Origin of the sequence: Pseudomonas sp. BN417, from assembly GCF_029871205.1 — a bacterium.
In the GTDB taxonomy this organism is placed as follows: Bacteria; Pseudomonadota; Gammaproteobacteria; order Pseudomonadales; family Pseudomonadaceae; genus Metapseudomonas.
This window is the reverse complement of record NZ_SSOJ01000122.1, coordinates 1-42,701: the sequence shown is the minus strand read 5'-3', so window position 1 is coordinate 42,701 and position 42,701 is coordinate 1. Positions and strand designations below refer to the sequence as shown.

Genomic DNA, 42,701 nt, shown 5'->3' with positions numbered 1-42,701 from the left:
GGGGTGCTGGCGCTGCGCACATTGCCCAGGTTGGCCAGGCCGGCGGTGGAGGCCACGGTGTCGAACAGGCCGATAAAGGCCACTTGTACTCCCTGCCCGTAGCGGCCGCTCAGGTCCTTGCTGAAGGTGCTGGTGGTATCGGGGAACATCATGCCCAGCGGGCCGTTGCGACCCTTGGCCAGTTGGTTGGCGAAGTGGCGAGCCGCCGCTGCGCCGCGGCTGAAGCCGAAGATGTCGATGGTCAGTGATTCGATTTCATACTCGGGGTTTTCGTCGATGAAGTCGTAGCATGTTCTCCGGACATACCTGAATGCGTCCCGCACCTTCGCTTCCACGCCAGTGGCACCACGTCCTGTTCCGGCTCCGAACGGGCTGTCCTCTTCGCCTGCACGGGTTCCAATGCCTTCGACATAGACCCGACGATGAGCTTGTTTGGCGCTGGTCGGCAGCTTCTGGGTTTCGGGATACAGGTCGTGGAGCAGCTTGATATTGGTCACGCCATTGCCATAGCTGCTCTCCGGGTCGCGCATATAGGGCTTGCAGCTGGCGTCCAGGTCATCCTCGGTGATGGCGTGCTGGGCGCCGCAGAGCTGGCCCTGGGCGGCGTTGGCGGCGTTGTTGTAGGTGCCGTCGAAGAACACGCCGATGCGCAGGGCGACGCGCAGTCTGGCCTGTAGGGTGGGTGTGAAGGGTTTCCAATCGGGCGGGAGTTTGGACTCGGCGGGGGCGGTAGGCTGACCGCCGAAAAAGCCGAGATCATCGGTCCAGGAGCGCTGCTTGCCGCTCAGCGGCTTGAAGGGGCGCCGGCTGACCAGCAGCCAGTCGCCGCGGCGAACTTTCTCGAGAATTTGGTCCCGGTAGTACGGCCGTTGGCTGTCGCGGTAGTCGGTGCCGCATTCGCGGAGCAAGGCCTCGAGCCCGGTTAGTTTCCAAGGGGCGCCCAGTGCCCTGTCGACCGTCGCCACGGCAAAGAAGGGATCCTCCACCTGGTCTTCGTTGATGGGGTCGAGAAACGATCGTTTCACCAGTCTTTCCATCGCGCTGTGCCTCCTTCATGAGCTCCATGGCTGAAGCGATGAGGCTTGCACAGGCGCTAATCCATGTAGCCCCTGCGGCGACTGAAGCGGTTGTCGGACACGGCCGGTTATCTGGACGGACGTTGCTGCGGACATTGGGCTGTCTGCGGAATCGCCAGGAATTGCTGGATCTCGTTCCGCCCGGAGCTGAACGCTTCCCCGCAGACGCGAATGAATGAGTCTTTACTCCGGATGGGGCGGGCGGTGTTCCGCGAGCGAGGCGATACCCCTCAGTGACCGGGGGCTCGATGGGTATCGCTCCGCTCCACCCATCCTACGAAAGCGCGCTAACCACTCAGGTTTCAAGGAGGCCTCTGCGGATGTAAAGCCCTTGGACGGATGCCTTACAGCTGTAAAGCCGATGCTTTACAGGTGGTCATCGGCCATTGACCGCTTTTCAATAAAAAACCCTGTTAAAACAATGCTTTGAGCTTGTTCTGCAGCATTGGCACACAAGCTGCTCCCTGGCTATCGAGGGGCCGAAAAGGCACCCGGACGAATAACAACAACGTCGGCCACACCTGTTCCCACCTTGCAGGCGTGCCGGCAATAGCCTGGAGTTCTGCCATGCATGACTCATCGCCCATGGGCACCGCGCTCAGCCGCAGGCGCTTCCTCAGCCTGTCGGGCCAGTCCGCCCTGATCCTCGGCGCCAGCGCCGCCACCAGCCAGCTCATTCCCGTCACAGCCATCGCCGATGACCTGTTGCCCCAGCTGCCCGCCGGGCTGTTGCGCATGGGCCGCGACATCTATCCCCACGACCGTCTCGGCGATGCGCCCTACGCCAAGTCGCTGTTCGAGCTGGTCGGCAAGCAGCCGGACCTGGTCCGTGACGGCCTCAAGGCCCTGCAGGCCCGCGCCCGCGCCGTGCATGGCCGCGCCTTCGAGGACATCGCCGGCGAGGACGACCGCGTCGCCCTGCTGCGCGAGGTCGAGACCACCCCGTTCTTCCGTGAAACCCGCAGCGCGCTGATGTTCGGCCTGTACGACAACAAGACGCTGTTCCCGCTGTTCGGCTACGAGGGTTCGTCGGTGGAGAAGGGCGGCTATCTCGCCCGCGGCTTCAACGACCTCGACTGGCTCTGAGCGGCCATTTCCTTCGCGGCTCCTTCCATTCCAACAATGAGGGTTAACCCCATGGCAGCGAAATTCTCCCAGGACGACGGCGATGTCGTCGTCATCATCGGCTCGGGCGCCGGCGGCGGCACCCTGGCCCATGCCCTGGCCCGGCAAGGCATCCGCAGCGTGGTGCTGGAGGCCGGCAAGCGCTTCGAGATGTCCGACATCGAGAACGATGAGTGGGCCATGTTCAACAAGATTTCCTGGCTCGACAAACGCATCGCCACCGGTGGCTGGGACGTGGCGCGCAACCACCCGAACCTGCCGGCCTGGATCGTCAAGGCGGTGGGCGGCAGCTCCGTGCACTGGGCCGGCGTCGCCTTGCGCTTTCGCGATTTCGAGTTCCGCATGCGCACCGAGAATGGCGACATCAAGGGCGCCAACCTGCTCGACTGGCCGCTCAGCTACGAAGAGCTGGAGCCCTGGTACGTCAAGGCCGAGAAGCACATGGGCGTGACCGGGCCGAGCACCGGGATGCCGTACCACCAGTGGCACAACTCCTTCAAGGTGCTGGCCACCGGCGCCCAGCGAGTCGGCTACAAGGAAATCCAGTCCGGGCCGATGGCGATCAATACCCAGCCCTATGACAGTCGGCCCGGGTGCATGCAGATCGGCTTCTGCATGCAGGGCTGCCGCATCGGCGCCAAGTGGTCCACCCTCTACACCGACATCCCCCGCGCCGAGGCCACCGGCAACTGCGAGGTGCGTCCGCAGAGCATGGCGCTGCGCATCGAGCACGATGCCCGTGGGCGGGTCACCGGAGTGGTCTATGCCGACGCCCAGGGCCGCCAGCAGCGGCAGAAGGCGCGCGTGGTCTGCGTGGCCGGCAACTCGATCGAGTCGCCGCGCCTGCTGCTCAACTCCGAGTCCTCGATGTTCAAGGACGGCCTGGCCAACTCCTCCGGCCAGGTGGGGCGCAACTACATGTGCCACACCACCGCCGGCATCTACGCGGTGCTGCCCAAGCCGGTGCACATGTACCGCGGCACCACCTGCGCCGGGATCATCTCCGACGAGTCCTACAACGACACCTCGCGCGGCTTCGTCGGCGGCTACCGCCTGGAAATCCTTTCCCTCGGCCTGCCCTTCATGTCCGCCTTCCTCGACCCGACCCCGCAGGGCTGGGGCCGTGGCTTCACGGCGAAGATGGAGCGCTACGACCACATGTCCGGCGTCTGGCTGTGCGGCGAAGACCTGCCCATGGAGAGCAACCGCATCACCCTCCACGGCAGCGAGAAGGACCAGTACGGTCTGCCGATTCCGGTGGTGCACAAGGATGACCACGCCTTCGACAACGCCATGCGCGACCACGGTGTGGAGCAGACCCGCAAGTGCTACGAGGCGGTCGGCGCCACGGAAGTCATCCGCCTGCCGTCCTACCCGGCCAGCCACAACATGGGCACCAACCGCATGAGCGCCAAGGCCGCCGACGGCGTGGTGAACAAGTGGGGCCAGAGCCACGACATTCCCAACCTGTTCGTCTCCGACGGCAGCCAGTTCACCACCAGCGGCGGGCAGAACCCGACGCTGACCATTGTCGCCCTGGCCCTGCGCCAGGCCGAGCACATCGGCTCGCTGCTCAACCAGCGCGCCCTCTGAGGAGCCGATTCCATGACCATACCCAGCAACGACCAGCGCCTCTGGATGTTCGAGCAGATGCTCGTCAGCCGCTACCTGGAGGAGTCCATCGAGCGCATTTACATGGAAGGCAAGACGCCGGTCTTCAACATGGCCAACGGGCCCATCCCCGGCGAGATGCACCTGTCCAACGGCCAGGAGCCCTGTGCCGTGGGCGTCTGCGCCCACCTGACGACCGACGACATCGTCACCGCCACCCATCGCCCGCACCACATAGCCGTGGCCAAGGGCGTCGACCTCGACGAGATGGTCGCTGAGATCTTCGGCAAGAAGACCGGCCTGTCCGGTGGCCGGGGCGGTCACATGCACCTGTTCGACGCCAGGGTGAACTTCTCCTGCTCCGGCATCATCGCCCAGGGCATGGGCCCGGCCGTGGGCGCGGCCCTGTCGCGGCAGCTGCAGGGCAAGGCCGGCGTCGCCGTGGCCTACCTGGGCGAAGGCGCGGCGAACCAGGGCGCCTTCCACGAGACGCTGAACCTGGCCGCGCTGTGGAAGCTGCCGGTGGTCTTCGTTATCGAGGACAACGCCTGGGGCATCTCGGTGGCCAAGGCCGCTTCCACCGCCATCGAGCGCAACTACCTGCGTGCTGCCGCCTATGGCATGCCCGGCGTATTCGTCCCGGGCAACGACGCCGACGCCATCTTCGCGGCCGCCGCTGAAGCCCTCGCCCGAGCCCGCGCCGGGGATGGGCCGAGCCTGATCGAGATCGAGACCCACCGCCTGGCCGGCCACTTCATGGGTGACGGCGAAACCTACCGCCCGGCCGGCGAGAAGGAAGCCCTGGTGCAGAAGGACCCGATTCCGGCCTACCGCCAGCGGTTGCTGGAGCTGGGCGTGCTGGACGAGATCGGCGCCGCCGGCATCGAAGAGCGCGCCCGTGGCCGTGTCGATGCCGCCGTGCGGTTCGCCCGCGACAGTGACTACCCGGCACCGGAAGAAGCCCTGGAAATGGTGTTCGTGTGAACGGAACCCGGCACAACAACCACAAGAAGGAGACCGACATGTACCGACAACCGACCATGAAAGCCGCGGTCTGGCACGGCCGCCGCGACATCCGCCTGCAGGACGTCGCCCTCCCGCGGCAACCGCAGGCCGGCTGGGTGCAGATCCGCGTCGAGTGGTGCGGCATCTGCGGCTCGGACCTCCACGAATACCTGGCCGGGCCGGTATTCATCCCCACCGACACTGCCCATCCGCTCACCGGCCTGAAGGGCCAGTGCATCCTCGGCCACGAGTTCTGCGGCGAGATCGTCGCCCTGGGCGAGGGCGTCTCGCATTTCGCCGTGGGCGAGCGAGTCGCCGCCGACGCCTGCCAGCACTGCGGCACATGCTGGTTCTGCCAGCAGGGCCAGTACAACCTGTGCGAGCACCTCGCCTTCACCGGGCTGATGAACAACGGCGCCTTCGCCGAACGGGTCAACGTTCCGGCCAACCTGCTGTACCGCCTGCCGGAAGGCTTCCCCGCCGAGGCAGGGGCGCTGATCGAGCCCCTGGCGGTGGGCATGCACGCGGTGAAGAAGGCCGACAGCCTGCTCGGCCAGACGGTGGTGGTGGTCGGCGCCGGCACCATCGGCCTGTGCACCATCATGTGCGCCCGCGCCGCTGGTGCGGCGCGAATCATCGCCCTCGAAATGTCCACGGCGCGCAAGGCCAAGGCGCTGGAAGTGGGTGCCACCGAGGTCATCGACCCCAGCCAGTGCGACGCCATCGCCGCCGTGCGCGAGCTGACCGAGGGTTACGGCGCCGCGGTGTCCTTCGAGTGCATCGGCCACAAGGCCACCGCCAAGCTGGCCATCGACGTGATCCGCAAGGGCGGGCGTTGCGTGATGGTGGGCATCTTCGAGGAGCCCAGCGAGTTCAACTTCTTCGAAATCGTCGCCACCGAGAAACAGGTGATCGGCGCGCTGGCCTACAACGGCGAATTCGCCGATGTCATCGCGCTGATCGCAGACGGCCGCCTGGACGTCACCCCGCTGATCACCGGGCGGATCGAACTGGAACACATCCTCGAACAAGGCTTCGAGGAGCTGGTGAACAACAAGGACCAGAACGTGAAGATCATCGTCAGGCCCGCCGCTTCCGTCGTCGCGCCTGCCGATGCCTGTCACTGAACCGCCAAAATCGACACAGGAATTACGACAATGTCCACAGCGATCAAAGAGAGAAAACTGACCGTGGCCCGCGCCATGGCCGAGGCGGTGGCCCAGGAGATGCGCCTCGACCCGCGCGTGTTCGTGATGGGCGAGGACATCGGCCAGCTCGGCGGGGTGTTCGGCAATACCCGAGGCCTGCATGAAGAGTTCGGCAGCGCGCGCATCCGCGACACGCCGATCTCGGAAACGGCCTTCATCGGTGCCGCCGTGGGCGCCGCTTCCGACGGCATGCGGCCGATCGTCGAACTAATGTTCGTCGACTTCTTCGGCGTGTGCATGGACGCCATCTACAACCTGATGGCGAAGAACACCTACTTCTCCGGCGGCAAGGTCAGCGTGCCCATGGTGCTGATGGCCTCCACCGGCGCCGGCTATTCCGACGCCGGGCAGCACTCCCAGTGCCTCTACGGCACCTTCGCCCACCTGCCGGGCATGAAGGTGGTGGTGCCGAGCAACGCCTATGACGCCAAGGGCCTGATGACCGCCGCCATCCGCGACGACAACCCGGTGATCTACCTGTTCCACAAGGCCCTGCAGGGCATGGGCTGGCTGGGCACCGAGAAGGGCGCCACGGTGGCCGTGCCGGAAGACCCCTATACGGTGGAGATCGGCAAGGCGAAGACGGTGCGCGAGGGGCGCGATGTCAGCATCGTCAGCCTCGGCGCCGGCGTGCACCACGCACTGCGCGCCGCCCAGCAACTGGAACAGCAGGGCGTCAGTGCCGAAGTGGTGGACCTGCGCAGCCTGGTGCCGCTGGATCGCGAGCACGTCATCGCCTCGGTGCGCAGGACCGGCCGGCTGATCGTCGTCGACGAGGACTATCACAGCTTCGGCGTCAGCGGCGAAATCATCGCCAGCGTCGTCGAGCACGATATCGGCATGCTCAAGGCGCGACCGCAGCGGGTCGCCTTCCCCGATATCCCGATTCCGTTCACCCCGCCCATGGAGCAGTGGGCGCTGCCTTCCGCCGCCAAGATAGTCGCGGCCTACCAGAACCTGAAGAACGAGGAGTAAGCCATGTCCACCCCTATCCTGATCGCCGACGACCTCTGGGAAGGCGATGCCGAAGCCGTGATCACCTCCTGGCTGGTCAGTGATGGCGCCGAGGTCGCCCAGGGCGACCTGGTGGCCGAGATCATGTCCGAGAAGGCCCAGTTCGAGATCGAGGCGCCGGCTTCCGGCGTGCTGAAGATTCTCGAAGAAGAAGACGCGGTGGTCGCCAAGGGCGCGACCATCGCCCGTGTGGAGTGACCCATGGGCCAGATGCAGACACCGCCCCCGGGGAGCAGCACGCTCCCGCTCAAGGGCATGCGCAAGATGATCGCGGCGAAGATGAGCGAAAGCCTGCAGTCCGCCGCGCAGCTCACCCACCATGCCGAATGCGAGCTGAGCGCCCTGCAGGCGCGGCGCGCGGCGCTGAAGGCGGCCGGTAGCCAGGCCTCGTTGCAGGACCTGCTGCTGTGCGAGATCGTGCGCACGCTGCAGGACCATCCCGCGCTCAATGCCACCCTGCAGGACAACCTGATCACCCGGCACGTGGCGGTTCACCTGGGCCTGGCCATCCCCCTGCCGGACGACCTGCTGGTGGCGCCCGCGCTGTTCGACGCCGACCAGCTCGACCCGGAGGGGCTGGCCGCAGCGCGCCGGGCCCTGGTGGACAAGGCGCTCGCCGGCAAGCTCTCGGTGAAGGAGCTGACCGGCGCCACCGTGACGGTATCCAACCTGGGACTGTCGCGGGTGCGCTTCTTCACCCCCATCCTCAACGTGCCGCAGGTGGCCATCATCGGTATTGGCGGCACCCAGCGCCGCCTGCAGCGCGAGGCCGATGGCACGCTGGTGGAGCGGGAGTTCATGGGTTTGTCGCTGACCTTCGACCACCGGGCGGTGAACGGCGTGCCGGCGGCGGATTTCCTCGATGACCTGTGTCGGCGGATCGAGGGAGGCGCGCCGTCATGAGCCCGGTCTGGCGCCTGAGCGTCGAGGCCGGCCTGGAAGCCGAGCGGCAGCTGCTGGACGCGGTACACGCTGGAGAGGAGGAGTGGGCGCTGCTGTTCTGGCGCCCCTCGGACCGCGCCCTGGTGATGCCACGCCGGCTGAGCCGGCTGCCGGGCTTCCAGGCGGCGGACATCGGCTGCGCCGCGCTCGGCTGGCCCATCGCCTTGCGCGACACCGGCGGCGAACCGGTGCCGCAGTCGTCGGCGGTGCTCAACGTCGCGTTGGCCTATGCATTGCCGGCGGACGACGACGAGCAGGCCCGCATCGAAACCGCCTACCTGCGTCTCTGCGAGCCGATCTGCCAATGGCTGCGCGCCATGGGGCTGGTCCCCGGCCTGGGCGAGGTGCCGGGCGCTTTCTGCGATGGGCGCTTCAACGTCACTCTCGGCCGACGCAAGCTGGTGGGCACCGCCCAGCGCTGGCGGCGGCGGACGGCGGATGGCCGCCTGGTGGTGCTGGTGCATGGGGCGATCCTCCTGGAGGACCAGCGCGAAGCCATGGTCGAGGTGGTCAACCGCTTCTACCAGGGCTGCGGCCTGGGCCAGCGCTGCCTGGCGACCAGCCATGTGGCACTCGAGGAGTGGATGACCCCGGCCTGGCCGGAAACGGCCAGCCTCGGGCACTGGTTCGAGGCGCCTTGGGGGACTTGGCTACCGCCGTCCGGCGCGCGGGGGCATGCGGTGGACCTGACGACCCGGGCGGCCGAGGCGCCAGTGGGATGCCGTCGCTGATCCCGTAGCATTCGGAAGGTCTTGGGCTCAATCGGGTGGGAGGCGAAAAAAACCGGGCGCTCCTCGGGAAAAGGGGGCGCCCGGAAAGCGTGGTCAGAGTGCGTAGTTGGCCAGTTCCCGCGCGATGAGCAGCCGCTGCACCTCGCTCGAACCTTCGTAGATCTGAGTGATCCGCGCATCGCGGTAGTACTTCTCTACCGGGTAGTCCTCCAGGTAGCCGTAACCGCCATGCACCTGGATGGCGCTGGAGCAGACCTGCTCCGCGATCTCCGAGGCGAACAGCTTGGCCTGGGAAGCTTCCGACAGGCAGGGCAGGCCTGCGCTCTTCAGGCGGGCGGCGTGGAGGATCATCAGGCGTGCGGCGTTGAGTCGGGTCTGCATGTCCGCCAGCAGGTTGCCGATGCTCTGGTGCTCGATGATCGGCTTGCCGAACTGCACCCGTTCCCGCGCGTAGCCCAGGGCCGCCTCGAAGGCTGCACGGGCGATGCCCAGGGCCTGGGCGGCGATGCCGATGCGCCCGCCTTCCAGGTTCGACAGGGCGATGGCCAGGCCCTTGCCGCGCTGGCCCAGCAGGTTTTCAACCGGGATGCGGCAGCCCTCCAGGGTCACGGCGCAGGTATCGGAGGCCTTGATCCCCATCTTGTGCTCGCTGCGATCCACCACGAAGCCGGCGGTGTCGGTGGGCACCAGGAAGGCGGAGAGGCCTTTCTTGCCGAGCTCCGGGTCGGTCACCGCGAAGACGATGGCCAGCTTGGCGCGCTTGCCGTTGCTGACGAACTGCTTGGCGCCGTTCAGCACCCACTGGCCGTCCACAAGCTCGGCGCGGGTACGCAGGTTGTGCGCTTCCGAGCCGGCCTGGGGCTCGGTGAGGCAGAAGCAGCCGATGGCGGTGCCGCTGGCCAACTGCGGCAACCAAAGGTCCTTCTGCGCCGCGCTGCCGTAGTTGAGGATGGGCCCGCAACCGACCGAGTTGTGGATGCTCATCAGCGCGCCGAGGGCACCGTCGCCGGCGGAGATTTCCTCCACCGCCAGGGCATAGGCCACGTAGTCGATGTAGGTGCCGCCCCAGGCTTCGGGCACCACCATGCCGAGCAGGCCCAGTTCGCCCATCTGGCGCACCAGGTCGTCGTCGATCCAGCCGGCCTTTTCCCAGGCCTGCGCCCGAGGCGCGACTTCGGCGCGGGCGAAGTCGCGCGCCATGTCGCGGATCATCCGCTGCTCTTCGGAGAGTTCTAAATCCTGCATCGCAATGCTCCCGGACGGCTGCTCAGCCGTCGTGCCGGTAGAGTTTGATGATGGCGGAGAAGTCCAGGCCGCCGTGGCCCTGCAGACTGAAGCTCTGGTAGAGCTGCTGCGCGACGGCACCGAGGATCACCGGCTGGCGCGCCTGGCGGGCCGCCTCGGTGGCCAGGCCGAGGTCCTTCAGCATCAGGTCGCTGCCGAAGCCACCGCTGTAGCCACGCGAGGCCGGGGCGTTTTCCAGCACGCCGGGATAGGGGTTGTTGATCTCCGAACTCCAGCAGCGGCCGCTGGAGGTATTGAGGATGCCCGCCAAGGTTTTCGGGTCCATGCCTAGCGAGGTGCCCAGGGCCATGGCTTCGGCGACGCCGATCATGGAGATGCCCAGCAGCATGTTGTTCGCCACCTTGGCCACCTGGCCGTTGCCCGTGGCGCCGCAGTGGACGATGTTGCGGCCCATGCCGCTCAGCACGGGGTGGGCGCGGTCGAAGTCTTCCGCCTCGCCGCCGACCATGAAGGTCAGGGTGCCGGCCGCCGCGCCGCCGGTGCCGCCGGAGACCGGCGCATCCAGCATCGGGTTGCCCTGCTTGCGGGCGGCTGCGGCCACTTCGCGGGCGCTGTGGGGGTCGATGGTGGAGCTGTCGATCAGCAGCACGCCCGGGGCCACATTGGTCAACAGGCCGTCTTCGCCCAGGTAGACGGACTTCACGTGCTGCGCCGCCGGCAGCATGGTGATGATGATCTCCACATCGGCGCGGGCGATGGCTCCCGGGGAGTCCTCGGCGCGGGCGCCGGCTTCCACCAATTGCGCCACCGCCAGTTGCGACAGGTCGAAGACGTGCAGCCGGTGGCCGGCCTTGACCAGGTTGAGGGCCATGGGGCCGCCCATGTTGCCGAGTCCGATGAAGCCGATATTCATGGTTGATCTCACTTGAATGGCGTAATGGGGGGTGATCCCGTAGGAGCGAGCTTGCTCGCGAAATTCCGAGCCGCGCTGGTTCGCGAGCAAGCTCGCTCCTACATTCGGGTGTTCGTGCGTTATTTGAGGGTGATGGTGGTGTTCACCGCGCCGCCGACTTCGTCCTCGTCGAACCAGCGCGAGGTAACGGTCTTGGTCTGGGTGTAGAACTGCACCACCTGCTTGCCGTACGGGCCGAGGTCGCCGAGCTTGGAAGCGCGCGAACCGGTGAAGGAGAACAGCGGCACCGGCACCGGGATCGGTACGTTGATGCCCACCTGGCCGACGTCGATCTCTTCCTGGAAGTGCCGCGCGGCGGCGCCGGAGCGGGTGAACAGGGCGGTGCCGTTGCCATTGGGGTTGGCGTTGATCAGGGCGATGGCGTCATCCATGGTCGCGGCGTGCATGACGCAGAGCACCGGGCCGAAGACTTCCTCGCGGTAGATGGTCATCTCCGGGGTGACGCCGGCGAAGATGGTCGGGCCGACGAAGTTGCCCTTGGCGTAGCCGGACACCTGCGGGTCGCGGCCATCGAGCACCAGCTGCGCGCCTTCCTTCTCGCCGGCGGCAATCAGACTGCTGACGCGATCCAGCGCGGCGCAGGACACCACCGGGCCGACATCGGTGCCGGCCTCGACGCCTGCGCCGATCTTCAGGCTCTTGGCCTTCTCCACCAGGTCCGGCAACCAGGTTTGCGCCTCGCCCACCAGGATCACCACCGACAGCGCCATGCAGCGCTGGCCGGCCGCACCGAAGGCGGCGCCGGCGAGGTTGTTCAGGGTCTGCTGCTTGTGGGCGTCGGGCAGGACGATGGCGTGGTTCTTCGCGCCCATCATGCACTGGGCGCGCTTGCCGTTCAGGGTGGCGCGGTTGTAGACGTGGGTGCCGACCTTGGTCGAACCGACGAAGGACACCGCCTTGATGTCCGGGTGGTCGCACAGCAGGTTCACCGCGTCGGCGCCGCCATGGATGACGTTGAGCACGCCGGCCGGCACACCGGCTTCCATGGCCAGTTCGGCCAGGCGCATGGTCACCATCGGGTCCTGCTCGGACGGCTTGAGGATGAAGGTATTTCCGGTGGCGATGGCCATGGGGAACATCCACAGCGGAATCATCGCCGGGAAGTTGAACGGGGTGATGCCGGCGCAGACGCCGAGCGGCTGGTTGAGGGTGTAGGTGTCCACGCCGCCGGCGACGTTGTTGGCCAGCTCGCCCATCTGCAGGGTGCCGATGTTGGCGGCGTGCTCCACCACTTCCAGGCCGCGGAAGATGTCGCCCTCGGCGTCCGGCAGGGTCTTGCCCTGTTCGGCGGTGAGGATGGCGGCCAGCTCCTTCATGTTCTCGCGGATCAGCTGCTGGTACTTGAGGAAGATGCGCGCACGGGCGCCGATCGGGGTCTTGCGCCAGGTCTTGAAGGCTGCCTTGGCGCTGGCCACGGCGGCGTTCATTTCGTCCTCGGTGGCAAAGGGCACGCGGGCCAGGACTTCCTGGGTGGCCGGGTTGACCACGTCGCGCCATTGGCTGGTGCGGGACTCGACCAACTTGCCGTCGATCAGCAGCTTGACCGTGGGGATGGAGGTGTTCTGGCTCATGGTTCCTATCCTGTCGTGAGTGAATCGTCAGGGCGAAGATGCCCTGGGGCCGATGGCTCGGCCCCGGTGAAAGGGATGGGGTTCAGTTGGCGCTCTCGGTCCGCAGGGCGGGGAAGTCTTCCTCGAAGAACTCCAGTTCGGCCCGCGTGTGTTCCTGGCGGCGTTGCAGCTCGATGCGGCGCAGTTCGACGCGGCGGATCTTCCCGGAGATGGTCTTGGGCAGCTCGCTGACGAACTCGATGCGGCGCACCCGTTTGTAGGGCGCCAGGTGCTTGCGGCCGAAGGCGAGTATCTCGGCGGCCAGGGCCGGGCTCGCGGTGTGGCCGGGAGCAAGGATCAGGAAGGCCTTGGGCACCGCCAGGCGCACCGGGTCCGGGCTCGGCACTATGGCCACTTCCATCACGGCCTCGTGTTCGATCAGCGCGCTTTCCAGCTCGAAGGGGCTGATGCGGTAGTCCGAGGACTTGAACACGTCATCAGCGCGGCCGACGAAGGTGATGTAGCCCTCGGCATCGCGGGCGGCGGTGTCGCCGGTGCGGTAATGGCCGCCGCGGGTGACTTCGGCGGTCTTCTCCGGGCTGTCTTCGTAGCAGGTCATCATGCCCAGGGGGCGCGGGTCGAACTGCAGCGCCACTTCGCCTTCCTCGCGCGGGTTGCCGTCGGCATCCAGCAGCACCACGCGGTAGCCGGGCAGGGGGCGGCCCATGGAGCCGACCTTGAGTTTCTGGCCCGGGGTGTTGCCGATCAGCGCAGTGGTTTCCGACTGGCCGAAGCCGTCGCGCAGGGTCAGGCCCCAGGCTTCCTGGACGTGCTCGATGATCTCCGGGTTCATTGGCTCGCCGGCTCCCACCAGCTCCCGCAGGCTCAGGCGCGTGCGGTAGGCGGCGAGGTCTTCCTGCACCAGCATCCGCCAGACGGTGGGTGGCGCGCAGAGGCTGGTGATGCCATGGCTGGCCAGGGTTTCCAGCAAGCCGCGGGCGGAGAAGCGCGGCACGTCGTAGATGAACACGCAGGCGCCGGCGTTCCAGGGGGCGAAGAAGCAGCTCCAGGCGTGCTTGGCCCAGCCGGGGGAGGAGATGTTCAGGTGCAGGTCGCCGGGTTGCAGGCCGATCCAGTACATGGTGGAAAGGTGGCCGACCGGGTAGCTCTGGTGGCTGTGCAGCACCAGCTTGGGCTTGGAGGTGGTGCCGGAGGTGAAGTAGAGCAGAAGCGGGTCGGTGGCCAGGGTGATGCCGTCCGGCTCGAACTCGCTGGAGCAGGCGAGGGCGTCGGCATGGTCGATCCAGCCCTGCACCGGCTCGCCGACACTGATGCGGGTGTAGTCGCCGTCCAGGCCGTCGAACTTCTGGGTATTGGCGCTGCCGGCGATGACGTGGCCGACCCGTCCGCGGTCGAGGCGGTCGCGCAGGTCTTCGGGGGTGAGCAGGGCGGTGGCGGGGATGACCACGGCGCCGATCTTGAAGGCGCCCAGCATGATCTCCCAGAGCGCCACTTCATTGCCGAGCATCAGCAGGATGCGCTCGCCGCGCTGCACGCCGAGCTGCCGCAGGTGGTTGGCCACGCTGTTGGAACGGGTGGACAGGTCGCGGAAGCTGTAACGCTGCTCGCGGCCCTGGTCGCCGACTATCCAGAGCGCCGTGGCGTCGTTGTCCCTGGCCATGCTGTCGAAGTAGTCCAGCGCCCAGTTGAATTCCTTGAGCTGCGGCCAGCTGAAGTCGCGCACGGCGGTGGCGTAGTCGGTGCGGTGGGCCAGGAGGAAGTCGCGTGCAGCCAGGAAGGGGAGGCAATTGTTGCTCATGTGAGTCTCCATCGATCGCCGTGGGCGGCGGACAGGTGCGGATACGGAGGAGGTTCCGGGCTACTGGTCAGCCGGCGAGGGCCGGGGATCGAAGGGCGCCGGACGCGGAGCGCGATGCGGCTGGTGTTGCGGTTGGCGCGGGAAGGCTGCTAGGCATTGCTGAGGTCATGGTGGGTGCCCTTGTTTATTTTTATCGGGTCTTGTCCGGTTCCTGGCGCAGGTCGACCGGGTTGGTGGGTTGAGTATAGGCAGGCGCAAATCAGATAAGAACTCGCAAAATAACCGGTGCGTTGTGCATAAATATCATGGGTCGTCGAGCCGGCCGCAGGCTTGCGCGCCTGAAGATTTCTCTTGGCCCAGTGCTGTCGGGTGTGAGTAGATGCAGGCATCTATCCAGCATGAGCTGACGAAACAAGCCGATGGACATGCATAAAAGCACCAAGGTCGATCAGGTTAAGTGGGACGACCTGCGTTTCTTCCTGGAAGTCGCTCGCACGCGTACGGCGACCGGCGCGGCACGGCGCCTGGGCGTCGACTACACCACGGTCTCGCGCCGCGTTCGTGCCCTGGAGCAGGCGCTGGGCGCCTTGCTGTTCGAGAAGTCGCGGGCGGCCGGCTTTGTCCTCACCGTCGAGGGGCAGCGCCTGCTGGGCCATGCCGAGACGCTGGAGAGCACCCTGCAGGCCGCCTGCGAACAGGTGTCGGGCACACGCCTGGGTCTGTCGGGGCATGTGCGCATCGGCTGCACCGAGGGATTCGGCTCCTACTTCGTCACGGCACAGATGAGCCGCTTCCTCGAGCGGTATCCGCACATCTCGGCGGACATCCTGCCGGTGCCGCATTTCGTCAGCCTGTCGCGCCGCGAGGCGGACATCGCTATCACCCTGGAGCGACCGGAGCGGGGCCCCTACGTCTGTTCCAGGCTGTGCGACTACCGGCTGCGCCTGTACGCCTCGCCCGAGTATCTGCAACGCCACCCACCGATCGAGCGCCGCGAAGACCTGGCCGGCCACCCGTTCATCACCTATGTCGAGGACCTGGCCTTCAGTCCCAAGCTGCTCTACCTGAACGACCTGCTGCCCGGCGCCATGAGCCAACTGCGCAGCACCAGCGTGATCGCGCAGTACCAGGCCGCCCTGCAGGGGCAGGCGCTGGCCATCCTGCCGTGCTTCATGGCCGCGGGGGATCCGCGCTTGCAGGAAGTGCTGCCGCACGAGGTGGAGGTCACTCGGCAGTTCTGGATCTACTACAGCGAGGACCTGCGCAGGCTCAAGCGGATCACCCTGGTGGCGGAGCATCTGCACGCTTGCGCCGAGCTGAATCGGTCCTGGTTGATGGGCGAAAACGACTCGATGCTGTTCCCCTCCGGCTGACGGGAAACCACGCCACAAGCACGCTGTCCCAATTCCGCCAAACGGTAACCAATCTCCCCCGTAGCCCTGTCGGCAATGAACTATACAGCTCACTCTGCCCTGATTCTTCGTGATGCCACCGGCCTGAGGCAAAGGCCTGGAGCATCGCTTGGGGCAAGGGGAGGGCTCATGAAACACAGGCTTGAAACCCGGCTGCAAACCAGGCTCTCGGCCTTTCTGCCTGGCCATATCGTGAAGTGCACGATAGGGCCGGATGGCACTGTCGGGGTGGCGGTGGATTGCCCTGCGTCCGGCGAGAGCTGGCTGATCACCGGCATTACCATGCAATCGCTGATGGGGCGGGGAGCGTTGGAGAGCTCGGCTGACCAGATACTGGTAGAGATCAGCGTGGCCCGTGGCGAGGCGCCGCTGTTGCTGACGCAGCAGAAGGTGGAGTGAGTCGACGAGTCCTGCGATTCATCAAAAAGAAACCGCCACAGCGTGAGCACATCGCCGTGGCGGAAGGTCTGTTCAGCAAGGTTAACCATCACCCCCTAAGACCCAGTCGGGTTTCGGCGGCGATAGCTTTGTCCTCTTCCGGACAATTTCAGTTTAGGTCGTATGTATACCTGCATGTTTGTAGGTGACCGGCGGATCGAGCGGATGCCTGGCCGGATGCGCCCGCAGGTGTCGGTACGTTCGCTGACCGCCCCCTTTCGGCATTTGCAGCGGAGGGCGCCGCTACAAAAGTTGGTGATAATGGCGCCCCAACCTGAACAGGCCGCCAGCCGATGTCCTTCGTCGAACTCTTTCTCCTGGGCGTACCCGCCGTCCTGCTGACGGGCATTTCCAAAGGAGGCTTCGGCGGCGCCCTGGGCGGCATCGCCGTGCCGTTGCTGGCGTTGATGATGCCGCCCACCCAGGCAGCGGCGATCATGCTGCCCATTCTCTGCATGGCCGATATCACCGGGTTGCGCCGCTTCTACGGCAAGTGGGATTTGCGCAACCTGAAGATCATGCTGCCCGGCGCCCTGGTCGGCGTGCTGATCGGCACCCTGAGCTTCGGCCTGCTCAGCGAGCGCCTGATCGGTCTCCTGATCGGCGGCATCGCCATTGCCTTCTTCCTGCTCAATGTACTGAATGCAGCTGCCGCCCAGGCGCCCAGTTCGCCCGGGGTGGCCAAGGGATCGCTGCTGTCCGGCATCGCCGGCTTCACCAGTTTCGTCGCCCATGCCGGCGGCCCGCCGATCATGATGTACCTGCTGCCGCAGCAGCTGGACAAGGTGCGCTACGTGGCCACGGTGAACGTCTTCTTCCTCCTGACCAATGCGGTGAAGCTGGTGCCCTACGCACTGCTGGGGCAATTCACCGCCACCAGCCTGACCGCCAGCCTGGCGCTCGCGCCGATAGTAGTGTTGGGCGTGTGGCTGGGTATCTGGTTGCAGAGCCGGGTCAACCACAACTGGTTCTACCGCATCGCCTGGGCCGGCCTGCTGGTGACGGGGGTGCAACTGATCGTGCAGAACCTGTAGACGGCGGTTCCGGACCGGGGCTAGTTTCGTGCCTCGTTCGATTCAGGGAAGAAAGGAGTCCTGCCCCGTGAGCGATTACCTCAAGCTGAACAAGGCCAACTGGGACCAGCGCGCACCCCTGCATGCGGCGTCCCGCGACTACGCTGCCGAGACATTCGTCAGCGATCCGCACTACCTCTCGGACGTGGTGCGCTTCGACCTGCCACGCCTGGGCGATATCAAAGGCCTGCGCGGCGTGCACCTGCAATGCCACATAGGCACCGATACCCTGTCGCTGGCCCGCCTGGGGGCGCGGATGACCGGGCTGGATTTCTCGCCGGCGTCCCTCGAACAGGCCCGGCTGCTGGCGCGGCGCTGTGGGGCGGAGCTGGACTTCGTCGAGTCCGATCTCTACCAGGCCGACCAGGTGCTCCCGGCGGGGGCCTTCGACCTGGTCTACACCGGCATCGGCGCCCTCTGCTGGTTGCCCGGCATCGACGGCTGGGCCCGTGTGGTCGCCGCCTTGCTGAAGCCCGGCGGGCGCCTGTTCATCCGCGAAGGGCACCCGATGCTGTGGGCAGTGAACGAGGCGCGGGAAGACGGTCTGGTGATCGAGTATCCCTACTTCGAGCGTGCGGAGCCCGTGATCTGGGACGACGATGGCACCTACGTGGAAACCGACGGCACGCTGACCTCGACCCTGACCCACGAGTGGAATCACGGCCTGGGCGAGATCATCAGCGCGCTGCTGACGCACGGAATGGCGATCACCGCTCTGGTGGAGCACGACAGCCTTCCCTGGGAGGCGCTGCCCGGGCGGATGGTGGTGGACGACGTGGGCGAATGGCGGCTGGACCGGGATCGCTGGCGGTTGCCCCTGAGCTACACGCTGCAGGCTGTGAAGCGCGGGTAAGGCGGCGGGCGTAAAAAAAGTCGCCACGGCGCGAGCAACTTACGGGGGGAGGTGGCGGCCGTGACGACTTTAACTGTCCTCTGCAAGGGGACGTATTCAACGTAGTCAATGCCGGGCGAAGCTGCGCTGAAATCCAGGGCGCTTTACGACTTTGGTGCAACACCGTTTGTCGCTTCGTAAAAACAAGGCAGAACGCCACCGCGGGCCGCATCGATTCGGGCAATGGAACGCTGGTTCCAGTCGCCAGACGGTGCAAACAGCAGGTGCGAATGGCCCGCCCGTGCGACTGGCTGGCGTCCATGCTGAAAAGGCTCGATCCGACGAGCGTTGGCTGGCACGGAACCCTTGCCATTGCGTCAGGCCCGTGCCGGTCCTTTTTCCACTTCAAGGACGAAGCCCTTGAACAGCCCGGCCGCGCCTTCAGGCGCGGCCGGCAACCCATTCCAGCGCCGCAGCCTCTAGTCGAGGAGCCGGCGCAGCTCTTCGGCCAGCGGCATCGGCTTGAAGGCGCTGACCCTGGCCCGGCCGGTATTGCCCAGGGGCACCCAGAGGCGGGAGAAGAGCAGGGCGGCGGGAATGCGCAGGGCCTGGCCGAGCACTTCGCGTAAATCGCGCTGTTGCCAGCCCGCCAGCAGCATCAACCAGTGGCTGCGGGCATGGGGCAGCGGCAGGCGCTGGCTGAGGATATGCGCGCGCTCGAGCCAGGGGTAGGCGCGTTGCGGATCATGCGCGGCGAGTGCCTGCCGGGCCTGGTGGAAAGCCTGGTCGATGGCGATGTGCAGGGCGGGCTTCATCGGGGTGTTCATCCGTGCCGGGGGACGCGCGGGAGTGAACACCCTGTAGCTGCTTCAGGGTCAAGGGGCTTCTACAAGGGGGCGGGAGGCAGGCGCAGACGCGAAGGCCTGCCTTCGCATTTCGGATTATCAAACGCGTTCGAGGCCCTGGCCACGGTGTGCCTGGAAATACTGGCGGAAGAACTCCACCGCCACGCGGATCTTCGCCGAGGTGGCCAGCGGCGCGGCGTAGACGGCCCAGATATTCGCCGGCTGGCGGTACTCGGGAAGGATGTGCACCAGGCGGCCGTTGTCCAGGCTCTCGCCCACGTCCCACCAGGAGCGCAGGGCGATGCCGCGTCCATCCACCGCCCACTGGTGGACGATCTCGCCATTGTTGGCTGAAAGTGGGCCGGTGACCTTCACGTTTTCCTCGCCGGTCGGCCCCTGCAGGCGCCAGAGGCCGAAGGGGTGGTCGCGCTCCTTGATTACCAGGCAGTCGTGGCCCGCCAGTTCCGCCAGGCTGCCGGGTTCGCCACGGTGCGCCAGGTAGGCGGGGGAGGCGCAGAGGATGCGGCTGTTCTCGGCGAGCGGCTTGGCGATCAGGTTGGGGGCGATGTTGTCGCCGATGCGGATGTCCAGGTCGAAGCCTTCGTCGATCAGGTCCACCAGGCGGTCGGAGAGGTCAAGGCGGATATCCAGCGCCGGGTAGCGCGCCGACAACTCCGAGAGCGCGGGGGCCACCAGGCGACGGCCGAGGCCGAAGCTGCTGACGATGCGCAATTGCCCCCGCGGCTCCTGGTGCAGTTCGGAGACTTCGTCGGTCATCCGCTCCACCGCCTCGAAGATGTGCTGCGCCCAGCGGTATACCCGTTCGCCATCCTCGCTCACCGCCACCCGCCGCGTGGTGCGGTGCAGCAGGCGCACGCCGAGGCTTTCCTCCAGCAGGCGGATGCGCTTGCTTACGAAGGCGGGGGAGGTCCCCATTTCGCTGGCGACTGCGGCGAAGCTGGAGCGGCGAGCCACCAGGACGAAGACGCGGAGGTCTTCCAGGTTGGGCAGACTATTCACGATTCGTGTCTTATCTATCAATGGACTGCTGGATTATCTTTGTGTGGAGTCCTTATAGCATGGTCGCCATCCCGCCTGAACATGGCTTCTTCACCAAGGGCACGACCAGCATGAGCAAGACATTCAAGATCGCCGCCATCGCCGGCGACGGCATCGGCAACGAAGTTCTCCCCGAAGGCCTGCGGGTCGTCGAGGCAGCGGCCCGCAAGTGGGGCCTGGACCTTTCCTTCGAGACCATCGAGTGGGCCAGCTGCGATTACTACCTGCAGCACGGCAAGATGATGCCGGACGACTGGTTCGAGCAGCTGAAGGGCTTCGACGCCCTCTATTTCGGCGCCGTGGGCTGGCCGGACAAGGTGCCCGACCACATCTCGCTCTGGGGTTCGCTGTTGAAGTTCCGCCGCGACTTCGACCAGTACGTGAACATCCGCCCGGTGCGCCTGTTCCCCGGCGTGCCGTGCCCGCTGGCGGGCCGCGAGCCGGGCGACATCGACTTCGTGGTGATCCGCGAGAACACCGAGGGCGAATATTCCTCCCTGGGTGGCCGCATGTTCGAGGGCACCGAGCATGAATTCGTGCTGCAGGAATCGGTATTCACCCGCCGTGGCGTCGACCGCATCCTCAAGTACGCCTTCGACCTGGCCCAGACCCGCGAGCGCAAGCAGCTGACCGCCGCCACCAAGTCCAACGGCATGGCGGTGAGCATGCCCTACTGGGACGAGAGGGTCGCCGCCATGGCGGAGAAGTACCCGGAGATCAAGTGGGACAAGCAGCACATCGACATCCTCTGCGCGCGCTTCGTGCTGCAGCCGGACCGCTTCGACGTGGTGGTGGCGTCCAACCTGTTCGGCGACATCCTTTCCGACCTGGGCCCGGCCTGCGCCGGCACCATCGGCATCGCGCCATCGGCCAACCTCAACCCGGAGCGCAAGTTCCCCTCGCTGTTCGAGCCGGTACACGGCTCGGCGCCCGACATCTACGGCCGCAACATCGCCAACCCCATCGCCATGATCTGGTCCGGCGCCCTGATGCTGGACTTCCTCGGTAACGGCGACGAACGCTACAAGGCGGCCCACGACGGCATCCTGCGCGCCATCGAGCAGGTCATCGCCGAAGGTCCGGTGACCCCGGACCTGGGCGGCAAGGCTTCGACCCAGGAAGTGGGGGAGGCCATCGCCAAGGCATTGTGAGTTTCATCCGGCCGCCCGTGAGAACGGGCGGCCGGCGTTTGTACGCAGGTGACAGACGGCCGGCGAATTGTCCGACAGGAGTTGCTTTGAGGGCTTATTTCGGACAAGCTGTTAACCAATGGATTAACGTAAACCAATGATTAACAAATAGCGTAGTCCGGTGGCCCTCTGCCTGATGGGGTGCCGGGTTATCCAGTTCCAGGAGACATCAATGTCCAACAACAATAAGAAAGACATGTTCTTGATCACGGCGAGCCTGATCGCCGTGGCCTTGACCGTGATCGGCCTTGCAGCTTTCCCCACCGAGTCGGAGGCCATGGCCAACCGGCTCTTCGAGATTTCCACCCGTACCTTCGGTACCGCGGTACAGCTGTTCGTCTTCGGCGCCGCCCTGGCCGTGCTGTACCTGGCCTTCAGCAAGTACGGCAACATCCGCCTCGGCAACGGCAAGCCGGAATACACGAACATGACCTGGGTGTTCATGTTCATCTGCGCCGGCATGGGCTCCTCGACCCTCTATTGGGGTGTCATGGAATGGGCCTACTACTACCAGACGCCGGGGCTGAATATCGCCGCCGGCTCGCGTCAGGCCCTGGAATACAGCGTCAGCTACTCCTTCTTCCACTGGGGCATCAGTGCCTGGGCGCTCTACGCCCTGGCGTCCCTGGCCCTGGCCTATCACTTCCACGTGCGCAAGAAGAGCGGCCTGGGCCTGGCCTCGATCATCGAAGCCGTTACCGGCTTCCGCGCCAACGGCCCGGTGGGCCGGTTGGTGGACCTGATCTTCCTGCTGACCATGTTCGGCGCGCTGACGGTGTCCCTGGCGCTCACCGCCTCGACCCTGACCCGCGGCCTGGCCGGCCTCACCGGCGTCCCGGATACCTTCGTTACCCAGTTGGTGGTGATAGGCGCGGTGGCGGTGATCTTCTCCCTCAGTTCCTACATCGGCATCGATGGCGGCATGCAGCGCCTCTCCAAGATGGTCTGCGTGGGCGCGCTGGCTTTCGCCGGCGTGGTGTTCCTGGTCGGCCCGACCCAGTTCACCCTGAACAACACCGCCAACGCCATCGGCCTGATGATCCAGAACTACGTGCACATGAGCCTGTTCACCGACCCCGCTGGCGACGGTGCCTTCACCCGCAACTGGACGGTGTTCTACTGGCTCTGGTGGGTGTCCTACGCGCCGGGCGTGGCCATGTTCGTCACCCGCGTCTCCAAGGGCCGCAAGATCAAGGAAGTGGTCGCCGCGCTGCTGCTCGGCGGTAGCCTGGGCTGCTGGTTCTTCTTCGGCGCGCTGGAGAGCTTCAGCATGCACCAGTTCATCACCGGGGCCATCGACGTGCCGCGGATCCTCAGCGAGCAAGGTGGCGAGACTGCCGTCGAGATGCTGCTGACCTCGCTACCGTTCGGCAAGGTGTTCCTCGCGGTGTACCTGTTCATCATGGCGGTGTTCTGCGCCTCCCATATGGATGCGGCTGCCTACGCCGTGGCGGCCACCAGCACCCGCAACCTCAAGGAAGGCCAGGACCCAACCCCGACCCACCGCCTGTTCTGGTGCGTGATGCTGACCCTGATCCCGCTGGCCATGCTGTTCGCCAAGGCGTCGCTGTCCACCATGAAGACCGCGGTGGTGCTGACCGCGATTCCCTTCCTGCTGATCCTGCTGACCAAGATCTACGGCTTCTTCAAGTGGATGCTGGAAGACTACGGCAGCATGCCGGCCCACCTGATCGAGGAAGAGGCGGTGCGCCGCGGTCTGGACGAGAGTGTCGAGCCGCCGCAAGCGGAAGAGGGCGTGCGCCTGAACACCGCTACCGCGCAATGAGTTGAGTTGCGCCCCGCGCATGGACGCGTGGGGGACCTTTGTGGATGCATTGTTTTTGTAGGTTGGGCTGAGCTCCGCGAAGCCCAACGGGAGGTCCGAGCATTCCCTGTTGGGCTTCGCTTCGCTCTGCCGCAACCTACCGGCCTTTGGCCCAAAAAATTTTGCCCGATCTGTTAACTGACAGATTTGCGTTAACCAAAAGTAAATAGCTGTGATGGCCCGGCCCAGCCGGTGCCCTGAAAATGCCTGGAGTACAGACGATGAACGATATCCAACGCCTGCCTGCCGATTTCTGCGCCAACGCCGATGAGGCCTACACCATTCCCGCCAGCTACTACACCCGCCCGGAGATCTTCGAGCACGAGCAGGAAAAGATTTTCGCCAACAGCTGGGTCTGCGTGGGGCATCGCAGTGAGGTGGCCGAGAGCAACGCCTACATCACCCGCGAGTACATCGGCGAGAGCATCATCGTCGTGCGGGGCCGCGACAGCGTGCTGCGTGCCTTCTACAACGTCTGCCCGCACCGTGGCCACCAGTTGCTCCAGGGCAACGGCAAGGCCAAGAACGTGATCACCTGCCCCTATCACGCCTGGACTTTCAAGCTCGACGGCGAGTTGGCCCATGCGCGCAACTGTGACCACGTGGAGAACTTCGACAAGGAGAACTCCAGCCTCGTGCAGTTGCGGGTGGAGGAATACGCCGGCTTCGTCTTCGTCAACATGAACAAGGACGCCGGCCCGGTGGAAGAACAACTGCCTGGCTTCGAAGCGCGCCTGCGCCAGGCCTGCCCGGTGGTGGACGACCTGCACCTGGCGGCGCGTTTCGTCACCGAGACCCCGGCCAACTGGAAGTCCATCGTCGACAACTACATGGAGTGCTACCACTGCGCGCCTGCCCACCCGGGTTTCTCCGACTCGGTGGACGTCGGCCAGTACAGCCACACCATGTTCGGCAACTGGTCGCTGCAGTATGGCGTGGCCAAGCCGTCCGAGAAGTCCTTCAAGTTCGACGAGTCGGTCAAGGACCCGTCCTTCAGCGGCTTCTGGGCCTGGCCGTGCACCATGTTCAACGCACCGCCCGGCGGCAACTTCATGACCGTGATCTACGAGTTCCCGGTCAGCGCCGAGGTCACCCTGCAGCACTACGACATCTACTTCCTGAACAAGGACATTACCCCCGAGCAGCAGTCGCTGATCGAGTGGTACCGCGATGTCTTCCGTCCGGAAGACCTGCGCCTGGTGGAGAGCGTGCAGAAGGGCCTGAAGTCCCGCGGCTACCGTGGCCAGGGTCGGATCATGGCCGACCGCCAGCGCAGCGGGCAGAGCGAGCACGGCATCGCCCACTTCCACAACCTGATCGCCGTCGCCCACCTGGACCGTTGATGGCCGTGGCCGCCGCCTGTGTGCGGCGGCCCGCCTTGCGTACAAGAGGTATTCCCGCGTGAACCTGAAAGACAATGAGCTGTTCCGCCAGCAGGCGTTCATCGCCGGCGCCTGGAGCGACGCCGACGACGGCCGCACGGTGGACGTGACCGACCCCGCCAACGGCGAGCTGCTTGGCCGCGTGCCGGACATGGGCGGCGCCGAGACCCGGCGCGCCATCGAAGCTGCCGACGCCGCGCTGTCGGCCTGGCGTGCGCGCACCGCCAAGGAGCGCGCGCAGATCCTGCGTCGCTGGTTCGAGCTGATGCTGCAGCACGAAGACGACCTGGCGCGCCTGATGACCCTGGAGCAGGGCAAGCCCCTGCTTGAGGCCATTGGCGAGATCCGCTACGCCGCTTCCTTCATCGAGTGGTTCGCGGAAGAGGGCAAACGCGTCTATGGCGACGTGATTCCTTCGCCCGCCGGCGACAAGCGCCTGCTGGTGGTCAAGCAGGGCATCGGCGTCTGCGCCGCGATCACGCCCTGGAACTTCCCCTCGGCGATGATCACCCGCAAGGTAGCGCCGGCCCTGGCGGCGGGCTGCACCATGGTGGTCAAGCCGGCCAACGAGACGCCGTTCTCCGCCCTGGCCCTGGCCGAGCTGGCCAAGCGTGCCGGCGTGCCCGACGGCGTGCTGAGCATAGTCACCGGCGACGCCGTGGCCATCGGCGCCCAGCTCACCAGCCACCCGCTGGTGCGCAAGCTGAGCTTCACCGGCTCCACCCCGGTGGGCCGCCTGCTGATGGGCCAGTGTGCGCCGACTATCAAGAAGGTCTCCCTGGAGCTGGGCGGCAACGCGCCCTTCATCGTCTTTGACGACGCCGATATCGACGCCGCCGTGGAAGGCGCCCTGGTCGCCAAGTACCGCAACGCCGGCCAGACCTGCGTCTGCGTCAACCGTTTCTATATCCACGACGCGGTCTACGACGCCTTCGCCGAGCGCTTCGCCGCGCGGGTCCGCGAGCTGCGCGTCGGCCATGGCCTGGAAGGCGCCACCCAGATCGGCCCGCTGATCACCGGCAAGGCCCTGGAGAAGGTGCGCAGCCTGATGGCCGACGCCGTGGAGAAGGGCGCCGAAGTGCTGGTGGGCGGCGAAGTCCACGGCCTGGACGGCAACTTCCTGCAGCCCACGGTGCTGACCGGCGTGGCGCCGGGCATGCAACTGCTGGACGAGGAAATTTTCGGCCCGGTGGCGCCCCTGGTGCGCTTCTCCTCGGACGAGGAAGTGCTGCGCCTGGCCAACGACACCCTCTACGGCCTGGCGGCCTATTTCTACAGCCGCGACATCGGCCGCGTGTGGAAGATCGCCGAGCAACTGGAGTACGGCATGGTCGGCATCAACACCGGGCTGATCTCCAACGAGGTGGCTCCTTTCGGTGGCGTCAAGCAGTCCGGCCTCGGCCGCGAAGGCTCGAAGTACGGCATCGAGGACTACCTGGAAATGAAGTACCTGTGCCTCGCCGTCTGACGGCGGGCACCACGCACCATCAGGGCGGCGCCCGGCGCCGCCCGCAGTCGCAACAGAGGTGAGCGATGGCCAACTCCTATGAAATGATGCCTGCCCGCGTGACCGCGGTGGAGCAGGCGACCCCCCTGATCAAACGCTTCACCCTGGAGCGTACCGACGGCCAGCCGCTGCCGGCCTTCACCGGCGGCAGCCACATCATCGTGCAGATGAAAGGCGCCGACGGCCGCCAGTTCAGCAACGCCTATTCGCTGATGAGCGACCCGGCGGACACCTCCAGCTACCAGATCGGCGTGCGCCTGGAAGAGCAGTCCAAGGGCGGTTCGGCCTTCATGCACCAGCAGGTGGAAGTGGGCAGCGAACTGGTGATCTCCAATCCGAACAACCTGTTCGCCATCGATCCTGCCGCCGGCAAACACGTGCTGATCGCCGGCGGCATCGGCATCACCCCCTTCCTCGCCCAGCTCCCCGAGCTGCGCGCCCGCGGCGCCAAGTACCAACTGCACTACGCCTTCCGTAGCCCGGAGCACGGCGCCTTCCAGGTTGACCTGGCCGAGGGTCCCCATGCCGAACAGGTACGCTTCCATGTCGACAGCCTGGGCACCCAGCTCAACCTGTCCGAGTTGATCGGCAACCTGGAGGCCGACGCCCACCTCTATGTCTGCGGTCCCAAGCCGCTGATCGATGCGGTGATCGCCACTGCCAGGGACCAGGGCGTGAGTGACGCCCGCGTGCACTGGGAACAGTTCGCCGCCGCGCCAGCCACCGGTGGCGCCTTCACCCTGGTGCTGGCCAAGTCCGGCCGCGAGCTGCAGGTGGAGGAGGGCATGACCATCCTCCAGGCCATCGAGAAGAGCAATGCCGCCGGGGTGGAGTGCCTGTGCCGCGAAGGCGTCTGCGGTACCTGCGAGACGCGCATCCTCGAAGGCGAGGCGGAGCACTTCGACCAGTACCTCTCGGATGACGAGAAAGCCGCCCAGCAGACCATGATGCTGTGCGTCTCCCGCGCCCGGGGGCAGCGTCTCGTGCTCGACCTCTGAGGGGCTGGCAGGGGCGGAGCTGGCGACGTGTATACTGCGTCGCCTGGCTCAGGGACATGTCTTGCCATGACAGAAAACAGCTTCGCCTTCCGCCTCAAAGAACTGCTCGAACACCAGAAACTGACACTCCAGGCCGTGGCCACGGTGCTCGGCATTTCGCGCACCGCCGTGCACAAATGGACCCGTGGCGGCGAGATCGACTACGACAACCTGCGCAAGCTGGCGACCTTCCTCAAGGTCAACTGGATCTGGCTGCGCTACGGCGACGAAGCCCTGCAGGATGCCCAGCACGTCGAGGTGCAGGACCTGCCCATGACCGATGTGCGGCGCAAGTACACCGCCGAGATCATGGAAAGCGAAGCGCGCATGAAACTGGCCCAGGAAAGCGCCGGCATCGTCAACTGGGAATGGAACCTGATCACCGACGAAGTCTCCTACTCGGCCAACGTCGAGGCTGTGTACGGATGGCCGGTGCGCCGCAACGAGGATTTCTGGGCACATCTGCATCCCGAGGACGTGGAGGCCCTGCAAGCCATCTACCGCGAGTGCGTGGCCGAGGGCAAAGGCTACGAATTCGACTTTCGCATCTTCCATCCCAATGGCGAGCAACGCTGGATCACCTCCCGCGCCACCTCCCTGCAGGACAGCGCCGGGCGCTCGGTGAAAATGGTCGGCGTGAGCCTGGACAGCACGGAACGCAAGCGGGTGGAGGATGAACTGCGGCAGAGCGAGGAACGCTTCCGCGCCATCTTCGAACTGGCCGGCGGCGCCCTGGCCTACATCGGCCTGGACGGGCAGTGGCAACGGGTCAACCAGCCGCTCTGCCAGCTGCTGGGCTATGACGCCGAAGAGCTCGCCGGCCTGACCTTCCACGCGCTCACCCACCCCGACGACCTCGCCGCGAACCTGGCCCAGATCAAGCGACTGCTGGATGGCGAAGAGTCCGTCAGCACCCTGGAAAAACGCTTCCGCCGCAAGGACGGCAGCTACATCTGGGTGAAGGTCCGCACCTCGGTCCAGCGCAATGCCCGTGACGGCAGCCCGGAGCATCTGATCAGCGTCTACGACGACATCACCGCGAGCCGGGCGGAGCGCCAGGCCCTGGAGGCGCGGGTGGCGGAGCTGGAGGCGCAGTTGCGGGAAGTGCGGGGGAGTTAGGCTGGATTCACCCCTCGCCCTTCAGGGAGAGGGGCCGGGGGAGAGGGCACCAGGCTGCACGGACCTTCAGTAGGGGCTGCGGTGCAGCCCGATCGCGAACGATCCACGTTCCTGGAACCTGGACCTGCGTTTGCCCCCCTGGAAGGGCCCAGGCCTGCCCTCGCATGCGACGTATCGCTCCGGCACTTGGCCCACCCTACCGGCCGGCTTCGTCGCTCTATCCAAACCACTGGGGCGTAATAGGCATAGCCGGTCACTCATTACCGCGTCCCAGTGGACGTGGTTTCCCAAGCTCAAATGAATTCGCTTCCGCGGGGCCGTTGATCAATTCAACCCGTACCGGGCCAGCTCGTCGCGGGTCAGCACGCGCATCCTTGTCGGTTCGATGCCGTTCATCTCGTCCAGCAGGCCGAGCGGCACGTTCATCTCCTTGAGGTAGGCCGCCGGGCTGTAGCGGGGGCCGGCAGAGGAGTCGGCCAACGCCGAATCGCCATAGGGAAAGTAGGGTCGATGCAGGCCGACGTAGCCTCGCACCGTCCTGCTGCGGCCAGCCGCCAGCAGGTAGACGCAGCTGCCCTGGCAGACGCCTTCGCTCGGTACCATGGTGTCGAAGCCGGTTTCCCGCAGCAGGCGTCCCATGCGGATGGCCTCGGTCACGCTGCCGCCGATGTTGTCCAGCAGCACCAGCTTGCGGGCGAACGTGCCGGGGTTGTCGCGAATGCCCTTCATCAGTGCCTCGTAGTCACCAGGGGCGATGTCCCCGGAAATCTCCACGGCCAGTATCCGGCCCACCTTGTTGTGCTGGACGGGCTGGACCTCCACCTTGGCGAAGGTGGCGGCCGAAGATAGGGCGGCAAGGCAGAAAACAGCGGCCCGGAATGCGCGACTGCTCATGGATCAGGCGGGTCCTGTGGGGTGCGGATGGCGATGAACCGAGAAGATACCTGCAAAGGGGCCCGGGCTCCATATGCGGGATCCCTGGTGCGCATGGCACACCCTACGGGGTGTCAGGTCGTGTCCCGGATGAGATCCGGGACCAGGGCATCAGTCCCAGTCATCCGGCTTCTTGTTCTTGCTTGGCGCGTTGTCGCTCATACGCTTCACATCCGGCGCCGGAACCTGCTGCGGCGGCTGGCTGGGGCCCTGGGGCCTGGGCGCGGGTGTACGCACATTCGGGTCGGTGTTCATCGCGGGCTCCTTTGGCGGGATCCTTTCCCTAAGCCCAGCACAACCTGGGTCCGCTCGACGACCGCCGGTCGCCCGGCGGTCTGCCAGGCATACACTGGAGCCATCGGTGAACGTGGAGGCTAGACCATGAGCAGCAATGTCGACCTGAACCAGCGGCCCCCTTACGACCAGGTGATCCAGGACATCGCCGACTACGTGCTGGATTACCGGGTCGAGTCTGCGGAGGCCCTGGATACCGCGCGCAACTGCCTGATGGACAGCCTCGGTTGCGCCTTGCTGGCGTTGCGTTTTCCCGAGTGCACCAAGCTGCTCGGCCCGCAGGTGGAGGGCACCCTGGTGCCCCATGGCGCGCGGGTGCCGGGCACCAGCTTTCGACTGGACCCGGTCAAGGCCGCCTGGGACCTGGGCGCGATGATCCGCTGGCTGGATTTCAACGACACCTGGCTGGCGGCCGAATGGGGTCACCCCTCGGATAACCTCGGCGGCATTCTCGCGGTGGCCGACCACTTGTCGCAGCGGCGCCTGGCCTGGGGCGAAGCACCACTGACGATGCGGGTGGTGCTGGAGGCCATGGTCAAGGCTCACGAAATCCAGGGGGTGTTCGCCCTGGAGAACTCCTTCAACCGCGTCGGCCTGGACCATGTAGTGCTGGTCAAGCTGGCGTCCACCGCTGTCTGCGCCTGGCTGATGGGGGCCGATCGCGAGCAGCTGCTCTCGGCCATTTCCCAGGCCCTGGTGGATGGCCAGGCGCTGCGCACCTACCGCCATGCGCCGAACGCCGGCTCGCGCAAGTCCTGGGCCGCCGGCGACGCCACTAGCCGCGGCGTACGCCTGGCCGATATCGCCCTGCGCGGCGAGATGGGCATTCCCGGCGTGCTGAGCGCACCTCAATGGGGCTTCTACGACGTGTCCTTCAGCCACACCAACAAGGACCTGGCGACGAAACCGGAGGACAAGCGCCGCTTCAGCCTGCTCCAGGGCTTCGGCTGCTACGTGATGGAGAACATCCTGTTCAAGGTCAGCTACCCGGCCGAGTTCCACGGCCAGACCGCGTGCGAAGCGGCGGTGCGCCTGCATCCGCAGGTCAAGGACCGCCTGCAGGAAATCGATCGCATCCGCATCGTCACCCAGGAATCGGCCATCCGCATCATTTCCAAGGTCGGCCCCCTGGCCAACGCCGCCGACCGCGACCACTGCATCCAGTACATGACCGCCGTGGCCCTGGCCTTTGGCGGGCTGGTCGCTGAACACTACGAGGACGACTTCCACCAGGCCAACCCGATCATCGACCAGCTGCGCGGCAGGATGGAGATAGTCGAGGACCCGCGTTACAGCCGTGAATACCTGGAGCCCGACAAACGCTCCATCGCCAATGCCGTGCAGGTGTTCTTCAAGGACGGCAGCAGCACTGCTCTGGAGGAAGTGGAGTACCCGGTCGGTCATCGCCGCCGGCGCGCCGAGGGCATCCCGTTGCTGGAAGAGAAGTTCAAGGCCAGCCTGGCCACCCGGTTCGCGCCTCAGCGCTGCGCGCTGATAGCTGCGCTATGCAAGGACCAGGCGGCGCTGGAGGCGACTGCAGTGGACCGCTTCATGGAGCTGTTCGCAGGCTGAGGGCTGGCGCCGCTGCCAGCGGCTCCTCGGGATAGGCCGTTGCGTGGCCAACGTTTCGTGGCAGGTCGTCAGGCTACGCCCTGGCGCGATGGCAGGCTCGTATACTCAATGGACCTTGGTCGGGCGCGTTTTGCGTTCCGTTGGAGGGGGGCGGCAAGGCGGCGGGATGTGTGCCGCTTGCCGGATGAGAGAGGTTGGCCGAGAGGCCGGCGGATGGTCTGACCCCATGAGCGCCGTGACGGGCATCACGGGAACAGGAAGGGTCCTGTTCCGGCCCGGCAGCTTGATATTTCGTGCGCTGTTCGTCGCGTGGCTGGTGGCGCTGGCGGGGTGCGCCTCGCGAGCCCCTGAGGCACCGGCGGTGCCGGTCTCGGCAAGCACCTGGCAACTGGTCGACCGCGATATCGTCGCCGCCTCGCTGGCTGCAACGGGCCAGGCCGAGAGTTACGCCCACAATTCCATGGAAGACTGGATGGACCTGGTCTACAAGCGCACCGACACCAACTTCATTCCCTGGTTCTCCAGCTATTGGACCCGCCAATGGCTGAGCATGAAGGTGGCCTGGTACCGAATGACTTCCGACGGCGAGAAGGAGCAGACGGTAAACCGCCTCGCTGGCTACCTGCAGGAGGAATACAACGACCGCGTACTGGACCCGGTTTCCGGGGAGATCAATCCCGATGGGGTGATGGCGCAGGCCACCAGCCTCTACGTCCGCCAGCTTGAGGCAAGCCTGCAGTCGATCCCCCAACGCCGTGGCGTGCCCATGGACCAGTTCGACCGGCATCTGCAGAAGATTCCGGCGATCGAGCTGGCGCCGCCCCCCGAGCACAGCGCCTCGCTATACCAGCTCATCCATGCCGATCCCCTCGAAGAGCTGCCGGCCTACGTCGCCCTGATCGATCGCATCAGCAATACCCCGAGTGGCGCGGGTGCCTGGATGACGGACGCGGGATTGTCGTCGATAACCCTACGCACCAGCGAGCAACTGGAGTCCGAGATGACTACCAGTGGCGTGGCCAGTGTCATCGGTACCTTCGCCGGGCGGGTCGCCGGCACCGTGATCTCTATCGGCGTGGCGGGATTCACCGCCATGGCCCGGGAGAACGAACGGCCGGCAATGGAGAAGCGGCTGCGTACGAACCTCAACGAGGCCTTCGACGAAGAATGGCTGGAGCTGTTGCGCAATCCCGACACCGGTGTAATGGCCGGGGTCTACCACCTGTCCGGGCAGATCGAGGGAAGCCTCAGCCGGACGGAAACCCTGCCCATCCAGTTCGAGCCGGTGCCCAGGGTAGTGCCCTTGCCTGGAGAGTGAGGGGGCGAATCAGCAAGGCTAGGACGGCCGGGTCAGTGATAACAGTACATCGGCGTACCACGCGCAGTTCAGGCCCAGGGCCTCGTCCAGCTCGGCATCGCGCGATCTGTCATCCAGGCGTGAGGAGTGCACGCCGAGCAGAATCCAGGGGAAGTCCGCTTCATGGCCGCCCGTCGTGCGCATCACCACGGGAGCGCCGCTGCTGCCCCGATGGGTCCGCGCATCCACCAGGAAGTAGCCTTTGCCCTGGAAGCGCAAGCCGAATGGCGAGGCGACTATGCCGTGGCGTGCCACCGGCGTGCGGTGCAAGGGGTCGTGGAAGCCGAGTGGATAGCCGATCACCAGCAGCGAGCTGCCCACCTCGATGGCGTCTCCGCTATCGAGCAACTGGTGCTCGCTGAAGGGCCGGTAGAGCGCCGTGGCCGGGAGCAGGGTGCGGTCCAGCTCCAGGGTGGCGACATCGATCTGGCCGGCATCATCGGTGGCCTGGTGCCAAAGGCTCAAGCCATTCCGGTAGAGCGGGAGGCGCACCTGTGCCACTTCCGCCAGGTTCTCGGCGTTGGTGTGCAATTCCAGGGTCACGTGGCTGGGAAAATGAGCGCTCGGCTCATCGAACAGGACGTGCCCGCTGGTCACCAGGAAAAGTCGGCCCCCCCTGGCGAAGAGGAAACCGGTGGCGTTGGTCAGGCCTGCCTCGCCGTTGAAGGTACGGATGAGCACTGTGCTCAGCAGCAACGGGTCGATTGGCGGTCTCAAGCGGGAACCGTCCATCCTGTCACTCCTGGCTGCGACTCAGCTCTACGTCCCTCAACGACCTGCACGTGGCGAAAGGGGGATGGGCACCGAACGGGCGGCAAGCCCATCTCGACGGGGCCTGGTTTGCGGTCAGGCGAGTTGCACCTGTTCGGCCTGCGGCCCCTTGGCACCCTGGGTGACCACGAACGTCACGGCCTGGCCTTCGCTCAGGCTCTTGAAACCGGTGCCTTCGATCGCACGGAAGTGTACGAACACGTCAGGGCCCTGTTCGGGGGTAATGAAACCGAAGCCTTTTTCATCGTTGAACCATTTGACGGTGCCGCGTTGGCGATTGGACATTTCGCATCTCCCGGGTTTTCTGGACGACCGGCAACAACCGCGCGCAGCCTGCCGGGCTGAGTGCAAAGTAATAGAGAGACCGAGGCGATGAAGAACGGCGGGTCATCAGATCAGTGTCGCAGTGACACTCTGCACAGCAGCCAGAAGACTATACAACCTTGGTGATGGACCGCCCGGCCAGTTGCCGGGAAACCGCCGAACGGTGAGTCCGCTCCCAAGCCCACACCGTGCGGGTGAGGGGCGGTGCACGCACTTGCCGGGGCCTGGCAGACGAAGGCACAGGGTCGGGAAATGGCCGCTCCCAGTGGCTTCCTTGCGCGGTTCGGGTCTGTCCTGGTGCCCGGAAAATAAACCTGTACAAAGCCGCCCAACCGGGTATAGTCGCGCCACTGTTCTGCAGTTGTCTCTGCGATACTTGGCTTGATGCTCTGATTGATATTCTTACATCTCCTTGATTCGTTACAGGCTTCGCAACTCAGTAACTTCCTGAATTCGAACTCAGGATTATTCAGTTATCAACTTGGAGATATGAAATGTCCAATCGTCAATCTGGCACCGTCAAGTGGTTCAACGATGAGAAAGGCTTCGGCTTCATCACCCCGACCGAAGGCCCGGATGTATTCGTACACTTCCGCGCCATCGAAAGCACTGGCTTCAAGAGCCTCGCTGAAGGCCAGGCCGTGACCTTCGAAGTGGTCAAGGGCCCGAAAGGCCTGCAGGCGGAAAAAGTCCAGGCAGTCTGAGACTTTCCGGCAAAGAAAGCCCCGCGTTGCGGGGCTTTTTCATTTTCGATGTTTGAAATTTGAAATAGCCCACCAGATTGATCGCTGGTGTGGATCATTTTTGCTATTCGCAAGCGCCTGGATCTGCGGGTGATTTGTATCGCGATAGCAAACCCTGTGCTTTGGCCGGCATGGATCATCGTCCTCAAGAGTTCCGCATGCTTGGTTATCAGGTTAAGTATCAGGAAATATCGATCGGCGGCATGGAGTTCAATATCCGCTCGCTGTTCGATCATCAGCAGTATCACGATCCCGAACTCGAAGCGGAGCGCCTGGGCATCTGCCCCGACAGCTGGCCCCTATTCGGCCAGGTCTGGCCATCGGGCCAGGTCCTCGCGCGCTCCATGCTGACGATGGACCTTGCGGGAAAGCGCATCCTCGAAGTGGGCGCCGGCCTCGCGCTGGCCAGCCTGGTGGTGCATCGACGCGGGGGCGATATCACGGTCAGCGACTATCACCCGATGATTCCCGAATTCCTCGATGAAAACCTGCGGCTGAACAATCTCGCCCCGATCAAATACCAGGCTGCGGACTGGTCCAAGGTCAACGAAGAACTGGGCATGTTCGACCTGATCATCGGCAGTGACCTCATCTACGAATGGGACCAGCCAGCCCTGCTCGCCAACTTCATCGACCGTCATTCGGCCGACAAGGTGGAGGTGTTCATCGTCGACCCCAACCGGCCCAACAGGTCCGTGCTCTGCGAGGAAATGTCCGAGCTGGAATATGCGGGAAGCATCAGCCAGGCGGATTGCATCCTCGGCAATGGCGAGGCTTTCCAGGGCTCGCTGCTGCATTTCCAGCGCGACGATGCCCGGTTCAATCAGTAAACAGGACGACCCGGCTTGCGCACTGCCTCAAGCGGGATGATTGTTCATCCAGTGCCGGGCAATCTCCTCCCGCCGGCAGATCCACACCGCGTCGTGACCTTGAACATGATCGAGGAAGCGGGCCAGGGCCATCGCCCGGGCGGGATGGCCGCTGATGCGGCCGTGGAGGCCGACGCTCATCATCTTCGGCTGCTTCGCGCCCTCCTGCCAGAGCAGGTCGAAGGCGTCCTGGAGCAGGCGGAAGAAGTCCTCCCCGGAGGCAAAGCCATTCGGCAACAGATAGCGGGCATCGTTGTTGACCAGGGTGTAGGGAATCACCAGGTGCGGCGGCGAGCCGGGGAGCCAGTAGGGCAGGTCATCGTTGTAGGCGTCCGAGCTGTAGAGCAACTCTCCTTCCTCGCGTAGCAGGCGCCGGGTATTCGGGCTGACCCGCCCCGTATACCAGCCCACCGGCCGCTTGCCGCAGAGGCGCTCGATCACCTCGAGGGTCAGGCGGATATGGCGGCGCTCTTCGTCTTCCGGAATGCCGCGATAGTCGAGCCAGCGGTAGCCATGTCCTGCGACCTCGTGGCCGGCAGCGCCGAGCGCCTGGCCGATCTCGGGGGCAAGCTCCAGGGCCCGGCCCACGGCGAAGGCGGTCAGCGGCAAGCTCCGCGCATTGAACAGATCGAGGATGCGCCACACGCCGGCCCGAGAGCCGTATTCGTACATGCCCTCGACGCTCAGGTCGCGCTCGCCCAGGCGTGGCGGCCGGCCCGGCAGCTCGTGGAGATAGGCTTCGGACTGGGTATCGCCATTGAGGATGCAGGACTCCGCGCCTTCCTCGACGTTCAGTACGAATTGCAGCGCGATGCGGGCATTCCCCGGCCAGTGCGGCTGGGGTGGGTGGCCGCCGTAACCGACCAGGTCGCGCTCGGCCATCAGCCCAGCTCGAAGGTGGTGACGCCGAAGACCCGCTCGTGCCGGAGCGCGGGAGCGGGGCCGAGATACATCCGTGCGCAGCCGAAGACTTCGGTCATCCCGTGTCGCTGCACGAGCTCCATCGCCGCCGGGTTGTTCTCCGGCGCGTCGAGGAACAGCTGGCCGCCTGCGGCGAACAGGGCCAGGTGCGCGTAGAGCGCTTCGGCAGCCTGGGCGTCGTCGGCGAACAACGGGCCGATCTTGCAACCCTCAGCGCAGCGCCGCACCACGCCATAGCCGCTCAGCTCGCCATCGCGCCGGCAGGCGAGGGCGAGCGCATCGGGCTGGGCTATCCAGCCGCTGAGGAAGGTCGGGCGCGGGGCAGGGAAGCAGGTACGGTCGTAGTCGAGCACCTGTTCGAAGGGCAGGGCGCCCAGCGGCACCAGTTCTTCGTCGCCAGGCGGTGGGACGGTCGGGCGCGCGGGGATCTCCGCGCGAAAACGCAGGTTGCGATGGGAAAACACGAAGCCGCCCTTGGCGTAGTAGTCCTGCATGGCGAAGACACCATCCATGCCGATGCTCGCTCCGGTTTTCAGGCGGGCGATCAAGCGCTCGCGACGGGCGTGCCAGAGGGTGTTGCCGAGGCCCTGCCCGCGGTACTCCGGGCGGACGATGAAAAATCCCATGAAGCCGAACTCGCCACCATAGGAGGTGATGGCGCCGCCGCCGATCAGCTCGCCGTCCAGTTGGGCCGCGATGAAGGCGGCGGGGTCCGTGCCCCAGAACAGCCCTGCATCGTGAAGGCCGGGATTCCAGCCTTCGCGCGCGGCCCAGCCGACGAGCTCGTCCAGCTCGGAGCGGGTCATGTTGCGTATCACCAGCTGATCCGACATCGCGAAGCCCTCCCCGGTGACCAGTCGAGCGCGGGTCCGCGTTCGAATGCTTTCGGTATAGCGTCAACCCGGGGCCCGCTCCAGCTCCAGTGGCGGGCGCGTCAGGCGAATCCCTTGAACACCGCGAAGGCTTCGACCGGCGCCCGCTCGGAGCGAAGGCCATTGACCGGCGCCCCGGGTTCGGGATGACCGAGGGCCATGCCGCAATAGACCAGCTCCCGTTCGGGCAGCTCGAAATGCCGGTGCAGGCGCTCGCGTACCATGCCCCAGGCCTCCTGCATGCAGGTCGCCAGCCCCTGCTCCTCGGCGGCCAGGGCCAGCGATTGCATGAACATGCCGAGGTGGGCCCACTGCCCGTGGCCCATGCAGCGATCGATGACGAAGAAAATCCCGACCGGCGCACCGAAGAACTGATAGTTGCGCGCCACCTGGCGCAGGCGCGCGGGCTTGTCTTCCCGGGGAATGCCCAGTTGCGCGTACAGGTCTTCGCCGATCTTGTAGCGTCGGGAGCGGTAGGGCTCCTCGAGGCCCTCGGGGTAGATGGGGAATTCGCCGGCCTCGCCCTTGGGCGCCTTCAGCAGGGTTTCCACCGCGAGACGTTCCAGCGTCGTCTTTTCGGCGCCGCTGACCACAATCACCTTCCAGGGCTGCAGGTTGCCGCCCGATGGCGACCAGCGCGCACTGTCGAGCAGGCGATGCACGGTCGCCTGGTCGACGGGCTGGTCGGTGAAGGCGCGGACCGAAATGCGTTTTCTCAGGAGTTCGGCTACGGACATCGATGGGGTCCTCATGGCGGGCGCCGCGCGACGGCGTCGGGGAGTCCGTCAGCGCAGGTGCGCCGGCGGAATGGAGTAGGTGCCCACGACATGGGCCACCGGCTCGGCAAGTCCTTCCGAATAGAGCGAAACCTCGCCGATCGCCAAGGTCTTGCCGACCTTCATCAGCCGGCATTCGCCCCTGATGCGCTGGCGGGCTTCGGGCTTCCTGAGGAAATTGATGGTCAGGCTGGTGGTGACGGCCAGGGGGACGATACCGATCTCGCCGAGCAAGGCGACATAGAGCGCCACGTCGGCTATGGCCATCAGCGTCGGCCCCGATACCGTGCCGCCGGGGCGCAGATCTGCTTCGCCCACCTCCTGGGATACCGTCGCGCAGCGGTCGCCGACCGCTTCGACCACGACGCGGGTCTGGGGAAACTCTGTCTTGATGAATCGAGCAATCTGTTCTTTGTCGGCCACACCGGACTCCTTGTCAGCTGACGAACGCCAGGACGGCCGGCAAGGCTTCGCCGGCTCGTCGCCATCAGCGCGAGACAGCCTTCGGCAAGGGCGCAGGGCCTTGCGCGACATGGCTGTCGAGCGCAGGAAAGGTATGACGCTGCCACAACGTCAAGCGACAAGGCAATCGGGGCGAACCAGGGTGGGGTACCGGATGGGCGTTTCAGGCGTTGCGCAGGAGGTCGTGGGCATCGAGCAGGCGGTAGGCGATTTCCGGGTGCTTCTCCAGTCCCCGACGGATGGCCGCCGGGATCGACTGACGGGTCTTGCGGCAGAGGCCAGGCAGTTCGTCGATGCGGATGTCGATGCCGCGCATGCTGCGCACTTCGTTGAAGCCCGGGGCGATCGCCAGGCGAATACCCAGCTGTTCGTACATCCGCCGCTGCATGCGTTCCAGGTCTTCCAGGCTCTGCAGGTTTTCCAGCCGATCGAGCAGGCGCCGTTCCTCCTGGCGGGTCAGGAGCAGGATGCGCAGGTCGGCGCCGGGCGCTTCCTGCAATTGCTCACGCCCGCAATTGCAGGCGCCGGGCGGGCAGGGCTGGCGGATCGGAAGTGAGGAGGTCATGGACACCGATCATAGCCATGGCGATTCACCCTTGCCCATAGGTGCCATTCACGATCTGGCGAGCGGCACCTCGGCCTGCCGAGCGCGACTATGCTGGTTGTCACGGAGCTGCGCAGTCATCTCGACGCTGTGCCGGCTGCCCGGCTCGTGCGCCGGGCCAACCACGATCAGTCCGCTGAAGGAGAGCACTGATGGGGAACACCCTGGAACTGCTGGTCAAGCGCGACCAGATCACCGAATGCCGCGTCCGGGAAGGCCAGTTTCAGGCCGGGGATCTTGGCGAAGGACAGGCGCTGCTGCGTATCGACCGCTTCGCCTTCACCGCCAACAACGTCACCTATGCCGCCCTGGGCGAGACGATGCGCTATTGGCAGTTCTTTCCCGCGGGGGAGGAGGGGATGGGCATCATCCCGGTCTGGGGCTTCGCCGAGGTGGTGAAGTCGAACTGCGCGGGGCTGGAAATTGGCGAGCGCTTCTTCGGCTTCTACCCCATGGCCAGCCACCTGCGGGTGACGCCGGACAAGGTGCAGCCCAGCGGCTTCGTCGACGCCGCGGCACATCGCCAGGGCTTGCCGCCGCTCTACAACCAGTATCTGAACTGCGCCAGCGATGGGCTCTATCGCGGCGACACCGAAGCGCTGCAGATGCTGCTGCGGCCGCTCTTCACCACCTCCTTCCTGCTCGACGGTTTCCTCGCCGCGCAGCAGTTCTTCGGCGCCGAGGACCTGGTGGTGACCAGCGCATCGAGCAAGACCGCCATCGGCATGGCCTACCTGCTGACGCGCAGCCGCAAGGCCCGTGGCAAGGACTACCAGGTGGTTGGCCTGACTTCGCCGGGCAACAAGGCCTTCGTCGAGATGCTGCGCTGCTATGACCGGGTGCTGAGCTACGACGAACTGGGCCAGCTGGAAGGCGAGCGGCCTTCGGTGCTGGTGGATTTCGCGGGTAATGGCGAGCTTTTGACCCAACTGCACGGCCAGCTGGCGCCGGCACTGAAGTACAGCTGCATGGTCGGCGCGTCCCACTGGAATCAACGCCAGGGCCGTGGCGCCGAGCTGCCCGGGCCGAAACCCGTGATGTTCTTCGCTCCGAAGGAGGCGCAGCAGCTCATCCAGAAAGTGGGCGGCCAGGCTTTCCAGCAGGCCCTGGTGGATCGTTGGCAGGCGTTCGCCGACTACACCCAGCAATGGTTGGTCATGGAATACGGCCACGGCCCGGCCGCCGTGATGTCCGCCTACCAGGACGTGCTGCAGGGCCGCGTCGGTCCGCGGGTCGGCCACCTGCTGTCGATGTAGTGGCCGGCCGCCTAGCGGAGAAAGTCCCCTACGGCCTGGAGCACCAGGTCGGCGTTCTCCCGGTGGGGCACATGGCCGCAGTCATCGATCAGCAGGACCTGGGAGTGATTCCGCGTCAGCTGCGCGATCCGCTGGGGGTGGGCGGCCGAGCCGAATTCGTCCTTTCCGCCGTGGATCGCCAGGACCGGGCAATCCAGCCGCTGCACCTCGGCCTCCAGGTTCCAGCCGGCGAACTCGGGCGATAGCCAGGTCTCGGTCCAGGCATCCAGCACCCAGCGTGCCTTTTCGCCGTGATATCGGCTCAGCCGCTTCAGCTGGCCTTCCGCCTGGAACTCCCGCTTGGCCAAGCGGATACCTTCCAGCGTGCGGTCCTCGACGAAGGCCTGGGCCGACTCGGTGACCAGCGCCTGACAATGCGCCCGGTGGCGGTCCGCGCAGTGGACGGCCATGCCACCACCGACGCTATGGCCGAAGGCAATGAAGTCGCGGATGCCCAGTTGCTCCTTCAGCGCCGAGAAGGCGCTTTCCGCCTCGTTGCCGACGAAACCGACCGACAACTCGCCGGGATGGGCATCCGACCTGCCGAAGCCGAGCCGATCGTAGGCGACGACCGCCTTGCCCGTGGCGGCGGCGAGTTGGGCGGGGAAGTCTCGCCACAGCTCGACGCAGCCGAGGGAGTCATGGAGCAGGACGATGGGCGCATCCTCAGCGGACAGGCCCTGCCGGTCGGCGCTCCAGATGCAGGCGAAGAGCCGGCCGTGGCCGGTCTCGACACGAAGGTCCCGGGAGTGGATGTGGGTTGGCACGGGTTACCTCGATGGTTCGGGGGGGCGGCCCTATGCGCCGCTGGAAATCGATGCGGGCGACAGTAGCAAAAAAACACTTTATCGCGGAATTTCGGGGAAGAGGGCGCTTGAGGTTCTGTTGTTCAGCTCGTTGCCGAGTGGGCTTCGGGTTTCTGTTTCGCCTCCCCAGGCGAGTCCCTTTTCCAGTCGTTGAAAAGGAACCAAAAAACTTGCCCCTGCATCCGGGTTTGGCTTCGCCAAACTTCCCTCCCTCCATCGTCGCTCCGGGGGCACGACGTGAGGGGCCATCCATGGCCCCACACGCCTCTCGCGGCATCCATGCCGCTCATCCCCCTGCGCAACGCTTCCGCTCGGCCTTCTGAAGGGGCGATGTCGCTGCCCCACCATGTGTGCTCAGTTTCAGCTCTACATGAGCCTCAGGTTTGCTCTGGGCTCGCAGGCGCGAGTCACCCCTCTACCTCTGGGGCGAAGAGGCACGCTGTCGGAAGCACCGCTTCCGGTGTCGATTAGCGACTGAGCGCGAAGTGATCAGGCTGGGGCGCAGGGCGGGGGCCGGGGGAGAGGGAAATATCCGGCTGCACGGAGCCAATCCAGAGCACTCAGACAATCTTGCCAATCCGGCATAAGCCAAATACTCGCGCGGCACTCCACGACGAACCAGAAAACGGTGGTGCCAACGATCCTGTCGCTCCGCTGGCACTCCATCGGCGCATCCCTTTAAGCTGCGTCTTTCTCCCCAAGGAAGACTCCCATGACCACAGCACTCCTGATCATCGACGTCCAGCGCGCGCTCAGTGTCGGCGACGAAGCCGCTTTCGAGATCGACCGGGTCATCGACAGGATCAACGCCATCAGCGCCCAGGCCAGGGATGCTGGCGCTCCGGTATTCCTGATCCAGCATGAAGAGGCCAGCGGGGCCTTCCGCTTCGGCAGCGAAGGCTGGCAGCTCGCCGAGGCGCTAGCGGCACTGCCGGGCGATATCCGGGTGCGCAAGACCACGCCGGACTCCTTCCACAATACCGAGCTGCACCAGGCGCTCCAGGAGCGCGGGATCAAGCGATTGATCGTCTGCGGCGCGCAGAGCGACTTCTGCGTCGATACCACGGTCCGCCGCGCCCTGGCGCTGGGCTACGAGGTGGTCCTGGTGGCGGACGCCCATTCGACGCTGGACAACGGGGTGCTCTCGGCCGCGCAGATCATCGCCCATCACAACATCACCCTCGGCAACATGACCAGCTTCGGCGTCCGCGCCGCGGTGGTTCCCGCCGAGGCGGTGCGCATCGACGCCTGACTTGACCCAAGCTCCCGTCGACCCACGGGATTATCGGAGATAACCCGCGATGGACGCTTCTACGCTGTTTCTCTACGTCGTCGCCTTCAGCGTGGTGGCGATGACTCCCGGGCCGGCCATGCTGCTGGCGCTGAGCAATGGCGCCTCCCATGGGATGCGCTTGGCGTCCTTCGGCAAGGCCGCCCACCGGGTCCGCCCGTTGGCTGGCAAGGATGCACGGCAAAAAAGGACCGTCACGGAGCCAAGGCGCATTCCGGCACTGCATTCCGTAACGGCCAAACTCCATGAGCGATGAGCTTTTTTCAGAATGCATGCTTTTCGCACATGGCGGTGCGCCACTGGCGCGAGCCAATTGACCACTCGGTAGGTCGCTCCGCCAGAGGCGGGCCAGGAGCCCGCAGCCGCCCCCCCATCACGCGCTGCCAGCCCTGCCGGCGCAGCTACCCGGAGCCATGCCTCGGCTGAGCAGGTGGGCCGCCCCCTTTCACTGGGTAGGGCAAGTCCAGGCGTTGGTGGAGGAGGCGACGAGGTTCTGCTTTCGCGAATGAATTGGCTATGTCTGCATTAAGTGTTGCTCGAACGTCCAGAGCCGAGTTGCTTATCGAGTGGCCTGCGAGTCCCTGTTTCGCCTCCCGGCGAGTCTCTTTTTTCAGTCGTCGGAATGCCGCCCACAAAAAAGAAACCAAAAACGCTTGCCCCTGCATCCGGAACTCGGCGTCCCCGTCTGGCTTCGCCAAACTTCCCTCGCTCCATCATTGCTCCGGGGGCGCGGCGTGAGGGGCCATCCCTGGCCCCGCACGCCTCTCGCGGCATCCATGCCGCTCGTCCCCCT

42 protein-coding genes are annotated in these 42,701 nt (G+C 65.6%); 25 read left to right on the top strand and 17 right to left on the bottom strand.

Annotated features, from left to right (window positions below):
- Positions 1-1,025, bottom strand: a 1,025-nt coding sequence (locus E8F11_RS15425) for a DUF2235 domain-containing protein (protein ID WP_280289703.1), incomplete at its 3' end; no start/stop codon positions are given.
- A 618-nt stretch (positions 1,026-1,643) separates the two neighbouring features.
- Here E8F11_RS15425 and E8F11_RS15420 point away from each other — a divergent pair.
- Genes E8F11_RS15420 through E8F11_RS15385 form a run of 8 tightly spaced genes read left to right on the top strand, consistent with a single transcriptional unit; the run spans position 1,644 to position 8,712 of the window.
- Positions 1,644-2,162 (top strand): transcriptional initiation protein Tat, encoded by a 519-nt coding sequence (locus E8F11_RS15420; protein WP_280289702.1) that lies wholly within the window; start codon positions 1,644-1,646, stop codon positions 2,160-2,162.
- A gap of 51 nt (positions 2,163-2,213) precedes the next feature.
- Positions 2,214-3,794 (top strand): GMC family oxidoreductase, encoded by a 1,581-nt coding sequence (locus tag E8F11_RS15415; RefSeq protein WP_280289701.1) that lies wholly within the window; start codon positions 2,214-2,216, stop codon positions 3,792-3,794.
- Between the two features lie 12 nt (positions 3,795-3,806).
- Positions 3,807-4,796 (top strand): thiamine pyrophosphate-dependent dehydrogenase E1 component subunit alpha, encoded by a 990-nt coding sequence (locus tag E8F11_RS15410; protein WP_280289700.1) that lies wholly within the window; start codon positions 3,807-3,809, stop codon positions 4,794-4,796.
- Positions 4,797-4,852: 56 nt separating this feature from the next.
- Complete coding sequence (locus E8F11_RS15405) at positions 4,853-5,944, top strand: 2,3-butanediol dehydrogenase (RefSeq protein ID WP_280289706.1); 1,092 nt, start codon at positions 4,853-4,855, stop codon at positions 5,942-5,944.
- Between the two features lie 30 nt (positions 5,945-5,974).
- A complete protein-coding gene (locus E8F11_RS15400; RefSeq protein ID WP_280289699.1) occupies positions 5,975-7,000 on the top strand; it encodes an alpha-ketoacid dehydrogenase subunit beta in 1,026 nt (341 codons plus the stop codon).
- Positions 7,001-7,003: 3 nt separating this feature from the next.
- Positions 7,004-7,237: a lipoyl domain-containing protein gene (locus tag E8F11_RS15395; RefSeq protein ID WP_280289698.1), complete on the top strand. Its 234-nt coding sequence runs from the start codon at positions 7,004-7,006 to the stop codon at positions 7,235-7,237.
- A 3-nt stretch (positions 7,238-7,240) separates the two neighbouring features.
- Positions 7,241-7,942, top strand: coding sequence for a 2-oxo acid dehydrogenase subunit E2 (locus E8F11_RS15390; protein ID WP_280289697.1), 702 nt, complete (start codon positions 7,241-7,243; stop codon positions 7,940-7,942).
- Positions 7,939-8,712 carry a lipoate--protein ligase family protein gene (locus E8F11_RS15385; protein ID WP_280289696.1) on the top strand — a complete coding sequence of 258 codons (774 nt, stop codon included), beginning with the start codon at positions 7,939-7,941 and terminating at the stop codon, positions 8,710-8,712. The genes E8F11_RS15390 and E8F11_RS15385 overlap by 4 nt, the downstream gene beginning before the upstream one ends.
- 93 nt (positions 8,713-8,805) lie before the next feature.
- On the opposite strand, the gene E8F11_RS15380 is transcribed toward E8F11_RS15385, so the two are convergent.
- The 4 genes from E8F11_RS15380 to E8F11_RS15365 all read right to left on the bottom strand — a co-directional run bounded on the left by E8F11_RS15380 (position 8,806) and on the right by E8F11_RS15365 (position 14,299).
- Positions 8,806-9,957, bottom strand: coding sequence for an acyl-CoA dehydrogenase family protein (locus E8F11_RS15380; RefSeq protein WP_280289695.1), 1,152 nt, complete (start codon positions 9,955-9,957; stop codon positions 8,806-8,808).
- 22 nt (positions 9,958-9,979) lie between these two features.
- Complete coding sequence (gene mmsB, locus E8F11_RS15375) at positions 9,980-10,870, bottom strand: 3-hydroxyisobutyrate dehydrogenase (RefSeq protein WP_280289694.1); 891 nt, start codon at positions 10,868-10,870, stop codon at positions 9,980-9,982.
- Between the two features lie 119 nt (positions 10,871-10,989).
- Entirely contained in the window at positions 10,990-12,501 is a 1,512-nt protein-coding gene (locus tag E8F11_RS15370; protein ID WP_280289693.1) for a CoA-acylating methylmalonate-semialdehyde dehydrogenase, read from the bottom strand.
- 82 nt (positions 12,502-12,583) lie between these two features.
- A complete protein-coding gene (locus E8F11_RS15365; RefSeq protein ID WP_280289692.1) occupies positions 12,584-14,299 on the bottom strand; it encodes an AMP-binding protein in 1,716 nt (571 codons plus the stop codon).
- A 425-nt stretch (positions 14,300-14,724) separates the two neighbouring features.
- Here E8F11_RS15365 and E8F11_RS15360 point away from each other — a divergent pair, with 425 nt between their 5' ends.
- The 4 genes from E8F11_RS15360 to E8F11_RS15345 all read left to right on the top strand — a co-directional run bounded on the left by E8F11_RS15360 (position 14,725) and on the right by E8F11_RS15345 (position 18,075).
- Positions 14,725-15,672: a LysR family transcriptional regulator gene (locus tag E8F11_RS15360; protein ID WP_280289705.1), complete on the top strand. Its 948-nt coding sequence runs from the start codon at positions 14,725-14,727 to the stop codon at positions 15,670-15,672.
- 231 nt (positions 15,673-15,903) lie between these two features.
- Positions 15,904-16,110 carry a hypothetical protein gene (locus tag E8F11_RS15355; RefSeq protein WP_280289691.1) on the top strand — a complete coding sequence of 69 codons (207 nt, stop codon included), beginning with the start codon at positions 15,904-15,906 and terminating at the stop codon, positions 16,108-16,110.
- 332 nt (positions 16,111-16,442) lie between these two features.
- Positions 16,443-17,183 (top strand): sulfite exporter TauE/SafE family protein, encoded by a 741-nt coding sequence (locus E8F11_RS15350; RefSeq protein WP_280289690.1) that lies wholly within the window; start codon positions 16,443-16,445, stop codon positions 17,181-17,183.
- A 67-nt stretch (positions 17,184-17,250) separates the two neighbouring features.
- On the top strand, positions 17,251-18,075 hold the full coding sequence (locus E8F11_RS15345) for a class I SAM-dependent methyltransferase (RefSeq protein ID WP_280289689.1): 825 nt from the start codon (positions 17,251-17,253) through the stop codon (positions 18,073-18,075).
- 458 nt (positions 18,076-18,533) lie between these two features.
- Here E8F11_RS15345 and E8F11_RS15340 read toward each other — a convergent pair whose 3' ends face one another.
- Both E8F11_RS15340 and E8F11_RS15335 read right to left on the bottom strand, forming a co-directional pair.
- A complete protein-coding gene (locus E8F11_RS15340; RefSeq protein WP_280289688.1) occupies positions 18,534-18,869 on the bottom strand; it encodes a DUF3703 domain-containing protein in 336 nt (111 codons plus the stop codon).
- Positions 18,870-18,998: 129 nt separating this feature from the next.
- Positions 18,999-19,919, bottom strand: coding sequence for a LysR substrate-binding domain-containing protein (locus tag E8F11_RS15335; protein ID WP_280289686.1), 921 nt, complete (start codon positions 19,917-19,919; stop codon positions 18,999-19,001).
- 110 nt (positions 19,920-20,029) lie between these two features.
- Between E8F11_RS15335 and E8F11_RS15330 the strand changes: the two genes are divergently transcribed.
- The 6 genes from E8F11_RS15330 to E8F11_RS15305 all read left to right on the top strand — a co-directional run bounded on the left by E8F11_RS15330 (position 20,030) and on the right by E8F11_RS15305 (position 28,018).
- Positions 20,030-21,109 carry a tartrate dehydrogenase gene (locus E8F11_RS15330; protein WP_280289704.1) on the top strand — a complete coding sequence of 360 codons (1,080 nt, stop codon included), beginning with the start codon at positions 20,030-20,032 and terminating at the stop codon, positions 21,107-21,109.
- A gap of 211 nt (positions 21,110-21,320) precedes the next feature.
- A complete protein-coding gene (locus E8F11_RS15325) occupies positions 21,321-22,934 on the top strand; it encodes a BCCT family transporter (RefSeq protein ID WP_280289685.1) in 1,614 nt (537 codons plus the stop codon).
- A gap of 260 nt (positions 22,935-23,194) precedes the next feature.
- Positions 23,195-24,316 carry a ring-hydroxylating oxygenase subunit alpha gene (locus E8F11_RS15320; RefSeq protein WP_280289684.1) on the top strand — a complete coding sequence of 374 codons (1,122 nt, stop codon included), beginning with the start codon at positions 23,195-23,197 and terminating at the stop codon, positions 24,314-24,316.
- Positions 24,317-24,374: 58 nt separating this feature from the next.
- Complete coding sequence (gene gabD, locus E8F11_RS15315) at positions 24,375-25,823, top strand: NADP-dependent succinate-semialdehyde dehydrogenase (RefSeq protein WP_280289683.1); 1,449 nt, start codon at positions 24,375-24,377, stop codon at positions 25,821-25,823.
- Positions 25,824-25,888: 65 nt separating this feature from the next.
- Positions 25,889-26,860 carry a PDR/VanB family oxidoreductase gene (locus E8F11_RS15310; RefSeq protein ID WP_280289682.1) on the top strand — a complete coding sequence of 324 codons (972 nt, stop codon included), beginning with the start codon at positions 25,889-25,891 and terminating at the stop codon, positions 26,858-26,860.
- 66 nt (positions 26,861-26,926) lie between these two features.
- Complete coding sequence (locus E8F11_RS15305) at positions 26,927-28,018, top strand: PAS domain-containing protein (RefSeq protein WP_280289681.1); 1,092 nt, start codon at positions 26,927-26,929, stop codon at positions 28,016-28,018.
- A gap of 324 nt (positions 28,019-28,342) precedes the next feature.
- Here the strand turns inward: E8F11_RS15305 and E8F11_RS15300 are convergent, their stop codons facing one another.
- Both E8F11_RS15300 and E8F11_RS15295 read right to left on the bottom strand, forming a co-directional pair.
- A complete protein-coding gene (locus E8F11_RS15300; protein WP_280289680.1) occupies positions 28,343-28,912 on the bottom strand; it encodes a hypothetical protein in 570 nt (189 codons plus the stop codon).
- A 150-nt stretch (positions 28,913-29,062) separates the two neighbouring features.
- Positions 29,063-29,206: a hypothetical protein gene (locus E8F11_RS15295; protein ID WP_280289679.1), complete on the bottom strand. Its 144-nt coding sequence runs from the start codon at positions 29,204-29,206 to the stop codon at positions 29,063-29,065.
- Positions 29,207-29,332: 126 nt separating this feature from the next.
- On the opposite strand from E8F11_RS15295, the gene prpD reads away from it, so the two are divergent.
- Both prpD and E8F11_RS15285 read left to right on the top strand, forming a co-directional pair.
- Complete coding sequence (gene prpD, locus E8F11_RS15290; RefSeq protein WP_280289678.1) at positions 29,333-30,817, top strand: 2-methylcitrate dehydratase; 1,485 nt, start codon at positions 29,333-29,335, stop codon at positions 30,815-30,817.
- Positions 30,818-31,043: 226 nt separating this feature from the next.
- Positions 31,044-32,135 carry a hypothetical protein gene (locus E8F11_RS15285; RefSeq protein WP_280289677.1) on the top strand — a complete coding sequence of 364 codons (1,092 nt, stop codon included), beginning with the start codon at positions 31,044-31,046 and terminating at the stop codon, positions 32,133-32,135.
- Between the two features lie 18 nt (positions 32,136-32,153).
- On the opposite strand, the gene E8F11_RS15280 is transcribed toward E8F11_RS15285, so the two are convergent.
- Positions 32,154-32,906 carry a serine protease gene (locus E8F11_RS15280; protein WP_280289676.1) on the bottom strand — a complete coding sequence of 251 codons (753 nt, stop codon included), beginning with the start codon at positions 32,904-32,906 and terminating at the stop codon, positions 32,154-32,156.
- Between the two features lie 114 nt (positions 32,907-33,020).
- The gene (locus E8F11_RS15275) at positions 33,021-33,230 is read right to left on the bottom strand and encodes a cold-shock protein (protein ID WP_280289675.1); all 210 of its coding nucleotides are present in this window, start codon (positions 33,228-33,230) and stop codon (positions 33,021-33,023) included.
- A 533-nt stretch (positions 33,231-33,763) separates the two neighbouring features.
- Here E8F11_RS15275 and E8F11_RS15270 point away from each other — a divergent pair.
- Together E8F11_RS15270 and E8F11_RS15265 are read left to right on the top strand one after the other, a co-directional pair.
- Entirely contained in the window at positions 33,764-33,973 is a 210-nt protein-coding gene (locus tag E8F11_RS15270; protein ID WP_280289674.1) for a cold-shock protein, read from the top strand.
- A 77-nt stretch (positions 33,974-34,050) separates the two neighbouring features.
- Entirely contained in the window at positions 34,051-34,842 is a 792-nt protein-coding gene (locus tag E8F11_RS15265; RefSeq protein ID WP_280289673.1) for an SAM-dependent methyltransferase, read from the top strand.
- 27 nt (positions 34,843-34,869) lie between these two features.
- Here the strand turns inward: E8F11_RS15265 and E8F11_RS15260 are convergent, their stop codons facing one another.
- From E8F11_RS15260 to E8F11_RS15240, 5 genes are all read right to left on the bottom strand, one after another.
- A complete protein-coding gene (locus E8F11_RS15260; RefSeq protein ID WP_280289671.1) occupies positions 34,870-35,763 on the bottom strand; it encodes a polysaccharide deacetylase family protein in 894 nt (297 codons plus the stop codon).
- Positions 35,763-36,635: a GNAT family N-acetyltransferase gene (locus E8F11_RS15255; RefSeq protein ID WP_280289670.1), complete on the bottom strand. Its 873-nt coding sequence runs from the start codon at positions 36,633-36,635 to the stop codon at positions 35,763-35,765. Before E8F11_RS15255 ends, E8F11_RS15260 begins: the two co-directional genes overlap by 1 nt.
- 101 nt (positions 36,636-36,736) lie before the next feature.
- The gene (locus E8F11_RS15250) at positions 36,737-37,411 is read right to left on the bottom strand and encodes a nitroreductase (RefSeq protein ID WP_280289669.1); all 675 of its coding nucleotides are present in this window, start codon (positions 37,409-37,411) and stop codon (positions 36,737-36,739) included.
- 48 nt (positions 37,412-37,459) lie between these two features.
- Positions 37,460-37,873, bottom strand: coding sequence for a PaaI family thioesterase (locus tag E8F11_RS15245; RefSeq protein WP_280289668.1), 414 nt, complete (start codon positions 37,871-37,873; stop codon positions 37,460-37,462).
- A 202-nt stretch (positions 37,874-38,075) separates the two neighbouring features.
- Positions 38,076-38,477, bottom strand: a complete 402-nt coding sequence (locus tag E8F11_RS15240; protein ID WP_280289667.1) for a hypothetical protein — start codon at positions 38,475-38,477, stop codon at positions 38,076-38,078.
- 191 nt (positions 38,478-38,668) lie between these two features.
- Here E8F11_RS15240 and E8F11_RS15235 point away from each other — a divergent pair, with 191 nt between their 5' ends.
- The gene (locus tag E8F11_RS15235; protein ID WP_280289666.1) at positions 38,669-39,772 is read left to right on the top strand and encodes a DUF2855 family protein; all 1,104 of its coding nucleotides are present in this window, start codon (positions 38,669-38,671) and stop codon (positions 39,770-39,772) included.
- Between the two features lie 11 nt (positions 39,773-39,783).
- On the opposite strand, the gene E8F11_RS15230 is transcribed toward E8F11_RS15235, so the two are convergent.
- The gene (locus E8F11_RS15230; RefSeq protein ID WP_280289665.1) at positions 39,784-40,578 is read right to left on the bottom strand and encodes an alpha/beta hydrolase; all 795 of its coding nucleotides are present in this window, start codon (positions 40,576-40,578) and stop codon (positions 39,784-39,786) included.
- 751 nt (positions 40,579-41,329) lie between these two features.
- Between E8F11_RS15230 and E8F11_RS15225 the strand changes: the two genes are divergently transcribed.
- Together E8F11_RS15225 and E8F11_RS15220 are read left to right on the top strand one after the other, a co-directional pair.
- On the top strand, positions 41,330-41,869 hold the full coding sequence (locus E8F11_RS15225) for a cysteine hydrolase family protein (RefSeq protein ID WP_280289664.1): 540 nt from the start codon (positions 41,330-41,332) through the stop codon (positions 41,867-41,869).
- A 49-nt stretch (positions 41,870-41,918) separates the two neighbouring features.
- Positions 41,919-42,164: a hypothetical protein gene (locus tag E8F11_RS15220; RefSeq protein ID WP_280289663.1), complete on the top strand. Its 246-nt coding sequence runs from the start codon at positions 41,919-41,921 to the stop codon at positions 42,162-42,164.
- The last annotated feature ends 537 nt before the right edge of the window (positions 42,165-42,701 follow it).

What these genes read in the sequence shown, in the direction of transcription:
- E8F11_RS15235 (WP_280289666.1), top strand. Translation starts at nt 38,669, where the DNA reads ATGGGGAACACCCTGGAACTGCTGGTCAAGCGCGACCAGATCACCGAA.
- E8F11_RS15385 (WP_280289696.1), top strand. Translation starts at nt 7,939, where the DNA reads ATGAGCCCGGTCTGGCGCCTGAGCGTCGAGGCCGGCCTGGAAGCCGAG.
- E8F11_RS15275 (WP_280289675.1), bottom strand. Translation starts at nt 33,230, where the DNA reads ATGTCCAATCGCCAACGCGGCACCGTCAAATGGTTCAACGATGAAAAA.
- E8F11_RS15350 (WP_280289690.1), top strand. Translation starts at nt 16,443, where the DNA reads ATGTCCTTCGTCGAACTCTTTCTCCTGGGCGTACCCGCCGTCCTGCTG.
- E8F11_RS15365 (WP_280289692.1), bottom strand. Translation starts at nt 14,299, where the DNA reads ATGAGCAACAATTGCCTCCCCTTCCTGGCTGCACGCGACTTCCTCCTG.
- E8F11_RS15255 (WP_280289670.1), bottom strand. Translation starts at nt 36,635, where the DNA reads ATGTCGGATCAGCTGGTGATACGCAACATGACCCGCTCCGAGCTGGAC.
- E8F11_RS15330 (WP_280289704.1), top strand. Translation starts at nt 20,030, where the DNA reads ATGAGCAAGACATTCAAGATCGCCGCCATCGCCGGCGACGGCATCGGC.
- E8F11_RS15415 (WP_280289701.1), top strand. Translation starts at nt 2,214, where the DNA reads ATGGCAGCGAAATTCTCCCAGGACGACGGCGATGTCGTCGTCATCATC.
- mmsB (WP_280289694.1), bottom strand. Translation starts at nt 10,870, where the DNA reads ATGAATATCGGCTTCATCGGACTCGGCAACATGGGCGGCCCCATGGCC.
- E8F11_RS15295 (WP_280289679.1), bottom strand. Translation starts at nt 29,206, where the DNA reads ATGAACACCGACCCGAATGTGCGTACACCCGCGCCCAGGCCCCAGGGC.
- E8F11_RS15240 (WP_280289667.1), bottom strand. Translation starts at nt 38,477, where the DNA reads ATGACCTCCTCACTTCCGATCCGCCAGCCCTGCCCGCCCGGCGCCTGC.
- E8F11_RS15260 (WP_280289671.1), bottom strand. Translation starts at nt 35,763, where the DNA reads ATGGCCGAGCGCGACCTGGTCGGTTACGGCGGCCACCCACCCCAGCCG.
- E8F11_RS15250 (WP_280289669.1), bottom strand. Translation starts at nt 37,411, where the DNA reads ATGTCCGTAGCCGAACTCCTGAGAAAACGCATTTCGGTCCGCGCCTTC.
- E8F11_RS15320 (WP_280289684.1), top strand. Translation starts at nt 23,195, where the DNA reads ATGAACGATATCCAACGCCTGCCTGCCGATTTCTGCGCCAACGCCGAT.
- E8F11_RS15370 (WP_280289693.1), bottom strand. Translation starts at nt 12,501, where the DNA reads ATGAGCCAGAACACCTCCATCCCCACGGTCAAGCTGCTGATCGACGGC.
- E8F11_RS15420 (WP_280289702.1), top strand. Translation starts at nt 1,644, where the DNA reads ATGCATGACTCATCGCCCATGGGCACCGCGCTCAGCCGCAGGCGCTTC.
- E8F11_RS15340 (WP_280289688.1), bottom strand. Translation starts at nt 18,869, where the DNA reads ATGAAGCCCGCCCTGCACATCGCCATCGACCAGGCTTTCCACCAGGCC.
- E8F11_RS15310 (WP_280289682.1), top strand. Translation starts at nt 25,889, where the DNA reads ATGGCCAACTCCTATGAAATGATGCCTGCCCGCGTGACCGCGGTGGAG.
- E8F11_RS15405 (WP_280289706.1), top strand. Translation starts at nt 4,853, where the DNA reads ATGAAAGCCGCGGTCTGGCACGGCCGCCGCGACATCCGCCTGCAGGAC.
- E8F11_RS15305 (WP_280289681.1), top strand. Translation starts at nt 26,927, where the DNA reads ATGACAGAAAACAGCTTCGCCTTCCGCCTCAAAGAACTGCTCGAACAC.
- E8F11_RS15325 (WP_280289685.1), top strand. Translation starts at nt 21,321, where the DNA reads ATGTCCAACAACAATAAGAAAGACATGTTCTTGATCACGGCGAGCCTG.
- E8F11_RS15220 (WP_280289663.1), top strand. Translation starts at nt 41,919, where the DNA reads ATGGACGCTTCTACGCTGTTTCTCTACGTCGTCGCCTTCAGCGTGGTG.
- E8F11_RS15390 (WP_280289697.1), top strand. Translation starts at nt 7,241, where the DNA reads ATGGGCCAGATGCAGACACCGCCCCCGGGGAGCAGCACGCTCCCGCTC.
- E8F11_RS15395 (WP_280289698.1), top strand. Translation starts at nt 7,004, where the DNA reads ATGTCCACCCCTATCCTGATCGCCGACGACCTCTGGGAAGGCGATGCC.
- E8F11_RS15270 (WP_280289674.1), top strand. Translation starts at nt 33,764, where the DNA reads ATGTCCAATCGTCAATCTGGCACCGTCAAGTGGTTCAACGATGAGAAA.
- E8F11_RS15225 (WP_280289664.1), top strand. Translation starts at nt 41,330, where the DNA reads ATGACCACAGCACTCCTGATCATCGACGTCCAGCGCGCGCTCAGTGTC.
- E8F11_RS15285 (WP_280289677.1), top strand. Translation starts at nt 31,044, where the DNA reads ATGAGCGCCGTGACGGGCATCACGGGAACAGGAAGGGTCCTGTTCCGG.
- E8F11_RS15360 (WP_280289705.1), top strand. Translation starts at nt 14,725, where the DNA reads ATGCATAAAAGCACCAAGGTCGATCAGGTTAAGTGGGACGACCTGCGT.
- prpD (WP_280289678.1), top strand. Translation starts at nt 29,333, where the DNA reads ATGAGCAGCAATGTCGACCTGAACCAGCGGCCCCCTTACGACCAGGTG.
- E8F11_RS15380 (WP_280289695.1), bottom strand. Translation starts at nt 9,957, where the DNA reads ATGCAGGATTTAGAACTCTCCGAAGAGCAGCGGATGATCCGCGACATG.
- E8F11_RS15280 (WP_280289676.1), bottom strand. Translation starts at nt 32,906, where the DNA reads ATGGACGGTTCCCGCTTGAGACCGCCAATCGACCCGTTGCTGCTGAGC.
- E8F11_RS15300 (WP_280289680.1), bottom strand. Translation starts at nt 28,912, where the DNA reads ATGAGCAGTCGCGCATTCCGGGCCGCTGTTTTCTGCCTTGCCGCCCTA.
- E8F11_RS15410 (WP_280289700.1), top strand. Translation starts at nt 3,807, where the DNA reads ATGACCATACCCAGCAACGACCAGCGCCTCTGGATGTTCGAGCAGATG.
- E8F11_RS15400 (WP_280289699.1), top strand. Translation starts at nt 5,975, where the DNA reads ATGTCCACAGCGATCAAAGAGAGAAAACTGACCGTGGCCCGCGCCATG.